Consider the following 57,671-nt stretch of genomic DNA (forward strand, 5'->3'; position numbering starts at 1 on the left):
CAGTTTAGCCGCATATTTAAGCGTATTCAATCTGTGGGGCTAACTAATGCCTACCTGCTATTTTCTTTTGTACCCAATGTGCGACTTGCAGAACTCAAACCCATTGCCCAAGTTGCCCCAGATACAATTGAGTTACCAGTAGAAACAGAAGCGGATGGAGGCTTTGCTGTACGCTTGGGAGATTTAATGCAGGATGTGGAACGGGTAGTTTTAGCGAACATTTATCTGGGACAATTGCCAGAAGGCAAACAGATAATTGGGCATGTGCAAATTCGTTATGATGATCCAGCGGTAGATAAACAAGGTTTATTGTCGCCGATGATACCAATATATGCAAATGTGGTTAAGGCTTATCAGCCTGCGATCAATCCCCAAGTGCAGCAATCTATTTTGACATTAGCGAAGTATCGACAAACACAGTTAGCAGAAGTGAAATTGCAACAAGGCGATCGCACTGGTGCAGCTACAATGCTACAAACAGCAGCTAAAACTGCCTTACAAATTGGTGATACCAGTGCAGCCACAGTTTTGCAAACTTCCGCCACCCGCCTGCAAGCTGGAGAACAACTTTCCGAAGCTGAACTCAAGAAAACTAGGATTGTCTCAAAGACAGTTTTACAGGAATAACTCTACCCTCGTTGTGATTTTGTAAAAACCTCTGTTTGCTTCTATTAGCATCAATGCTGATGGGGAAGCTAAAATCAATGGGCTTTAAATTTAATTTGGTACTGGCAGATAGTTTATATGGTGAGCAGCGCCTTGGGCGGCTTTGCCGACTTGAAGTGACTGCTGACAAAACAAGGTTAAAGACCTTTTGATATTTTCAACTTTCATCTTTATAAACTTTGCTTCGATGTCCAATTTCTACAACCGTTACCAATAGAACATCGTCCAAAATATCGTATAAAATGCGATAATCGCCTACTCTTATTCTATAAGTATTTTATTGACCTTTTAGCTTTTTTACACCGTTGGGACGGGGTTCTGTGGCTAACTCATCAATTTTAATCTGTATGCGTTCTTGAACTTCAGGCGATAATTTTTTTCAATTGTTTGAATGCACCCTTCAATATTTCAACTCTATAACTCACGCCACTTCCTTTTTTACTTCTGTTTGAAGTTCTTTTTTTGCTTCTGACCATGACACTGAGCCGTCAAAGTCAGCATCCTTTTTTGCTTGCTCATAGGCTTTTAATTCTTCTTCTTCTTCTTCTATTTTTTGGAGTAGTGCGTAAATCTCATCTAATGTACTGTCATAAGCTTGGTTTAGCAGTACGTTGATAGCTTTGATTAATTCTGAGCGTTCCTGTTCGGTTTTCATAATGAAGCGTCTTGAAGATTGTTAAGTTTAATTTAGCGGGTTACTGTCCTAATCTAATTTATAAACCATTGTTCACCTCTGGTGACTCAAAAGCTCTCAACTAAGAAACTCTGGTAGCTAATTTCTTACTAAGGATGGTCAAAGCCTACAGATATCAAAGTATTTGATAGCCAATGCTGCTCCCGCTTTATTGTGCAGTCGTGGCTACTTTTAGAGTATTGAGTATTCGTTAAACTAAGCAAAATGCAAAATTGACTTTTCGAGAAGCTAAAAATATTTTAAAGTTATTAAACACAGCAGTTTTGATTTGCATGAGGTACAAATTAACTGGTTATGAGGCAGGAGCAGGAGGCAGGAGGCAGGAGAAGAATTTCGATATTTAATTCTCCGGTTGTTACCTCATTTAGTTACAACCTGCTGTAAATTAAGCAGTAGTCAAAAACAGTAGATTTTTTACTCAAACATGATATAGCTGATAATTTTTATGAAAACCACTGGCATTCATCACATAGCTATTATTTGTTCTGACTACGAACGTTCAAAAAAGTTTTATGTAGAAACTTTAGGTTTTTCTGTTATAAACGAGACTTTTCGCGCTGAGAGAAATTCTTATAAATTAGATTTACGTGTAGGAGAAAATAGCCAAATAGAGTTATTTTCCTTTCCAAATCCTCCCCAAAGAGTTGGCAACCCAGAGGCTTGTGGTTTAAGACATTTGGCTTTTGAAGTTGAGGATATTGAGCAAACTGTTGTTTATTTAAATTACCATAATGTTGAGGTAGAAAATATCAGAGTTGACGAGATTACAGGTAAGAAATTTACTTTTTTTAAAGACCCAGATAATTTACCATTAGAGATTTATCAGCGTTAATCACAGCAGTTTGTAGCTAAGTCTACTTAGCCGATAGACACCTATGTTAATTGTAAGGGGCGATCGCGTACAATTATGTGCTTGTTCAGGACGGTAATCAACGAGTCAAAAATTAACCCAGGAAATCGCTTAAAAATTTGGTAATAAATCGAGTCACGTTTCACTTAATATTTTGATTGTCTCTGTTTGACCACTGACAACTAACAACTGACCACTAACAATAATTTATCGCTTAGGTAAAGCTTCACCGTACTTAATTAAAAGAGCGATCGCAATACTTACAGCTAAAATTAAAGTCATACTCAAAGCGGAACCAAATCCCCAATTTTGAGTACCTCCCAAAAACTGATTATAAATTAAACGCGCCGCTGTCATACTAGAAGCACCACCAAGTAATTCTGGGTCAATAAAATCTCCTAATCCTGTGATCAAAACTAGCATTGAACCGGCAGCAATTCCTGGCATAACTTGGGGTACTGTAACTTTCCAAAAAGTTTGTACAGGATTTGCACCTAAATCGGCTGCTGCTTCTAGCAAACGTTTGTCTAACTTTTCCAAAGACGCATATAAAATTACAATCATATAAGGTAGTAAGCTATAGCTCATACCAATTAAGACAGCCGGAACACGGTTAAGTAATTCTAAAGCAGGCAAACCTAAACTAGTTAAGAAAGTATTTAACAAACCAGTGGGACGAAGAATTGTAATCCAAGCGTAAGACCGGAGTAAAGAAGAAGTCCACAGAGGTAATACAAAACCTAGTAGCAGTAAGTTTTGCCAACGTTTTGGTGCTTTTTGAGCAATCCAATAAGCAACAGGAAAACCTAAAATTAAACAAATTATAGTTGTACCAATCGCTAACCATAGCGATTGCAGAATTACATATACATAAAGCGGATCAAATATTCGTTGATAGTTACTAAATCCACTAGGATTAACCAAATCTCCTGGTCTAATGTCTGGTACCAAACTCAACTCAAAAATGATCAGAGTTGGCAAGACTAGTAAAAGCAGTAACCAAATACCAGATGGTGCAAGTAATACCAGAGGTTGAAGCCAATTTAACCGTAGACGATGCAATTTTTTGATTTTGGGAATATCGCCTGTTAATTTTAGTTGAGAAGAACGATTTATTGTTGACACAAGGGTAAATAAAATTTGGTAGTGAAAAGTTAGGAATTAGGAGTTAGGATTGATTAAAACATGTAATTTTATTTCTGGTAATTGAAATCATGCTGATTACTATTTCCAAGAAAATATTATTTTTAGGAACTATTTTATTCATATTTATATGCAGCTATAATACTTATTAACTTAATTTATAACTTCTAACTCCTAACTCCTAACTATTTTAGCCACTGGTTAATTTAGTCCAATAACGATCATAAACCTCTTCAAATTTTCCTAAAGGAGTAATGCGTTCACATTTTTCTAATAGGAGATTTGGCGGAAACAAATTGACATTATTTTGGATTTTATTTGGTAATTGTTCAAAGCCTGCACTATTTGGTGTAGAAACGCTAATACTTTGGCTAATTATACTTGCTATGTGTGGTTGCAAAATAAAGTTGAGCCAAGCATAAGCTCCATCCAAATTAGGGGCTGTTTTAGGAATTACAATGGTGTCTGTCCATAACGAAGAACCACTACGAGGAATTATATACTTGAGTTTGGGATTTTCCTTAATAATTCTGATAGCATCTGCTGAGTAGCACATTGCTATTAGTAAATCTCCTGCCAAAATTTGGTTTTGCCAAGCGTCAGTGTCAAAAGCTGCGATCGCTGGCTTCAGTTCTGTTAATTTTTCATAAGCTTGCTTAACTTGCTTTTCATCTTTTGAATTATACGAGTAACCCAGCATCCTTAACACAGCACCCATCACCTCGCGGACATCATTTAGCAATGTCATTCGCTTATGAAGTAGTTTTTGATTTTGCCAAAGATAGTCCCAATCTCTTGGTGCTTCTTTAAGGATTTCGGAATTGTAAATTAAACCTGTCGTTCCCCAATTGAAGGGGATACTGTAACGGTTATTGGGGTCATAACTAGGATTTTGGAACTGAGGAAATAAATTATTTAAACCAATTAAGCGATTGTGATTTATTTCTCTTAGCAAACCTTTATCTACCATCTTTTGTACCATATAGTCAGAAGGATAAACAAGGCTATAACTTCCACCACCTCCGGCTAATAATTTCGCTAGCATCACTTCGTTAGAATCATATGCATCTATCAGCACTTTTATGCCAGTCTGATTACTAAAGGTTTGCAATAATTCGGGTTCGGAATATTGCGTCCAAGTATAAATATAGAGTTGGCCACTTTGACCAGAGTTAGTAGGATTTGCCCGCACTTCAGCCAGTCTCCAGCCGCAACCCGCTAAAGACAAACTAGAAATCGCTGCTATTCCTTGTAAAAACTGTCGTCTGTTAGTCATTTGACTATTGACCAATAGCTAAACAATCACTTTCTGCCCAAGAAGCATAAATAGGTGTGTCACGGTCTGGCAAATTGCCAAAAGTATTGGGTTGCAAAACACTGATGTTGATACCGTTTTTTAATTCCACAACATAATTAACATGAGTTCCCAAATACATAACATTCACTAGCCGTCCCTCAAAGCAATTATGCAATACAGTAGGCTGATAAAGTGAGAGTTGAATTTTCTCTGGACGCACACTAACTACTACTGTTTGTGCTAACTCAGTTGGTGTATCTTCAGTGCGAGTTACTACAATTGTGAGTCCTGTTTTTGTGATAATTTGTACACAAGAAGATTCCACCACAGCGATTTCACCAGTGAATAAATTAGTATCACCAATAAAATCAGCGACAAAAGATGTTAAGGGACGTTCGTAAATTTCGCTGGGAGTGCCGATTTGTTCAATTTTGCCTTGATTCATCACAGCAATGCGATCGCTCAAGGATAACGCCTCTTCTTGGTCATGTGTCACCATGACAAAGGTCAATCCCAAATCTCTATGTAAATTTGATAACTCGACCTGCATTTCCTTACGCAGCTTTAAATCCAACGCCCCCAACGGTTCATCTAGTAATAGAACAGCAGGACGGTTGACTAAGGCCCTAGCTAAGGCGACTCGCTGCTGTTGTCCACCAGATAATTGATGGGGAAAACGCGATCGCAAACTTTCCATTTTTACGAGCTTGAGAGCATCTTTAACTCTGTCTTCAATTGTTGATTTGTGGATTTTTTGCAGACGCAATCCGAAAGCAATGTTATCCCACACATTCAAATGGTTAAACAAAGCATAGCTCTGAAATACAGTATTGACAGGCCGACGGTAAGGTGGCACATTATTCATCGGCTGACCCTGAATTAACAGCTTGCCAGCATCGACTGTTTCAAACCCAGCGATTAAGCGTAATGTCGTTGTCTTGCCGCAACCAGAGGGGCCAAGAATACTAAAGAATTCCCCCTGCCTAACATCCAAGTCTATTCCGTGTATCGCTGGTTCCTCGTTAAAAAACTTGAACACGTTACGCAGTTCAACATCAAGTGCCTGAAAAGCCGCTATCCCCCTCTGATTCTGCATGACAGTTTGAGCCATAATCCTCAGTAGAATGCCGTAAATTAAAGTATGAAGTATCAAGGATGAAAGATGAAATGCTTATCCTTCGGTATCAGTTAAGGGGCACAGCTTGATCTGTGAAATCTTAACTTGACAGTATGGGTGCAAAACCTTACACCCTTTCACTTTTCATCCTTCAGTGAACGCCCTGATTTATTGTATCCACCAAAAACTCATGATTGGGAATATACTTTCTGGATTGTTACACGATGAATAGCCAGTAGAAGTTTAGGGGAAACATATACAAGTCATACTAATTTTGAGATTTATCCCATGTCTTTATTTCCATCCTCTCTACCGAGTAGCAAAAAAGATATACGAACAGTCGGGCGTGGTTTCCAGTCAATATTTTTAATTGCATTTACCCTACTAATGTGCGCTGGTATTCAGGCTCGTTTGGCATATTTACAAATTGCTGAAGGGCCAAAACTCCGGCAACGAGCAGAGGCAAACCGAGTCCGAACGATCGCTAAACAACCAGAACGAGGTAATATTTTTGACCGTAATGGCAAATTGTTAGCTAGTACACGCTATCCTCATTCTGTATACCTATGGCCAATGGCACATACTAAGCCTTCTTGGTCAGTGATGGCAAGACGTTTAGAGCAAATTCTTCACATTTCGCAAGAAGAGATGGAAAAGAAACTAATTGAAGCAGGCCCCAACTCTTCTTCACTCATCCGTATTGCTCGTGACTTGAGCGAAGCACAAATCACAGCCTTGAAAGAGTATGAAAATGAACTGCCAGAGGTGCAAATCAATACAGAAGCTGTTCGCTACTATCCCCAAGGTGAAGAATTAGCTCATGTGCTGGGATATACACGAGAACTGACTCCAGCACAGTTAAAAGATAAGAAAGAGCAAGGCTATCGACTGGGAGATGTAATCGGTCAGATGGGGATCGAAAAGGCTTATGAAAATAATCTGCGGGGTGAATGGGGTGGTCAACAGGTAGAAGTGGATGGCAAAGGACGACCCATGCGGGTTTTGGGAGAAAAAGAGGCAAAGTCTGGTAAAGATTTACACTTGACAATCGATTTAGATGTACAAAAGGCAGCGGTAAAAGCTTTGGGAAACCACGAAGGTGCGATCGTGGCAATTGACCCCAATAACGGTGCTATCTTAGCAATGGTTTCTTATCCTACCTTTGATCCCAATATTTTCTCTAAGCAAAAACTTTCTGAACACGATTGGCAAAGTGTACAAGGTAAACAACATCCTTTAGTTAATCGTGCTTTGAGTGCTTTTCCACCCGCCAGCACCTTCAAAATTATTACTACAACCGCTGGGTTGGAATCAGGTGAATTTTCTCCTGATACAGTATTAGAAACTTTCGGTTCCCTTACCATTGGTGGGGTAACTTTTAGTGAATGGAATCATGCTGGATTTGGGCCATTGGGATTTCCGAAAGCGATCGCTATGAGTAGTGATACATTCTTTTATCAAGTTGGTAGAAAAGTCGGTGGCCCAACTTTGATTGAATGGAGTCGCAAATATGGATTTGGTCAAAAAACCGGTATTGAGTTTGCCGATGAAGAATCAAAAGGCTTGGTTCCGGATGAAGCATGGAAACAGAAAGTGATGAAGATGCCTTGGACAATAGGTGACACCATCAACATGTCAATTGGTCAAGGCGCTCTGCAAGTGACACCCCTACAATCAGCTATTATGTTTTCTGTTCCTGCTAATGGTGGCTATCGAGTGAAACCACATTTACTCAAAGACCATGAACAAGCAAAAAGCTGGCGAGAATCGTTAAATATGAAGCCAATAACTATCAGCGTTATCCGCGATGGGCTACGTAAGGTAGTGACTGAAGGTACAGGTAAGCATTTGAATGTACCATCAATTGCCGCAGCATCAGGAAAAAGTGGTACTGCGGAAGCAGGTGCTGGTCGCCCGAATCATACTTGGTTTGGTGCTTATGCCCCCAGTAATCAACCAGAAATCGCAGTTGTGGCCTTTGGTGAAAACTCTGGGGATCATGGTGGAACGGTTTGTGGGCCGATGGTCTTACAAGTGCTAGAAGCTTATTTTTCTCATAAGTACCCAGGCAAGTACGCACAATCTGACTCAAAAGATTCACAAACCAAAGTTCATAATTCAACATCTACCACTGGAGACTAAAAAATTGGAATTGGGCATGGGGCATGGGGCATGGAGGAGGCAGTGCGTTGCAAAGCCAGTTGCGTGGTGAGGCAACGCGGTCTTGGGGGTTCCCCCCATGAGCGATTGCCGAAAGGGTTTCCCGACTTGAGCAAACTGGCGTGAGGTTTCCTCGTTGAGTGCAACTGCCGTCATGGGGCAGGAAAAAATCTCCAACGCCCTATGTGCTATGCCTTATTTCCAACCTCAACAAATAATCTAGCTGTGTAATACCAATTCTCTAAAATGAGGCAACACATTCAAACCCCCAAAGCCATGCCATATAAGACTTTCTTAATTACGAATTACGAATTACGAATTGGTGTAAGTCTTGAAAATATGAATTTACCTCGCGCAAAGACGAGGCAGCGCAGTCTTGGGGGTTCTCCATCAAGACGGCAAGTGGACTCACCTCCTATTGATGTCAACTTAAGCCTTGGCGAATAGAAGTCCCGGCTACATATGCGAAGTCTGCCTCCGCAGAAAGCGCGGAAAATTAAGGGTTTGAAACCCACGAAGGTGGGTTTTGTTTGTGTTGACGCGGTTTTTAACCGCCCATTTGCCGTTAAGTTGACTTATAAGTCTTATTGCTATTGATAAAAGTTGCTGTATATCAGAGGGGCGTTGCTCAATAAAATAAGAAGTGTAAAGGCTCACAGTTGATCCTTTATAATCGATACTTCTCCTAATTGCTTTTTAGCTAAAGACTTGGAGTAAGTATAGAGGCATTGTATACAGATAACACTGGTTTAAGAACTCTCTTTGTCTTATGACTTTATTGCAACCACCTCCAATTAGCGTCAAAAAAGAAACTCGCACAGTAGGACGGAGTTTTCAATCTCTATTTTTAATTATATTTACCTTATCAATGACCACTGGTATAGCTATTCGTTTAGCATACTTGCAAATTGTTGAAGGGCCGAAACTCAGACAAAGAGCAGAAGCAAACCGAATTCGGATCATTCCTAAACAGCCAGAGCGGGGTAATATTTTTGACAACAAGGGCAAACTGTTAGCCAGTACCCGCTATTCTCGTTCTGTATATTTATGGCCGATGGCACATACCAAGCGTTCTTGGTCGATTGTGGCTCCCCGTCTAGAGAAAATTCTCGGAATTCCCCAAGAAGAGATAGAAAAGAAACTAGAAGAGGCTGGTGCTAATTCTTCTTCACTGATCCGCATTGCTCGTGACCTCAACGAAGCACAAATCACAGCTTTAAAGGAGTATGAAAACGAACTCCAAAATGTCGAAATACATACTGATGCGGTTCGTTATTATCCTCATGGAAAAGAATTGGCTCATGTGTTAGGTTATACGCGCGAGTTGACCCCAGAACAATTAAACCAAAAGAAAGACGAAGGCTACCAACTGGGAGATGTGATTGGTCAGATGGGGGCTGAAAAGGCATATGAGAAAATACTAAGGGGCGAATGGGGAGGTCAGCAGGTAGAAGTAGATGGTGCTGGACGACCACTGAGAGTTTTGGGAGAAAAACAGGCAAAACCTGGTAAAGATTTACACCTAACTATAGATTTAGATTTGCAAAAATCAGCAGCTAATGCTTTAGGCGATCGCGATGGAGCGATCGTTGCAATCGATCCCAAAAACGGTGCTGTCTTAGCAATGGTATCTCACCCCACCTTTGATCCCAATATCTTCTCTAAGCAAAAACTCTCCCAAAAAGATTGGGAAATGGTACAAGGTGCAGATCATCCCTTGGTTAATCGTGCCCTGAGTGCTTTTCCACCCGCCAGTACCTTTAAAATTGTCACTGCGACTGCTGGACTAGAATCGGGTAAATTTTCTCCTAGCACGGTGCTACAAACCTATGGTTCTCTAAACATTGGCGGCACCCGTTTTGGTGAGTGGAACCATGCGGGATTTGGGTCATTGGGTTTTGTAGGGGCATTGCAATGGAGTAGTGATACTTTCTTCTATCAAATTGGTAGAGGAGTCGGTGGCCCAACTTTAATTGAATGGACTCACAAGTATGGATTTGGCAAGAAAACCGGCTTTGAGTTCGTCAATGAAGAAGCAAAAGGTTTAGTGCCAGATGAAATATGGAAGCAGAAAGTTTGGAAAATGCCTTGGACTGTTGGCGACACCATTAATATGTCAATTGGTCAAGGTGCCTTACAAGCCACACCTTTACAAGCCGCGGTCATGTTTGCTGTGCCAGCCAATGGTGGTTATCGAGTTCAACCACATTTGCTTAAAGACAATGAACAAGCAAAAAGCTGGCGAGAATCCTTGAATCTGAAACCAACAACCGTAAAAATTCTCCGCGAAGGATTGCGAAAAGTAGTGGCTGAAGGTACAGGTAAAGCTTTGAATCAGCCAACAATTCCGACCGTCGCTGGTAAGAGTGGCACCGCTGAAGCATGGAAGGGTCGAGTCAAACAAAATCACGCTTGGTTTGGTGCTTATGCTCCCGCCGATAAACCTGAAATCGTAATCGTAGCATTTGCTGAACATTCCGGTGGTGGTGGTGGTAGTGTTGCCGCGCCAATGATTCTAAAAATCATGGAAGATTATTTCCAACGTCAGCATCCTGACAAGTATCAAAAACCAAAAACTCAATAATTAGCCTTCAAGGTTGTTTGAAAAAACCTATGGATTTGTAAATAAATACATAAGTAGGGTAGCAATGCTGTGCTATCCTACAGCAGTTTGTGTTCTAGCCAGTTGAAAATTCCTGCATAACACTTTTATTTCACAAAGTCAGGCATATAGATTTGCGATAATACTGCTATTTGTGAAACAGTTTGTGCAGTTTGCAATGAACTATCAATCTGGGGATGAGTTTTTACAGGACATGCCGCTAATTTTGGCAGGGCCAATCCTAAAACATGTAGAACCTGAATCGGTTACGGTTTGGGTAGCGCTGAAATTGCCTTGTCAGGTAGAACTCAAGGTCTATGACACCACAAATGATGGTACTGTTATAGGCAATTCTTTACTAGAGGGAAGACGCTCTACCGTTGCTTTGGGAAAATCGCTGCATGTTGTGGCAGTAACAGCTCGATTAACACAAAGGGAATGTCTGAGTAGCGATCGCATTTACGCCTATGACCTCCAATTCACTCAGCAGACTTCCCAGACTCAGCAAACTTTGCAACAAGCCTTGCTCTCCAATCGCTTTGCTAGTGTTAACATCAGCTATTTTGCACATCAAAAACCAACATTTGTCCTGTCACCTTTGCATCTGGAGGATTTACGAATTGTGCATGGTTCCTGTCGCAAACCTCATGGACATGGGTTCGATGCACTACCCATCTTAGATTGTCTGATCGAAGAAACCGCAAATCAGCCGCGACTGCGCCCCCATCAACTTTTCCTGACTGGCGACCAAATTTATGGAGATGATGTTGCTGAACCTTTGTTGTGGGCATCCACTATGCTTGGTGACGCACTACTGAGTTGGGAAGAGCAACTACCAGTGGTTCAAAAGCAAGCCACAGATGTTGCCTATTACAAACCCAAGCAGTTACCTCCCGGATATCGGGCTGAGGTAGTGACTCACCAAGCTGGTTTCACCGCAGGATTAGACAATAAACACGCCAAAGTTGCCAGTCACCTCCTCAGCCTTGGTGAGTATTACGCATCTTACTTGTTAACTTGGTCACCGATGTGTTGGCCTGCCGCTTTCCCCAAGGGACGGGAAATAGCGGGGACTGGTAAACCGAGTCGGCAATGGAATCGACAAGTTCGCACAATGCAGCAATTTATTCACACCCTCTGGAAAGTGCGACGCGCACTGGCAAATATTCCTGTATATAACATCTTTGATGATCATGATGTGAGCGATGACTGGAACCTCAATCAAGCATGGTGTCTGCGGGTGCTGGGGCGACCATTGGGGCAACGAAGCGTACAAAATGCTTTGTTAGCTTATGCAGTTTTTCAGGCATGGGGTAATACACCCCATCAATTTGCAGCTGGTACATCTGGAGAAAAATTATTGGCCGCGGCTCAAGACTGGTCTGCTTCCCAAGGTATGGACACAGCTGCTTATGATGCGATCGCTCGTTACCTGGGAATGCCACCTACTAACCCACACACTGGTTTACCTGAGTTTGTCAAAGATGGCTCTGTATTTATCCTCAAGCGACACCCAGAAGCACTCACCTGGCACTATACGGTACAAAGTCATTGCCATGAAGTGATTGTTTTAGATACACGCACATGGCGAGGCTACCCGGTTGACAAAAAAACAACCGCACCTCCCATGCTCCTATGCCCACAAGCCTTTGAGCGTCAAGTCTTCTTGCCTTTACAACAAGCATCTAGGATGCAAACCACATTGCTGATTGCACCTACCAATCTATTTGGATTGCAAGTAATCGATTGGATTCACCATTGGCAGTTAGAACGCGATCAAGTTTTTTCTACAGATGTTGGTGATGCTTGGAACATTAATTTAGGAGCATTGGCGCAATTTTTAACTATTCTCTTTGAGCAACGTCATCAAGTTGTGGTTCTGTCTGGAGATATTCACTATAGTTCTGCTGTCCGCATGTCTTATGCAACTACTGATCCAAATTCTCGAACGAAATCTGTCTTAATCCAGTTAACTGCTAGTGCATTGAAGAACGAAGAAACTATTACTCGCATCTTGCATACACGGCTGAAAGACTGGCTTTTACCCGAAAAAGTACGCCATTGGATTGGCTGGTCTCATCCACCAAATATGGTAGAACGAAAAGCCAGACTATTTCGCCGCCAGCCACAGCCGCGAATCAAACCCGACTGGGTTTGTGCGCTAGAGTGGGTTCCTCGACAAAATACTCATCTACCTGATTTTGGAGCTAATTTACCGTGGCTTTTGACTCCCCAAGAAAAAGCCAAAAATTACAAATGGCGATGGTTACAGCGTCTCATGTTTTGGAAATCTCCCCGGTTTCAAGATGGGCGAGAAGTCGTTGGATTTAATAATTTAGCCCTAGTTCAGTTTGAGTTAACAGCCAACGCTTCTTACAAAGTAATTCAAGATTTGTACTGGTTTTCTTCCTGGTATCCTACACAAATTGTTTATAGCCGCTTTCAGAGTGAGCTTGTGCATAACGAGTCTTTGTGGAAGTGAGCAGGGGAGCTATTGACCAGGGGAACTCGGGGCCCCCACGACCGGAGGGAGTGGGGATTAGGGGCACAGGGGAGCTATTGAGCAGGGGAGATGAAAAACAAGGAAAATAATTCTTTACTCCAGCATAGCTGTCTCCTGCCTCCAGCATAGCTGCCTTCTGCCTCCTGCCTTCCACCTCCTACCTCTTGCTTATTTGTTTCTGGTAGGAGCTAAAACAAGCAAAATATCGAATTGTTCTCGCTCTGTTGTCGTAGAAGTGGTGGCGCTAATACTGTAAACTGACCCCAATACTTGTTTATAAGGTTGGAAGTATTCGTTATTAAATACTGACGGCATAAAACCGTAAACCCATGACAAGAAAGACCCCATATTTACATAAAAATATCCGTGGTTTGGATATGGTAAAGAATTGGTAGCATTCTTGAAATTGTAAGTCGTTGGCAACAAAATATAAGGCTGCGGTACTAAGTCTGCGATCGCTCCAAATCCAGTTGTCACAACGACAGTGTTATCATTTACCCAACTATAAGCAAGCAAGCTCTGGGAAGAATCACCTCCAATGTCCCAACTAGTCACAGATTGACCTTTAATATCGTGGGTGTTAACCACCACTCCCCCTGCCAGGAAGGATTGAATAAATTCATTTAACTTATTGAGAGTTGTATCTGCTGCGGCTCGATTAGTTGTTTGCACAGCCAAGCCTATGCCCAGATTAAAGTCAGGGCTTACGAATTTAAATAATCCTCCCTTTGTGGGAAAAGAGAAAAAGCCGTAGTCCCCGTCCATCCAACCGAGAATGTCCTTATCGAAATCTAGCCCTGTACTACTACGGAAAAAATCGCGAAACTTTTCTAGATAGTCTTTCAGTTGAGGCTCACTACTGAATCCTTTAGCTAGCTGTTGCCACTGTAAGTTGAGATTACGACCAGTAAAAGCTGAGTAGGTAGCACCAGGCATCCGATCTAGTATGGTTTCGGCTTTTTTTGTATTATCTTTATTTTGCTTAGATTTTATTACTGGGCGCTGAGCGTTGATTTGCAAGCGCAGTCCTTCTGGTTGTAGGCTCACAAAGCCATCTACACTGGCATATTCTTTTAATTCTTCGAGATCGATTTTGTTATCACCAAAGATGGGAATAGACAAACTTGGATCTTTATAGATGTCGTTGATTAAGGGAACAAAGTTAGCTAAGTTTTCATAAATTGTAAACAGCACGTTGTCAGACTTAGACTGCTGGAATGTCTGCTGAAATTGAGGATTCTGTGCCAAAGTATTGTTTGCTTGGGAAGCATCAATTAGCTGCTCAATGGGTTGAGCAGTGATGCCCGCAACAACATATCCTGGAAAAGTGGCGATCGCAAAACTACGTTTCCTCGTTAACGAATTGGGCTTCAACTCCGCCTCAGAAGACGGTTTGAGTTTTCGCACCGCAGAGGGTAGCGCCTTAGTACGTGGAGCTAGTTCACGGTTCCTAAGTTCCAATGAGGGTGGCGTGTTTCGACGTGGAGCTACTTCAGGCTTCTTCATTTCCAATGAGGGTAGCGTGTTTTGAAGCGGAGGTACTTCAGGCTCTTTCATCTCCAATATCGTAATTCCCTTGTACTGCCGCACCGTGACTTGTGGAGTGTCGGTTTTGAGTTTTTCCAAAAACGGTTGCAAACGTGTGTCATCCTTTATCGGAGCCACCAACAGAAAGCTGGAATCTATGGTGGCAGTAGTAGATCCAACCTTTGGCATGAATGCAAACACCACTTGATCTCCTAACCAAGACTCAATATCTTTTGCATAGTCAAACGAGAAAGTGGTTGTCGGTAAAAACGCTGATGCTGTTGTAAAAGCTGTTTTAAACAATTGAAACCGATTTAGCTTTGCCCAGGATTCTCCTTTTGTATTAATCAACCCTACTATTGGTGTATCGGCTGGTAGAATATTTGCGACAGCAGGAGTAGAAGTTAAAGATGGTTTCGTTGTCTCAGAAACGGGAGCGACTGTTAAAGTAGACAGCAATGCCAAGGTAGTAACTGGTAATATCATCATTATTTTGTGACTTTTGGATTACTTACTATTGTGATATTTTTGCTACAAATAAGTCAGTATTTTCAGAACTCTTAGAAATGAACCTGCCTTGTTTTTAGCAAGGCAATTTACTCTCGTGCGCGGGTTAATAGCGCTGAGAGAAGTGACGTAAAACGGCGCTACTTAGTGGGTGAATATATTGCAGCTTGACAAAGAAATGGTATCAGTTGGCTAGGATTTCAATTATTTTTAATGTTTAACAACAAGTTATACCAATTCTCTAAAATCCAGCAACACATCCAAACCCCAAAACCCAGACCATATATAACTTTCTTAATTACGAATTACGAATTACGAATTACGAATTGGTATTAGTTTGGGTATAAACGGAAAGGCACTAATAAACATAACTATATGAAGAAAGATTAACTAGGCTCAAACCGTCTTATCTTCTAGCTGGAAAATAGGGAGTGGGGAGTAGTGAGTAGGCAAAGTTCTCAGAGTTACTTGCGTTATTGGTGTGCCGTTGGAAATTTTGCCTACAAACACTCTGGAAAAATGTTTCTTACCCATAATCAAACCATACCAGTACCTAGCACCAATTTTGTAGCTGGCCTTGAGGTCAACTTGTACTGGTTTTGCTAACCCTACCTAAACTTGGTTACAGGTAGGAACTGGACTCAACATTCTCTTCAAACTGTGCAGATATATTATTAGCCATACAAAGATTTAATCCACTGCCATTCTTGGGTTAAACCTTCTGTTAAGGAAATTTTCGGTTTATATTCAAGAATTCTTTGCGCCTTAGATACATCAGCAGCAGTATGTCGTGCGTCTCCCATAGCCTTTTCTATGTAGTTCTTTTTGATGGGTTTGCCAATGATTTCTGCCATCGTGTCCAGGACTTCTGACAAAACTACCCTGCTACCACCGCCAATATTGATAATTTCCCCCACTGCTTCGGGTGCAGTCGCAGCAGCTAAATTGGCAGCGATCGCATCGCTAACAAATGTAAAGTCCCGCGTTTGTTGTCCATCACCGTAAATGGGAATTGCCTCATCTTGCAAAATAGATTTAAAAAACTTATGAAATGCCATATCAGGGCGCTGTTTCGGCCCATAAACTGTAAAGTACCGTAATGCCACACAAGGCACACCAAAGTTTTTGTGATACAGACCACATAAACGCTCAGCTGCTAATTTGGTAATTCCGTAAGGAGAAACTGGTTGCGGGCAAATTCCTTCGTGAGTGGGCAAAGTTTCAGCATCACCATACACACTTGAAGTTGAGGCAAATACTAATCTTTTCAGGTTTTGAGCATCTTTTGCGGCTTCCAGCAAAACTTGTGTAGCGCTGATATTGCGTTCTGTGTAAAAACGGAAACCTTTACCCCAACTTGCTCTTACCCCTGCTTGTGCCGCTTGATGGTAAACAACATCAACATTTTTGAGTAGTGTCTGCCAATCCAAAAACTGAATATTTCCTTCAATTAAGGTAAAATTCGGCGACGAGCGTAAGTGTGCAATATTCTTGTACTTCAACATAGGATCGTAGTAATCATTGAATTCATCAATGCCGACTACTTCTTCACCTTGTTGTAGTAAGGCTTCTACAAGGTGAGAACCAATGAATCCTGCTGCTCCAGTAACGATAATTTTAGCCATGACCGCTATTGAATGGATATATTATTAATCTCAATATTCACAGGTTAATACTTAAAACGATTAAACGTCATTATCTGCTCAGGATTTTTCAATGAATTCTTTGAATATGTGAAAATTAATTATAAATACTTAATATTTTTCATGAGATTGAGCGATTCCAGTAAATATATTGATATTAAATACATCTGGCAACCATAAATACACTAATTAACTAAGCAAAATACTAAAAAAACCTTAGTGTAAATTCCGTATTCAAACTAGCAGTAGGTGATATTAATCAAACTTAAATATGCAATGATATGGTGAATTTAATACCCAATTATCCTATTGTAGCTATGCGCCTATTCAGGCGAGCAGGGGAGCAGGGAAAACAACAGAGAAAATTCTTCCTTGTCTCCCTATCCCCCTATCTCCCTGATCTTTCCATCCCCTCATTTTCTTTTCTTCACCAAGGGGCTTGCATAAGTATCAGAATTGGTGAAGAATTGATCCGCGAGTCGCCTTAGGGCATTCTCGTTTCGCAAGGGACGCACGAGGAAATCAGTGAAAGTTTTAGTTGTAGGCAATGGAGGGCGCGAACACGCTCTGGCATGGAAATTGTTGCAGTCAAAGCAAATTGAGCAAGTTGTTTGTGTACCAGGAAATGGAGGTACAGCAAGCATGGAGCGTTGCCAGAATTTGCCCTTAGCAGTAGATAATTTTGAGGGTATGAGTCAATATGCCTTAGAACATGGCATAACTCTTGTGGTAGTTGGCCCAGAAGTGCCCTTAGCCAAGGGAATAACAGACTACCTCCAAAGTCAAGGATTGATGGTATTTGGGCCTACTAGAGCAGGAGCGCAGATTGAAGCGAGTAAAGCCTGGGCCAAAGCTCTCATGCAGGAAGCAGGAATTCCTACAGCCAAAGCAGCAGTATTTACTGAAGCAACGGCAGCAAAATCCTACGTGAAAGCACAAGGAGCGCCAATAGTTGTAAAAGCTGATGGCTTAGCTGCTGGTAAGGGTGTAATAGTTGCCGAAACAATCGATCAGGCAGAAATGGCAATTGATACGATTTTCCAAGGGCAGTTTGGTAGTGCTGGTAATTTTGTCGTTATTGAAGAATATTTGGTTGGGCAAGAGGTTTCAGTTTTAGCGTTGACGGATGGGTTAACAATTCGACCTTTGCTACCTGCTCAGGATCATAAACGGATTGGTGAAGGCGATACAGGAGAAAATACTGGGGGTATGGGAGCATACGCTCCAGCGCCTATTGCTACACCAGAGTTGATGGCACGCATTCAAACAGAAGTTTTAGAAAAAGCGATCGCATCCTTAAAAGCCAAAGGTATCGATTATCGAGGTGTGCTTTACGCTGGATTAATGATTGCACCTGATGGTGATTTTCAGGTTTTGGAATTTAACTGTCGCTTTGGCGATCCGGAAACGCAGGTGGTTTTACCATTATTGGCTACACCTCTAGAAGAGTTAATTCTAGCTTGTGTACAGCAGCGTTTAGGCAAATTGCCACCCATTGCTTGGCACCAAGGCGCATCCGCCACTGTGGTTGCTGCTTCCGGTGGTTATCCAGGGGAATACGAAAAAGACAAGGTAATTACTGGGATTCAACAGGCAGAAGCAGCAGGTGCAACTGTATTCCATGCAGGTACAAAATTGAACCAGCAACAACAAGTAGTCACAGATGGAGGAAGAGTATTAAATGTGACAGGAAGTGGAGAGAATTTTGAGCAAGCGATCGCTCAAGCCTACGCTGGAATCAAAGCAATTCAGTTTGAAGGCATTTATTACCGCAGAGATATTGGTCATAGAGTATTGACTAATGGCTGAGGACTGTGAACAGTCTTTTTTTTACTTACTAGTTCCTCTTTGGGGGATGAGGAAGATGAGGAGGATGAGGGAGATGAGGGGGATGAGGGGGATGAGGGAGAAATTATTTAAAAAGCTCTCCCCTGCTTCCCTGCTCCCCTGCTCCCCTGCTCCCCTGCTCCCCCGCTCTCCATCAGCCATTAACCATCTACTTCCAGCCGAATAATATTTATTTCTTGCAGTTCCACTAACATGTTTGCCGAATTAACTGTTAATTTTTAAGTTGTTGGAGTTTATAACTAAAGACTACTGACAACTTTATTTAAAATGCTGGCTCTTTTAAAAACAATTCGAGAAGCGATCGCCAATTGGTGGTCGGAGTTTACACTCCAGACCAAGCTTTTAGCTGTCGCCACTTTAGTGGTTTCGCTAGTGATGAGTGGTTTGACCTTCTGGGCTGTCAATACAATTCAGCAGGATGCGCGGATGAACGACACCCGTTTTGGTAGCGACCTCGGACTGCTACTGGCTGCCAACGTCGCCCCTCTAGTGGCTGACCACAACCTTACTGAGGTTGCCCAATTTTCCCAACGCTTCTACAGCAGCACCTCTAGTGTGCGTTATATGCTCTATGCTGATGAAACTGGGCAAATCTTTTTTGGCATTCCTTTTTGGGAACCAGAGGTAGAAAACTCCCTAACCATTAAGCGACGCATACAACTGCCAGAAGGTTTCCCTGCTGATGGAGACAAGCCAATGGTACGGCAACACATGTCTCCTGATGGAGCAGTCACCGATGTATTTATTCCGTTGATTGTCAATAAAAAATACTTAGGTGTATTAGCTATTGGTATCAACCCCAACCAGACTGCTGTCATCTCCACAAATTTTACTCGTGATGTGACAATTGCTGTTTTCATCACAATTTGGGTAATGGTAATTTTAGCAGGAGTAATTAATGCTTTAACTATTACTAAACCAATTAAAGAACTGCTTGTCGGGGTTAAACAAATTGCTGCCGGAAATTTCAAACAGCGGATTGATTTACCTTTAGGAGGCGAACTAGGAGAGTTAATTTTTAACTTTAATGAAATGGCGGAACGCCTCGAAAGTTATGAAGAACAAAACATTGAAGAATTGACAGCAGAAAAAGCCAAACTAGAAACACTGGTTTCGACCATTGCTGATGGTGCCGTCCTGATTGATAACAGTATGCAGGTGATTTTAGTCAACCCCACAGCGCGGCGAATTTTTGGCTGGGAAGGCGATGAGGTGGTAGGCAGTAATGTCTTGCATCACTTGCCATCAGCGGTAGAAATGGAAATTACTCGTCCTTTGTATGAAATGGCAGCTGGCGAATGTGAAAGTGCAGAGTTTCGCATTCATTTAAACCAACCAATCAAACGGACAATCCGCATTCTTTTGACTACAGTACTTAATTTACAACGGGAAAGTATTAAAGGTATTGCCATAACTGTTCAAGATATAACTCGTGAAGTAGAACTGAACGAAGCAAAAAGCCAATTTATCAGCAATGTTTCTCACGAACTGCGAACACCTTTATTTAATATCAAATCATTTATTGAAACTTTGCACGACTACGGCGAAGATTTAAGCGTAGAACAACGACAAGATTTTTTGCAGACTGTCAATCATGAAACCGATCGCTTGACTCGCTTAGTTAACGATGTTTTAGATTTGTCAAAACTCGAATCTGGTCGTAATTATAACTTTGATGGAGTGGATTTAGCCCAAGCGATCGAGCAAACTCTGCGTACTTACCAACTCAATGCCAAAGATAAAGGCATTGAACTAATTCAAGAAGTTACCCCCAACTTGCCGTTAGTTATGGGTAATTATGACTTATTACTGCAAGTATTAGCTAATTTAGTTGGTAATGCTCTCAAATTTACTAAGGCAGGTGGCAAAGTAGCTATTCGTGCCTATCAATTAGATCCCAAGCCTAACTCTCATAATCAATCTTCCCAAGTGCGAGTAGAAGTTTCCGATACTGGCATTGGCATCGCCCCAGAAGACCAACAAGCAATTTTTGACCGCTTCTTCCGCGTAGAAAACCGAGTTCACACCCTAGAAGGCACTGGCTTAGGTTTATCGATTGTGAGAAATATCATGGAAAGGCATCGCAGTAAAGTACATTTGGTGAGTGAAATCGGGGTAGGTACAACTTTTTGGTTTGACTTAGCTTCGATTTGATCAAGCCGTGAAGTTGGAGTAGCAAAGAAAAGAGTCAGCTATTCCAATGCATATCTAAATCGTGTTGACTGATGACTGCGATCGGTCGTCGGTCAGTGGTCAACGACCTTGACCAACGATTATACAGGTCAAGATAATGACATTGTTATGAGCAAACAGACGAATAATAAACCTAGTAGCAGTACCAAAGCTTGATTATGTTTCATCCAGCTTCTGATAGTTCCGCCAAAGCTGCTGCTGTAACGCTGTTGTTCCAAGTTTAACTTGCTCTGTTCCAGATTTTCATACAGAGTACAGTCTTTGGCGTAAGGACGTTGGGGAAAATTACAGGTGTTGTCATCATGATAGGTGCAGCTATCACAGAGATAACCATCCCCTTTAACACGGTGCAATGGAATACCAGGATGACCGTAAGCTTTGAGAGTTGTACGGCAGTATGGACAGGTAATAGCTTGACTATCAACGAGTTGATGGCAGCGAGGACAAGATACAGTAGCCACAACCTAAGTGTAAATGGGTAAACATTTTGATTTTAGCTCTTCTGAACATGAGGAGTCAGTAGTTGAGCGGCTGAAGTTAAGATTACAGATAACTATTTTATATATGCACATGGAAAAAAGTTGAGATAGAAAGGTTGATCTAAAGGTGTAAAAAACTAGTATTCAAGCAAATTACCACATAAATTAACTACTTTTGTATCCATAAATATTTTTTCAAGGCAGTTTATCCACCCTGACCCATCAAGAGTATATACTAATACAATTTTCAAAAATATTTGCAACAAATGAATTGGCTGTAGGGGCGTACAGCTGTACGCCCCTAGAGGGTATCTGTATCAGGTATTTCCTAAAATGGTATAACTCCCAAAGATAAAGATTACCCAGTCTTGGGAAACTTTATACAGGGTTTGGATAACCACTGTTGGGGTCGATTCTCCACAATTGTGTGCCATTTATACCGTTATCAGCATTAAAGTAAAGAACATTATCTAGCACTTGCAGATTACTAGGATTGGAAGAAGCACTTCCTAGATTAATGTCTTTGACCAATTGAGGATAGCTATTACCATCGACTTTCCATAACTCTGTGCCAGAGTAACCATCATTGGCAGTAAAGTAAAGAACATCTTCTAAAACTGTAAAATTGTTGGGGTTAGAAGAACCATAAGATGGATTGATGTTAAAGTTGAAGGGGCTGTTAGTAGTAGAGTTAATTCTCCACAGTTCTGAGCCATTCACCCCCTCTGATGCAGTAAAGTAGAGGCTATCTCCCACAACAGTGAAATTGCTGGGGTTGTCCAACCCGCCAGGAACCTCTAAGCTTTTTGCATAGCTATTTTGCTCAATTCTCCATAAGTTATTGCCACTGTAACCATCATTAGCTGTGAAGTAGAGAATATCATCTACTAGTGTCAAGTTACTAGGATTGGAAGAGGCATTTCCAGCATTAATGTCTTTGACCTGTTGTGCATAGCCATTGGCATCAATTTTCCACAACTCTGTGCCATTGTAACCATCGTTGGCGCTAAAGTAGAGAACATCATCTACAACTGTCAAGTTACTGGGATTAGAGGAAGCATTTCCAGGATTAATATCTTGTACCCGTTGCGGATAACCATTGGCGTCGATTCTCCACAACTCTGTGCCAGTATAACCATCATTAGCTGTAAAGTAGAGGGTATCACCTACAACTGTAAAATTGCTGGGATTGGGAGAACTGTTGTAGTAATTGATGTTGAGGCTGATGGGGTAGCTAGAATTGGGGTCAATTCTCCACAGTTGATTGCCATTTGTGCCATTGGATGCAGTAAAGTAGAGTTTCTCACCTAGAACTATAAAGTTACTGGGATTGGATAGACCGCCATTCACCTCTACAAGCTGTGCATAGCCATTGGCATCAATTTTCCATAAGTTTGTGTCACTGTCACCATCGTTAGCAACAAAGTAGAGACTGTTGCCTATTACTGTCAAGTTACTGGGATTAGAGGAAGCATTTCCAGGATTAATGTCTTGTACAAGTTGGGGATAGCCGTAAGAAGTGATTCTCCACAACTCTGTACCAGAGTAACCATCAGTGGCAGTAAAGTAGAGGGTATCACCTACAACTGTCAAATTACTGGGATTAGAAAAACCACTGTAGTAATTGAAGCTGAGGTTGATGGGGTAGGCAATGCTGGGTATAATTCTCCACAGTTGATTGTCATTCATGCCATCGAATGCTGTGAAGTAAAGGCTATGTCCTAGAACTATCAAGTTGCTGGGATTGTACAGACCGCCACTATCCTGTATGCGTTGTGCGTAGCCGTAGGAGTCTATTGTCCATAAGCCTGTGGTGTTGTAACCATCACTGGCAGTAAAGTAGAGAGTATTATCGACGACTATCAAATTACTGGGATTAGACGAACCATATCCAGGGTTAATGTCTTGTACCCTTTGGGGATAGCCGTTAGCATCTATTTTCCACAACTCTGTGCCAGAGTAACCATCGTCGGCTGTGAAGTAAAGAATATCTCCTACAACTGTAAAATTGCTGGGATTAGGAGAACTGTTGTTGTAATTGATGTTGAGGTTGATGGGGTAGCTAGAGTTGGGGTCAATCTTCCATAGTTGATTGCCATTTGTCCCATTTGATGCGGTGAAGTAAAGGTTATTCCCTAAAACTATGAAGTTGCTGGGATTAGATAGACCCCCATTCACTTCTACACGTTGTGCATAGCCATTGGCATCGATTTTCCATAACTCTGTGCCATTGTAACCATCGTTGGCGCTAAAGTAGAGAACATCATCTACAACTGTCAAGTTACTGGGATTAGAGGAAGCATTTCCAGGATTAATATCTTGTACCCGTTGCGGATAACCATTGGCGTCGATTCTCCACAACTCTGTGCCAGTATAACCATCATTAGCTGTAAAGTAGAGGGTATCACCTACAACTGTAAAATTGCTGGGATTGGGAGAACTGTTGTAGTAATTGATGTTGAGGCTGATGGGGTAGCTAGAATTGGGGTCAATTCTCCACAGTTGATTGCCATTTGTGCCATTGGATGCAGTAAAGTAGAGTTTCTCACCTAGAACTATAAAGTTACTGGGATTGGATAGACCGCCATTCACCTCTACAAGCTGTGCATAGCCATTGGCATCAATTTTCCATAAGTTTGTGTCACTGTCACCATCGTTAGCAACAAAGTAGAGACTGTTGCCTATTACTGTCAAGTTACTGGGATTAGAGGAAGCATTTCCAGGATTAATGTCTTGTACAAGTTGGGGATAGCCGTAAGAAGTGATTCTCCACAACTCTGTACCAGAGTAACCATCAGTGGCAGTAAAGTAGAGGGTATCACCTACAACTGTCAAATTACTGGGATTAGAAAAACCACTGTAGTAATTGAAGCTGAGGTTGATGGGGTAGGCAATGCTGGGTATAATTCTCCACAGTTGATTGTCATTCATGCCATCGAATGCTGTGAAGTAAAGGCTATGTCCTAGAACTATCAAGTTGCTGGGATTGTACAGACCGCCACTATCCTGTATGCGTTGTGCGTAGCCGTAGGAGTCTATTGTCCATAAGCCTGTGGTGTTGTAACCATCACTGGCAGTAAAGTAGAGAGTATTATCGACGACTATCAAATTACTGGGATTAGACGAACCATATCCAGGATTAATGTCTTGTACCCTTTGGGGATAGCCGTTAGCATCTATTTTCCACAACTCTGTGCCAGAGTAACCATCGTCGGCTGTGAAGTAAAGAATATCACCTACAACTGTAAAATTGCTGGGATTAGAGGAGGCGCTACCGGGATTAATGTCTGCAAATAATACCGGATTGCCAGTATTGGGGTCTATTGTCCAAAGTTCTGTGCCGTGAGTATTGTCGTAGGTGGTAAAGTAATACTTATCGCCGACTATTATAGGGTTAGTCTGCTCAAAGACGGTAGCATAACTTGCCATTGTAGATGGAAGAAATGCTGGATGAAATTCTACAGACCCTAAATTTTTGTCTAGTTCCCAGTTGCCATTAAAAGCTGCACTTCCAATTGGTGTTGTAGAAGCTGCGATCGCAGCACCGGTTAAATAGTGAAGTTTGTTAAGGAATTCCTCTCCTACATCACCCACAGCCACATTACAACCATAAAGTAACAAGGATGGTGTTAACCAAGTCTTCAGGTGTTCGCTGTAGTGGTTTAGAGTGCTAAGACTCAATTGTGTGTTTCCTAGATAGAGAGTTCCTAAGGAACCGTGAGAAACAATGTGGATACTGCTTGCGCGATCGCGGCTTTGTAAAGCTGCGGTGATTTGTTCCACACCATCTTGCTGTGAGGTGAGAACAATTACCTCTGCTTGAGGTACTACACCTTTAATTAAGTCTTCGTGGTTTTCAACAGCAGAATCAATAAAGACAAGAATATGGTTAGAATCCAAATGTAAACGTTGATTATCCATTTCAGTTGTTATCTTCAGATACTTGTGTGCTAGAGGCTATTGATCAAGTCAACTTTTAGCCAGTCAGGCGATGCAGCATAATCCAAGCTATAACGACATAGCAACAATGGTGGTCTTGCTCATTGTTGCCAAACGTTCCTCATTTTTAGCAAAATGATGAAATCAGCCATATTTGATGTAATGTCATAGTCAAAATCATGACTAAAACAGTCAGCTTTTGAATGCAAAAAATTACAGAATCTTTTGCATTCAAAAGCTGAAATAGACCGACTTGTTATGCTTTAATAACCATTTTTGTTAATTTCTAACTTTGAAGTCATCTGGAAGATTACTGAAATCTTGTTTCAAGAAATCATAAATCTCAATTAAGGAAGTAGAATTGATTTTGAAATTCAGGAATAATCAAGGTGATAATATTTTCCTAGCTGAGCAAATAAGTTATACTCTTTATTTGTAAAAATGTACTTATAAAACTTAGCCCAAAAGACACGCTATGCAGGGAAATTGATGAATTGCCTCTACGTGAATAGCGTACAGCTTAACATTAAATTAGTATAAACCTCGTGATTTCCGAAAAAATACACGATTACGCAAATTATGTGTACTTCAGCTTCTTATAGTTTTTTGCTTATAAATACAAAGCCACGACTTTTATTTGATGCAGGATCAATTGTTAGCATTGCTTTCCACAAATCTGTTGTTTTTACCCAAACTGGTGGATACTTATAACGAGAAACATCAAAAATTAAAAATCTATCTGTTTGCTCATTGTATGCTGCTAACGGGGAAATATGCCCACCTTTTTCTTGACCAATTTCTTTACGTAAATAGTTGACCAAAACAAAATTATGTGGCTGTTTTAAGTTTTCGGCTGCTTGTCTACGAAACTGCTCTAAACTGGTGTCGGCAGCGTGGTAAACATTAACTTTAACATCATAGCTGGCTATTAAGTTTCCTAACTGTTCCAGAGTCATACCTTGGCGAGATACTAGCTCAGAGGTTAGGATTTTTTTTGTATTCTCATTACTAAAAAAGTTTTCTTGAGTGAATACTCGATATGGCTTGTACTGTGGTGCTTCTGGCGCAGGAATTCCCAAACTATTCAGCACCATAACAATACTGGCAACACCACAATAAGCCTGATTATTTTGGGTAACAAACTGCATACTTAGTGGGAAAAAGTCTTCTTTTGATTTACTGTCGAGTAATAATTTTTTACCTTCAGGCTCATTAAAACCAATTAAATTCGGTGGAAGAGGTAATGTTTGTGAGAGAACAGTTCCACCAGATATACATAGCCCAATAATTAAAAAATTGAAAGATTTTTTGCCAATTTTTAGTAAGATACCATTCATAAGCACCATAAAATTCTCACATCACATAAGTAAATAGTCTCACACCAAGATGCTAAGAAAGTATCAAATTTTCTGAATAAGTCTGTAATCGTCAGTTTTGCTACTTGTTGTTATTTGGGATCTTACGTAAGTACTAAGAATAAGCCATATCTACAGCCTGGATATGAGATCTATACCAAATTGCATTCAACAGTAATAGAGAAAATTAGAGAGATGAGGGCGTTATTACTTCAGCATTTCCAGATGCTATTTCTCAACTAAACTTAGTATTAATATTAACTTTAATTTCAGTACATTTGGTATAGTCAAAGTAATCAAATGGAGAGAGTATTCAAGTTATACATTCAATAAAATCGCAATAAGTAATATATTCTTGATCGTGCGATCGCCTTTTCCCCTATGAGTACTGTACCATACTTCTGGTAGTAAAAGAAACTCGTAATCAGACTAAGTGCCATCGCTTTGTTAGCAGGTGCTACCCTCAATTGCTCTGAAGGTTTGATTAACTCGAAATCCTAACATATTCATGAATTTCTATTGCTTAGCAAGCACTATAAAATATAATAGCTACCTAAAATAAGGTTGCAATGCAAATTCTGAAAGTACTAACTAGAGTTTATCTGAGTCCAGCAGACTTAGACGATGCGATCGCTTTCTATGAAAACCTGTTTACAGAAAAATGCTGGTTATGGTTTGAATATTCCGAAACTGGCTTAGAACTCGCCGGCGTCGGTTCTATTCTTTTAATTGCTGGTTCGGCTGAAGCACTTTCTCCATTTAAGAGTACACAAGCAACATTTCTTGTTGATTCACTCAATGATTTTCGAGAAGCACTCGCTTTGCAGGGTGCAGTAATTCTGGCGGAACCAAACAAAGTTCCAACTGGTGCTAACATGCGAGCGATGCATCCTGATGGAACAATTGTAGAATACGTTGAATTTGGGTAATTACAGCGGGGAAATGAGGGGAATAGGGTGATGGGGAGATGGGAAGCAGGGGAGGGGAGATGGAAAGATGAGGGTAAAATAACTCCTAACTCCCAACTCTTAACTCCTAACTGCTCATCTACACAGGCTGTGGTTTCAGTAAATCTGTTTTGGTGAGAAATTCATTAAACGGAGTGGCAACTTGGTCTAGTGTGGCAACTGTGGGTGTTTGTAGTGGTAAACGGGGAAAGAGTAATTCAGCGACTCGATAAGCTTCTTCGAGATGGGGATAACCTGAAAATACAAAGGTATCGATTCCAAGGTCGGCATATTCCAGCATTCGCGCTGCAACTTTATCTGGATCTCCTACTAAAGCAGTCCCAGCACCTCCACGCACTAAGCCAACACCAGCCCATAAATTGGGACTAATTTCTAAGTTGTTGCGTTCGCCATTATGCAACTTTGCCATGCGCCGCTGTCCTTCTGATTCGGATTGAGCAAAGCGTCGATAAGCAGCGGCTATAGTTTCATCATCCACATACTGAATGAGTTCATTTGCTGCATCCCATGCTTTTTGTGTGGTTTCGCGCACTATGACATGCATCCGAATGCCAAAGCGTACTGTTCTCTCTTGTTCTGCTGCTAATCGCCGTACCTTAGCAATTTTTTCGGCAACTTGTTGCGGTGGTTCACCCCAGGTTAAATACACATCAATGTGTTTGGCTGCAACCTGAAGGGCAGCATCGGAAGAACCACCAAAATATAAGGTAGGATAAGGCTTTTGGACTGGCTGAAATTGCAGCTTTGCACCTGCAACTTTCAAATGACGACCGCTAAAGGTAACTTCTTCACCTTGCATAAGCGATCGCCAAATTGTTAAAAATTCATCTGTCAGTTCATAACGCTGGTCATGGTCTAAAAAAACGCCATCTTTAGCCAGTTCTTTTGTATCGCCGCCTGTAACCACATTTAAAATAATTCGACCGTTAGAAATTTGGTCAAATGTAGCAGCCATCCTCACTGCTACAGAAGGCGACATAATTGCCGGACGAAACGCAACTAGAAACCGTAGGCGTTGCGTAACTGCTATTAAAGAGGTGGCAACAATCCAAGTATCCTGTTTTTGTCCAGTACCAATCAACATACCACCATAGCCCAATTTATCAACGGCTTGGGCAATTTGCTGCATATAAGGATAAGTAGCTGGTCGTCTGCCAATTGTTGTGCCTAAATACCGCTCGTCTCCCTGTGTTGGTAAATACCAAAAAACTTCCATAATTCCTCTGTTTTACATTGAAGTTACATCAACAAACAATCAAATTCTTTGCCCATACCATAACTTGACTATTTTGAATTAGTCCCTATTTTTGACTAATTGTTTCTGGCGTGATAGCTGCGTATTGTTCACTATTCAGCATTGCTTCTTTAATATCTATGGGTTTGGGAATTACTTTTTCTTGGGCAAATAAATCTGCTATTTTCTGTTGATTTACCATGATTTCTGGAGTAATTGGTCTTAACCCGTAAGTCCGTCTTTTGACCATCTCCGTTAAAATATCTTCATCCAGTTTGAGTTGAGGAGCAATCAATTTCACAACTTCTGCTGGGTTGTTTTCAGCCCATTGTCCAATATTATTTATTTCCTCAAGAATTAAGCGAACTAACTTCGGATTTTCTGTAGCGAACTGGCGCGAAGCCATGTAAAATCCGCCTTGAGTAGCAATGCCACTTGCATCTCTTAAAAGCCGAGCTTTTGCAATTTTTTGTGCCAATGCTAAATTAGGATCCCAAGTTACCCAAGCATCTATTTTACCTTGAATAAAAGCGCCACGGGCTTCAGTGGGAGGCATACTGATAGCTTGAATATCACTGTATTTTAAATCAGCCTCTTCTAAAGCTTTGATTAATAGATAATGGGAAGCAGAACCTTTTTGAAAAACTATTTTTTGACCTTTGAGGTCAGCTAAAGTCCGAATTTGCGAATTATTTTGAACTACAATTCCGCTTCCTTTACCACTGCTAGGTTTGTTACTAGCAATATATACCAATGATGTACCAGCTGCTTGGGCAAATATTGGAGGTGTTTCACCAACAGAACCAATATCAACCCTACCAACATTCATTGCTTCCATTAGTTGTGGCCCTGCTGCAAATTGCGCCCATTCCACAGAAACACCCAAGGATTGCAGACGTTTTTCAATCACACCTTTGAGTTTGACAATATCTCCAGCACTTTGATATCCCATGTGGACAACTTTAGCTTTAATGCCACTGTTCGGATTCTCTGCTTTGGGAGTTTCTACTGAGCAACTCACTAAAGTTGTTGATAGGCTGAATAAACCAGGTATTACTAATAAGCTAAAACGCTGAAAAATGTTAAGTTTAGTCTTTGTAAATGAAGCGGTCATGGCAGGGTAAATGTATCCTTTTTGAGAGTAATCTGATATTTTGCTATAGGCGACTGTAAGTCGCGACTACACAGACAAAACCCGCCTGCGCGGGTTTGAAAATAATTTTATTGACAGTCAACAGTCATCAGTCATCTAACACCAAAATTTAGACTGTTTGAAGTTGAAGGTTCTTTTGGAACAGTTCTTTAACGTGTTTCCAAGCATCAGCAGCAGCTTCTGGATTGTAGCTAGTGCGATGGTTGCAGAAGAAACCATGTCCTGCGGCTGGATAGCGGAAGATGGTATGAGGAATTTGATATTTCTTCAATTCAGCTTCAATTTGTTCTGTATGTTCTAACGGGATTCCTGGATCTTCCAAACCAAAGAAGGCGTAAATAGGGCCTTTTATCTCTGGAGTGCGGGTAATGGTAGGTTTTCCACCACCAGGAGTTGAGTTAGTAATACCGCCACCGTAGAAGGAAGCTGTAACTTTAATATCTGGTAGTGTGGCGGCTAAGTAGACGACATGACCGCCAAAGCAGAAACCAATGGAACCGATCGCATCTTTTTGTACGTTTGGTAAAGTTCTCAAATAAGCGATCGCAGCTTGAATATCACTTAATATTTCCTCTGCTTTGGTCTGTTCCTTATATTGTCTGCCTTTCTGGATATCTTCAGGGGTGTATGCAGCCTCAAAACCCGGTGCAGTCCGTTGAAAAAGAGTAGGCGCGATCGCCACATACCCTTCTTGTGCAAACTTCTGGGCTACTTCCCGAATATGAATATTGACCCCAAAAATCTCTTGAATCACGATTACAGCCGGGAAAATCCCTGCTTTTGCAGGTTCAGCCAGATAAGCATCAATTTGCAAATCACCGTTGGAGATTTTAACTTGAGAGGTGCGAATTTCTGTGTTTGTCATTAGGGATTAGCCTGCAATTGCTTTTGGGACAGAATTACCTGTGGTAAGTTTTGTGTAAAACTACATTAACTTTACCGATTTACCGTATTTTTTAAATGTAGTATTTCACAAAGCATGTGTAAAGGCAAGTATTTTTTTGAAGGTGAAGGGGAAGGGGAAGGGGAAAGGGAAGGGGAAAGGCAAAAGTTTTTCTGATAGCCAGGTGAAGGCTTCTGGTGGTTTATGGCTGAGAACTTAAGGTACTAAGAGATTGAACGTTTGATTTTGTAGCTTTTTTGTTTGATATTTACTAACGGGAGAATCAACATGACGCTGAAGGCAGTTCATCATGTGCAGGTGACATACCCTACAGAAATGGAGTCAGCAATGCTGTTTTTCTACAGCCAAGTTTTGGGACTGACTGAAATACCCAGACCGTAGGTGGTCAAAAATAATTCTGGGGCATGGTATAAATTGGGAGACATTTAAACTAGGGGATTTTTTATCTAAAGGAAAAAATGCATTCTTAAACTAAAAATAGGTATTAATTAATACAAATATAATATAAGAATAAATTTTTGCTTACTCCCCACTCTCCACTCCCTACTCACTACTCCCTAATCTCCACTTTGGTAGCTTACTAGGGAAAATCCTTAAAATACTTGTATGGTGAGAACCGAAAATTACTTGGAGTAATTCTTGGAGTATGACTCCTAGTAATTTTGATGTAAAGATGGTATGGTCAGGCTTTAGTATAGCGATAGTACTTTTGTTCTCATCAAAAAAGTTGACTAGTTTATTTTTTTGATTCACAAAACCTGAAATCAGTACATTCGTGGTACTTAAGACTAGAATAAAAGCTAAAAACGTGGAATTGACGTTGTTATCATGATACCTATCGTTATTGAACAATCGGGTCGAGGCGAACGCGCTTTTGATATTTACTCACGACTGTTGCGTGAGCGCATCATCTTCTTAGGTCAACAGATTGATAGCAACTTAGCTAACTTAATTGTTGCCCAGCTGCTGTTTTTGGATGCTGAAGACCCAGAGAAAGACATTTACATGTATATAAATTCTCCCGGTGGTTCGGTGACAGCCGGTATGGGCATTTTTGACACCATGAAACACATTCGCCCTGATGTCTGTACCATTTGTACAGGACTAGCGGCGAGTATGGGCGCTTTTCTTCTCAGCGCTGGTGCTAAGGGTAAACGGATGAGTCTACCTCATTCTCGAATTATGATCCACCAACCTCTAGGTGGCGCACAAGGGCAAGCGACTGATATTGAAATTCAAGCGCGGGAGATTTTATATCACAAGCGACGGCTCAATGAGTATTTAGCCGAACACACTGGTCAGCCAATTGAACGCATTGCCGAAGATACTGAACGGGACTTCTTTATGTCGCCGGAGGAAGCTAAAGAATATGGCTTAATTGACCAAGTGATTGACCGTCACGCTGCTGGTAGTCGTCCAGCAGTTTCAGTTGTGAGTTAATAGTTAATAGTCAATGGTCATTAGTCATTAGTTGAGTTGACGCTCTACCTAGTTCAAACGGTTTAGAGCGTCAAAAGCTTGACAACATAAATGATTTAAGCTCTTTAGTTACAATTTAACCGTGAGCATATCCTCTTATTATTTGTCAGCGCGGTTAATATGACTGACGTAAACCCAGATATCAACGGAACTATTACGATCGCACTACAGCGTCAAGAGAATGGACAGTATGTTTGTCAGATGTCATCTTCTCTAAGCGATTTTCCCAAAGATAACCTGCAATGCTACGGTCAAACAAAGGAACATGCGATCGCCAACGCTTTAGAACAATTAGCCGATGAGTATCGCCGAATAGCGGAAGAACAACAAAATATAGATTGGCTCACAGTAGAGAGATCAGACTCTGGAGAACCAATTACTAAGCATTACCATGTAATTTTGCACTACGAACGCATTGCTGAGGAAGAATCGAAGTTTCAGGCAATGCACAATACAATCATGGGAAATACCGTGGTTGAAAATGCCAAGATTACCGTGATTGAGATTGATCCAGATATACCAATTGATCCTTTAGCGCGATCGTGGGATGGAGTGGGCTAGTGACATCAACAGGTATAACGCTTTTTCAAGACTTGAACACCGTTGCGATCGCCTATTTGATTCCAGCCTAATCTGACTTAAAGATTTTGCACGAAAAACGTTTTACTGTTCAAGCGGGCGGCGGGAATCGAACCCGCATTAATAGCTTGGAAGGCTATAGTTTTACCACTAAACTACGCCCGCAAATTTCCAACTTAAATAAGATAACATACTTGAAACTAAAATTCAAGCATCCAGTCATACCAAATCGAAAAAGTTAGTATGTTGTTGCTATTATACAAAATAGCATTTTAGTCAAGACTATCATTCCAAAATTCAAAAACTGAGTCAAAGTTAACGCCGCTCTATTTTGATACGTACAAACAGATTGCTCCATTCCGGTGGTGTTGTGCCATCTGGATAGCGTGCAGGCTGAAATTTTTCACCTTGGAAAACATCATTGGCGAATTCCTCATATTTGCTTTTTGAAGCTTGTGGTATCGCTTGATCTATAACTTTAGCTTCTATAAACTTACCAGTGTTATCAATTATTAACGATACTAAAAACTCTACAGCAGGAAGTTCAAGGTTGCTATTGATGTAAAGTGAGGCAACTTGTTTTTCGTTGCTTCCTATGTGTTCAGCTAGTTTCAAGTTTTTGGGTAAAGGCTCTCGCATCAATTTTCTCTGCTCGTCTTCACTCACAGGAACCCAGCTTGCAAATATTCCTGTTTGTGTTTGAGGTTCTGGAGGTGGCGGTAACTGTTCGCCAGTACCTACTGGTTTGTCTTGCTGTGCTTGTTCACGTTGGCGTTGTTGTTCAGCCTCTTGGAGTTGGCGTTGTTGTTCAGCCTCTTGGAGTCGGCGTTGTTGTTCAGCCTCTTGGAGTTGGCGTTGTTGTTCAGCCTCTTGGAGTTGGCGTTGTTGTTCAGCCTCTTGGAGTTGGCGTTGTTGTTCAGCCTCTTGGAGTCGGCGTTGTTGCTCAGCCTCTTGGAGTTGGCGTTGTTGAATGTTCGCTCTTTTTTCGCTTGCAGATGCGATCGCTCGTTTTTCGCTTGCAGATGCGATCGCTCCTTGATTTGAAATATCAGCAGCAGGAGGTGTTACCGCTAATTGATCTGTTTTAGTTACTTGCTTAGGTAATTTCGCTGCTTGTGAATTTTGATTTTTCGATAGTCGGTTTGCGACAACTGGTTTTACACTTGCTCTTGATTTTGCTTGAGGAGAAATTTCTACTAACTCAATGGGAATATCTGCTTGCTCTTGCTGCGAAAATCCCAGTCTAATCACATGAGATGAACGAATTAGCCAGAAAGCCAGCAAATGCAAGGAAATTGAACTGATAGCTACAGCAATCCATAAACCGGGTGGATCGGTGTGTCGCCTCCAGAAGTGATCTGAAATTGGTGTTTTGTCTGCAACCGATCTTGTCATATTACATTTGAAACTAGATATGATTCGGTGCTTTTACAGCTAATGCCTAATCGCTAAGAAACACTTTTAACCTTAGAGGTTGTTTGTCAAGTATTAATAATTTTGCATTATAAAAATAATGGTGAGTAAAATTCTTGCTACAATCAAGCTGAAAACACTATATTTGTTGTTTTAAAGACTCCCAAATCAACAAATATCCCACTGTTCACAGTCAACGTTCATCAGTCATCAGTAGGGGTGGGTTGATGAATATTGTCACATGATAATCCGAGGATATTTGTGAATCTGCCCCTACTTCAACCGGGATAATTTATTTTTTGAAGTTTTCTTACTTGAGTTGAATATTCAAAACAAGTTTTCAAATATCCTTTTAACGATTAGCAATTAGCTCTGATGCAACAGCGAAGGTGAGAACTGTTTCATCTATTCCTTTAAGTTTGAGTGGACTACCTTTGGTAATTTCTTCATCTTGTAAATAATCTGCTACAGCAGCGGAAACCAGGATAGTGCCAGGAATAGCAGCAGCTTGTAACCTAGCAGCAATATTTACACTTGGCCCAATGGCTGTGTAGTCGGCCCGTTCAGCACTACCAAACATGCCCACAACAGCTGTACCTTGATGGATGCCACAGCGAAACTCTACACCATTATGTCCGTTGGCATCGAATATACCTTGCTCTTGCCAGCGCTGGTTTAACTCAACCAGTGAACGTTGCATACCTCTTGCGGTGTTAACAGCACGACGCACCTGTTCATTTGGGCTAAGTTCTTCAGGCGCTCCGTATAAAGCCAAAATAGCATCTCCCATAAATTTATCTACGGTTCCACCATTGTCAAAGACAACGGTGGTCATAACTTCTAGATATTCATTTAGTAACTCTGCTACTCGCCGAGATCTGAGGGTATTTGCTAGCTGTGTAAAACCCACGATATCGCTAAATAAAACTGTGATCAAGCGCGGTTCTGGTCGTAAATCTAGTGTCAAAGCTCCAGCTGCGGCTTTTTGCACTAATACAGCTGGCAAAAAGCGCTTGAGGACTGATTCTGTGAGGTAAGTATTTAGCTCCACAACCTTTCGTTCATTTTCCTTCAAGGCTAAGAGATTCCTGACTTCTGCCAGAAGTTCCCGGTCGTTAAAAGGTTTTGCTAAATAAGCATCCGCACCATGTTCTGTACTTTCAATGCGGGTTTCTTCATCAACTTTCGCTGTCAGCAGGATAATTGGTGTTCCTTTTAACTTTTCCTCATTACGGATCATCCGAATCATTTCCAGCCCTGTCACTAAGGGCATCATTAAGTCAGTAACAATTAAACTAGGTGAAATTTCTTGAGCTATTCCGAATCCTTCATAACCGTTACGAGCTGTCTTAACTTGATAGCCGTTGCGGCGGAGTATATCAGATACATAAGTTCGCAAATCTGGGTTATCATCTACAACTAAAATAGAATGCCTAGTTGCTTGCTCAGTGATGGATGCCAGATGCTGAGTACCAATAGTTGGTGATAAATTTTTTGTAAAATCCTCAATATTATCTGTAATAGGTTCTAATGGTTCCAAATCAACTAGTTCGACACTAGCGCGGCTTGTGTTGACTTCAACAGGAGTGTCTAGCAATTGTTCTGGGGGTAAGTGAGCGTTTCCAGCCACAAGAGATAAGGTAAAGGTAGTACCTTGTCCGTAAACTGATTCGACACTAACTTTACCGCCGTGCAGTTCCACAAGTTCTTTGACTAAAGCTAAACCTAGACCACTGCCTTCATAAGAGCGGTTCTCTGAACCTTCGGCTTGGCGGAAGCGCTCAAATAAGTAGGGAATTTGCTCTTGAACAATGCCAATTCCGGTATCTTGTACTTGTAGTATGCAATGGTTTTCTTGAGATAGCAATTTGACAGTAATTGTCCCACTTTCAGGTGTAAATTTCATGGCATTAGACAGGAGGTTATAAACCACCTTGTCAAATTTTTCTATATCTAAATACACTGTGGGACATTTACTGAAGTCTGTCACTAGATGTAGTCCCTTTTTCTCACAATAGGGACGAAAAGAATCAACGATTTGACTGACAAATTCAACTAGATCACTAGGACGGAAATTAGGCTGCATCCTGCCAGCATCTAAGCGTTGTAAATCTAGTAGTTGGTTTACCAGTCTTAGCAGGCGGCGAGAGTTACGTAGAGCGATCGCACTTTGGGCATAAGATAATCCTTCACCAGCCCCCACTGCTGACTCTAAAGGCCCTTGAATCAAGGTGATGGGAGTGCGGAACTCGTGGGAAATATTTTGAAAAAATTCGGTTTTTTGTTTATCTAGTTGTAATAAGCGCTCAGCTTGCTCACGAGTTTTGTGGTATAGACGTGACTGCTGTACAGCGATCGCTGCTTGTGCTGCTACTGCTTTTGCTAACTCGATATCAGATGAAACCCATCGCCGTGCTTTGCTACCTTCACGAAGAGTGATACTTCCAATGCATTTGCCGTCAGCTAGTAAAGGGACAACCATTAGCGATCGTGCTGGCTTTTTCCAAGGCAAATCTAACCCTTGGATTGCTGAAGAGCGATCGCTCATATCATTAATTACCACAGGCTCCTGAGTACGCAAGATTTCTCTGAGTATGGGATTTTCTTGGATAGGTGCTTGAGAGTTGGGTAATTGCTGAATTACAGAATTATGGCTAACAATTAAATTTTTGCCTTTCCCTGACGGTTGGGAATTATCAGAATGTTGAGAACTATCATACAAAGCTACACAATCAACAAACTCATCTTCTTCTGTCCACAAAGACAGGACACAGCCATCGACTTGTAGGGCTTGTCCAAGTTGGTAGGTGATAGCTGCGAAGATATCTTGAGGGTCTAGGCTAGAGCGAATCGCAGTAGTAATAGTATTAATCAGGCCCTCTCGCTTGGCAAGGGCACGTACCTGCTCGTATGCATAAGCTTGAGACAAAGCTAAGGCTGCCTGATCTGCTACCATCAACACTAATTGCACCTCGTCCTTACTCCAAAAGCGGGGTTGGGAACATTGGTGTAGTGCCAGCACTGCCATCAATTCCTGTTGGCAAATCAGGGGTACAACTAGGCTAGAGCAAATGTTAGCAGTGGCGAAAGCTAAAGTGCGTTGCTGCATTTCGGGAGTTTCGCCTTGGATGCGTTCATCACCTGCTACATCATGAATTACCTGAACTTCGCGGGTTTCCCAGACTGTTTGAGCCAAAACAGACAGAGGTGAATTTACATCTTCTACACTCTCTCCGGCTCCAATTGGCTGAGTTTTCTGGTAAATGAATCCTTCATCCACCAACTGTTCATCTTGGAAGGGACGTAAAAGACAAACATCTACTTCCAACATATGACCAACTGTATCGACAATTGTTTGTAGAATTTGCCGATAGTCTAAGGCACTGCGGATTGTATTTGTGATGGTATTTAGCAGCGATTCCTGACGGAGTGTGCGTGTCAGTTCGCGGGTACGAGCTTTGAGGACGTTGTGGGTATCTAGGGCCTGGCGTACAACTGCTTTGAGATCCTCCGCTTCCCACGGTTTAGTTACATATTTGAATACCTTACCAGCATTAATTGCTTCTACTAGGTCTTCAACATCAGTGTAGCCAGTTAAAATAATCCGGATAATATCTGGATATTGAGTCGCTGTCAGGCTCAAAAATTCTGTACCGCTCATTATCGGCATTCGCTGATCGGAGATGATCACTGAAACCTCTCCTTCTTGCGCTAACAAATCCAGCGCTGCAGGACCAGATGTTGCCCTCAGCACCTTATAGTCGCGATAGAAGGTGCGGTAAAGCAAGTCAAGGTTGTCTGGTTCGTCATCAACAACCAAAATTTTCGGCTTACTGTTTACTTGAGATTTCATGCACCGCTTTCCTGCTGCAACGGCAGTTGGATAAAGAATAATCTGATCAGGGTGGAATGGTTCTGAGTCAGGTAAGAGCAGAGCATTTCTACCAATGAGGCTTTTTGGTTATATGACTGCTGAGTGTGGGAATATTTACTGACAGTAAGTGGCCTCACTAGCTTGTAACGATCGCTATTGGCTCTAGTGCAGCGCAATCGGGTTCATAGTTAGTTGTCGTTCTATAGAGTTGATGCTTGTTTGCCAAATCTTCCCTCACCTCCAGCGATAACTCTCCAATCATCTCTACAGCACTCAAGGCTGGTTGAAAAAGCCAGATGAAGCTGCATATTAAGTTTTCCCGTTGCAGCAGTTGCACTAACACTTGCATGTAAATTTTATTTATGACATTCATGGTAGGGTCAGCGATATTACAACAATATGATTTAAAAACAAAGTATACTATTTATATAAATACCTCTTTACCAATCTAGCAATCAGAAATATAAGTTAGACAAGTAGCATTGATTAGAAAATTAGGTATAGTTTCTCCAGCACCTAGGTTCCTTTACAATCACCACTTCACTTTTTCATGGAAACTGGTATTAGTGTAGTGGCAATCCAATGAAACCACTCAGTAACCCAACTAAAGCTAGTTAAAAGCAAAATTAGCCGAGGTTTGGCTGTAAGAAAATCTCGCGGTCACTCAAGTCAGTATTACTGTCAACTGCTTTGTTGCCTAGAGTTAAATTACAAGTCTAGTTTTGCTGATTAGTTGCATTTAGCCAAGTGAATTTTTCAACTTGATTTCAGCAACACGGTAAACACTTGTTTGTGGAACTGGTAGTTAAACATTGCCTGGCACTGTTAATTATACTACCTTTGATTGCTATTAAGCTGACGACATATGAAGCTCCAAGCCTCCAGATAAGCCAGATAATACTTTTCGTCTAGGCATCAACGACCTCCTTTATGTTCTGGGAAAACGTGAGATAGCTCTGGTGGTGAGCTTTCCCTCCAAAGGAACTGCGGTGAGAAAATTTTGTACTCTGTTTACTCGACAATTTAAGTAAGAAGTTGTAATCTCACTGTAATTTCAACATTCCAACCTAATTTTAGTTTTAAAATAGCTTATACGGTGTTGTAGCATTTTGAAAAAAATCTTCGTTGAATGCAATCAACAGACCGCGGTGTTAGCGTAGCTAAGCTCTGTTCTTTGGGTTTTTACGCCACATGTATGGCTGTAGGGTTTCCTGACAGCCGCACATCGGGGGCTATGGATCCCCACGAAGTGGGGATTGGGGGAGAACCACGCCAGATGCTTCAAGTCGGCATAGGCGACGACAGTCGCTTCAAGTCGGCAAAGCCTTTCGGCAATCGCTCATGGGGAGCCACTGCGTTGCGGAGGTTTCCTCCGTTGTAGCAAGTGGCGTGGGAACCCCCAAGACCCTTACGGGTGACGCTCGCAAGCTCGCTAACGCTCTTGCTAACGGCAGTCCCCCAGACGCTCGGAAAGCGTAGCGTCTCCCCTTGGGAGAAGACTCGCGCAACGCTTGCGCTAACGTCGGAAACCGCTCCTGTCGGGGGATGCCTCACAGCGTTGCCGACGCTCCTACGTCGCTACCGCTACGCTAACACCACAGCGCTGTTTCCCCAACGAACTGGCTCCCTAAGACCCGTACTGCAAAGCAGAATCCTTTCACCGTTGGGCGAAGCCCATCCTACAGGTTAGGTGTTCCCGTTCCCAAGGGAGAGGTTCCCGCTTTCTTAGGGTAGGGCGCCTTGCACTGTTAGCGTTGCGAAGATCGTGAGTCTTCTCCCAAGGGGAGCCACTCACTCACTGCCTCCCCAGGATGAACCACCGAAAGGGTTTCTCGACTTAAGGAGAGTGGCTCTTCAAGTGGAGGATGTGGCGTCCATTATGGGGGCTACCTCACAGCAGTGGTTCTTCCCTGTGATCCTCAGGCCCCCAATACGGTTCGGTTAAAGGGGAAAGGGGAAAGGGAAAAGGGGAAGAAAAACCTTTAACCCAAGCCCAGTAACCTTTTCCCCAAACCCTATTGTGAGTTTAAAATGCTTATCCGAACCGTATTGCTCAGGCCCCGATTTCTCCAGTCCCTTTTATTATGAAACTAACCTTGACATCCTGGTTTTTTGAGCCTCACTACCAACAGCCAATAGCATCTGCGGCAGAGCAAGCTCCTTGCAAATTTCACATTCGTACTGCTACACCTGCTGATTTGACTGGCATTGCCCAAATTATTGCTGAAAGCTTTCACTCCCAAGATGGTTTCTGGGGATGGGCTTTTCCATTACTACGTTTGGGTATTTATGAAGACTTCAGGCATCGCTTGTCCTCACCTACACCCCATCAGGTTTGTTTGGTTGCTGTTGACACTACTAGTACAGATCATAAGTTAATAGGAACTGTAGAAATGGGTGTACGTTTCGCTGATTCGTGGATACAGGTTAGCAAAAGTTTTCCTTATTTGTCTAATTTAGCTGTTCATCCTCAATATCGAAGATATGGTGTAGCATCTGGGTTACTTATGAGTTGTCAACAAATTTCACAAGAATGGGGATTTCAAGACTTATACCTCCACGTTTTAGAAAATAACTATCAGGCACGACAGCTTTATTTCAAGCTGGGATATAGAGTACATAAAGTGGAATCTAACTGGAATAAATTTTTATTCAGACGCTCTCGACAGATTTTATTACATAAAAATTTGAGAGTTGATTCAACGACTTGAATTTTATTTGATCAATTAATTTATTTTAACTAACTATTACATAGTTGACAAACTCTCATAATGATCCCCGACTACAATACCTATTCAGTCGATGAACTATATAGACAATCAATATAAGAATCCTAATGCTTGATGCTTTCAAATGAAAGTAATTAAAAATTATACCTCTAACAATAGATATTATGAAAGTAGGTTTTTACTATAAGAATACTAAAAATTTTAACTGAAATAAGCTGTTGAGCTATATATAAAAAAATGTGAATTTTATTTTTTAGCTAAAAAATATTTTTTGTAAATCGAAAACAAGATTATAATATTGCTGATAAGTAAAAATACACTTAATCAAACATTAGTTCCTCATAATAACTTTGTATCTTAGATATTTATCTTTATAAAAACTTTAAAAAAAATTAGTGTAATTTACAGACAAATTCAGTTAAATCTCATAAAATATAACTACCTGATTTCCAAAGCAACACTTATTTATTTCTATCTTTAGTTAAATTTGCCAAAAAATTCTTGAGAATAATAAGAATTAAAAATTTGGTTTAATTTAATAACTAAGTCCTTGCTTTAAGTCTATAAAACCACCAAATCACTCAAAAGTTTGAGAAAACATGGATAGCGAAAACCACCAACGCTATCAAGCTAGTATGGTATCAACATATTACCCTGAAACTAGTTTCCTTGACCATCTTGTCATGTCAGATGGAACTGAGCAATCATATAGCTCGGATATACTTACGCTTCTACACAGTGGAAAAGTTTTCATTGTTAATAGTCGCAAGCGGAATGGTTTGATACTTTTCAAACGCTATCATGCAGAATTTGCTGGCCCTGGAGCAGCAGTTGGTGGCGATTACGATTGTGATTGCCAGAAAGCTTTGTGTGTAGGTAATTTGTCTTTGTTAACTCCCGAATCTTATGACGATCGCCAGAAAGCCTACTTAATTAGGCGACAGTGGATTCGCTTGATTAAACAAATTACAGAAAACCCGGTTCCACAGCAGCGAGTCCAAAAGATTTTGGATCAATTTGAACAATACTTCCCTCCAGAAATGGTGGCTAGTCTTCCTGATGTTGCCTTTGCTCTCTTAGTGGGGGTGCTACCGCAAACGGTGGGATTAGTACGCCGTTTGGGTAGCGATGTCAATTGCAGGCTTAATTACTGAGTGAATCACGAAAATTTCAGATTTGCCAGAGCAGCTTGTAATCGATTAATGGTGCGGGCATTTTCTTCAGGTGTTCCGATGGTAATTCGTAATCCTTGACTAATCTCGCGTACCACAGTGCCGTAGCTGCCAAGTTTTTGGTGAAGACTTTTTAAAGCAGCGTCTTGTGGATGAGAGCCATTTAATTTGAGACGCACGAAAACAAAATTAGCAGCACTTTCTGCAACTTGTAATTCTGAGTGATGAGATAAAGCTTGGATCAATTTGGCTCGTTCCCTTAGAGTTTGGGGAATTGACTCAAGTAATATTTGGCGGTTTTGCAAAGCCATTAATGCCGCAACTATTGAAAAGCTGGGAAGATTGTAGGGTAGGCGAACTTTTTCTAAAATAGCGATCGCTTCTGGATGAGCAACACAATAGCCAACGCGAAGAGCTGCTAACCGAAATGCCTTAGAAAAAGTACGTAATATTACCCAGTTGGGGCGCTGTGCTAATTCGCCAACCAGAGTAGTCTGACTGAATTCAAAGTAAGCTTCATCAATTACTACCAAAATTTGCTCGCTAAGACTTCTTAACCATGCCAATTCTGCCGCAGTTAAAGGATTGGCAGTTGGGGAATTGGGATGTACAACGAAAACTACCCGAACTGGGGGATGTTGAGTTTGTTCCATAGCAGACTGTGCCGCTTTTAAGTCAATTTCAAAATTGACATCATTTCTACCCACCGTCACTACAGGAATTCCCAAAGTTTTTGCTAAAATCCCGTACATGGAAAAAGTGGGATTGGCAACTAGAATGCTTCCTTCTCCACCTAGACAGGTGGCGATTAATAAAGAGCGAATCAGTTCATCTGAACCATTGCCAACTGAAATATTGGCAGGAGTAAAAACAGATGGTAAGAGGCTAGCTGACTCATTGACGTACTCAGCGATCGCAAGTTTTAGTGTCTCATGTCCGCCATCAGGGTAACGATTTGTTTCTATTACCTGCTGATATGTCCAGGCCAGCTTTTCTTTCAACTCCGCCGGCAAATCATAAGGGCTTTCATTGGTATCCAGCCGATCAAGCTGCGTCGGCACAGGTTCAGCTGTATCGCTGCTGGGGTGGGGTTTGTAAGCGGTAAATTGGGCTAAATCTGAGCGAATGAATGGAAGCATAATTTTAGTTATTAGTCAATAATCATTTGTCATTTGTTATTTGTCAGTTGTTAGTTGTTTGTGTCTGACCACTGATTAATGACTACTAACTACTGACTAAGAACATTGGTTAGATAAGGATTTCATATTTTACAGCTTCCTGGTAACTGACAAAAGAGGCAAATTGCTTGCCAAATTTCTTCGGTGACATTACCTAAACCATGATCGCTGTCGAGTTCTACCAACTCCACCCAAGGACGTGACAAAGCAAAGTCTCGACTGGCTGCAATGGGAATGACTTCATCTTTTTTGCCATGCAATATCAAAGTAGGAATGGGACGTTGTAAGAGTTCCTCTTGGTATTGAGCAGCATCTGTGACAAAATCATAACTTAAAGGTAGCGATCGCCCTTCTCCGTAGTGGTAAACCATCAGATATTTTTCCCTTTGCCAACGTTGCACCTCTTCATCTCCTAGCTTGGGTAACCAATGAGATAAAAACCCAAAAGCTGGTGCTAGCAAAACGAGGCGTTGCACTTGTGGGTATTGCTGTCCTAAGTAAGCAGATGTTAAGCCACCTAAACTTGAGCCAATCAGGGTTACTGGCACAGAACTATCAGGAAATTCTGCTGCAACTTGAGTTAGCTGACGAGTAATTGTTAAGTGGGAGAAGTCGCCAGCATTGAGATCGGGAATTGTTAAGTTTGTCTGAATTTTAGCAAAGCGATCGCTTATATCCTGCGCTTTGGCAGATTTAGGACTAGAAGCAAAGCCATGAAGATAAATGTAATGCAAGGTTCTAAATAATTAGGAATGAAAACTTCAGAATTATTAAGTTATCGTCTGTTGATAAATATTAATATATCTTTATTACTGCTATCTTAGAACTCTGATTACAGCATTGTGACGAATTCTTTTGCAGTTGAAGTATGCATAGTAAATTATGATTGCTAGTTGCTAAGGCCCTGGAGTCGTAGTTTGTGGCTGGCTGGGTGTAGATTCTGGAGTCGTAGTTTGTGGCTGGCTAGGTGTAGATTCTGGAGTTGTAGTTTGTGGCTGGCTAGGTGTAGATTCTGGAGTCGTAGTTTGTGGCTGGCTGGGTGTAGATTCTGGAGTCGTAGTTTGTGGCTGGCTGGGTGTAGATTCTGGAGTCGTAGTTTGTGGCTGGCTGGGTGTAGATTCTGGAGTCGTAGTTTGAGTTTGCGATTGGCTAGGTGTAGATTCTGGAGTTGTAGTTTGTGGCTGGCTAGGTGTAGATTCTGGAGTTGTAGTTTGTGGCTGGCTGGGTGTAGATTCTGGAGTCGTAGTTTGTGGCTGGCTAGGTGTAGATTCTGGAGTTGTAGTTTGTGGCTGGCTGGGTGTTGACTCTGGAGTCTTTGTTTGAGTTTGCGATTGGCTAGGTGTTGACTCTGGAGTTGTAGTTTGCGATTGGCTAGGTGTTGACTCTGGAGTCTTTGTTTGAGTTTGCGATTGGCTAGGTGTTGACTCTGGAGTCGTAGTTTGTGGCTGGCTAGGTGTTGACTCTGGAGTCTTTGTTTGAGTTTGCGATTGGCTAGGTGTTGACTCTGGAGTCTTTGTTTGAGTTTGCGATTGGCTAGGTGTGGACTGCTGTGAGCTGGTTTGAGGCTGTGTTGGAGTTTTACTAGAATCAACACGAGTGTTATTGTTCTGGGTGTTTAGCTTGCTATTGTTACCATTTGTTTGACTCTGCTGCTGAGTATTTGTAGAGGGTTGTCCTGGATTTTTTGAGGAGTTTGTTGACGAATTCTCTGTGATAACTTGATTGCTGTGCGAATTTGAAGGACTAGTTAACTGGACAAAAGAGGGATTTTCAATTACTCCGTTGCCGGTTATTGGTGGCTGTGCTTTCAAAGCCGCAGCAGTTTCAGATCGGACGCTAGTAATAGCATGATCAAGTGTAGGTGCTGGATTTTGCCTATTCAAATCAAGTTCACGAACCAGCTCACTTGTTTCATAAAAATCTCTCAAATCAAAATCATAGAAGCTCTGAAATTCACCTTTAACTAAAACTATCAACTGCCCTGCTTGCAGCACCTGAGTTTGAGAAGCGTCTTTGTTATAAACTTGAATGCCGCTATTGGTGAGCGCACCAACAATGGTGGTGTCTGTTTGTTTGTTGTAGCGCACAAATAAAGCTGAACCACGAATTGCTGCTGCTGCGCTGGGCGTTTGTATGCGTGTTCGCCCCCTTCCAGGGGGAATGAGTAGTAGCACAGTTCCATTGGATAGTCTAAAGTCGCGAGTCTTAGGCAAAAATTGAAATACTGCCTGTTCCCCAATTCTTGCCAACGAGCCATCGTTGAAACGCAAATCTGCTAAAGATGCTCGACCAGTTGATAGCCCATCCCCAGGAATCATTGCATCTAATTTCTTTGCAGGACGGATTTTTTGGTTATCTCTGGGTATCAGTTGCACCAAATTTCGGAGATTCTGAATCTCAGCTCGTGTCAGAGGAGTTAGGGCACTTGCCCGATTTGACAAAGGCAGCAATATAACTACCCATAAACCAATAACTGACAGTAGAAACGATTTATAAAACATAGTTTAGATATTTGTAAAAATCAACTAATAACAGCCAAGTTGATTGATAAATAGCATTTTCAAGGTTCAAGTCTTTGAATTGTAATCATGAGTTTTTTGGGTAAATTTATCTGAAGTTTAGTGTACATTTAATAGATTAAATAGACAAGAAATACATTCCATTAATAGAATTACAAAAAGTGGAATATCCAATTAATAAGATTAATAAGAATGATATTCATTGTGGTGTATCAGGACTAGTTGCCGCTAGTTCTTCCTGATATTTTTGTAGTATATTTCTATTATCATTCAATTTTTTGGGTAATTCTCAGTTTATTTTCAAGGTAACTCACTAGTGAAATTACAGTATAGTTGAGTAAAAATTGTACTGTCTGATGCGGAACTTATGATGCAGTTTGTGAGTCTATCTCTGCCAAACGCAAACAACACCACCCAAGATGCATCTTAAGAGTTGGACAATTGTGTTTTTTGGGATTTTATTAGCCTCCAGTGGTGGAAGCTGGTGTTGCATCAGGGTAGACGTGGCAACAGCTGTAAATAAACAGCTAGGGACTGATAAAGAGCAGCTTGCAACGACAACTAAATCTCTAACAAGTACACACATAATTCATCTGCGATGCCAAAGATGGGAACTAGATGCAATTAATTCTTGTGACCAAAAGTCCAGTGAGTCAGAAAGTTCAGACTTACATAGACCATTAAATCTGACACAGCAACCAACAACAACTGATCAAGTTCCAGCACCAACTGAAGAGATTAAGGATACTCAACAGCCAAATCAACCACCACAAACTGAAGAGATTAAGGATACTCAACAGCCAAATCAACCACCACAACCAGAAGTGCAGCCAAGGGATTTTCCTAACTCTTCTCCAGAATCATCTAGTGAAGAACTGTTGAATACACCTGAAATAAATCAGTTTGAAAGACTAGAAAAACTTTGGCAGCAGTTGCAAGAGCAAAAACTGCCCCCTGTTGAGTCTGATAGTAGCGAATTAAGGTTGCGCCTACGGCCAAGACCCTTAGAACAACTACCAGCACCACGGACAGAAGCACCCGTAGCGAAGTTGAAACCCATAGGTTCTCTCAAGGCTCGTGTAGGTTACTTCCAGACAAGTAATATTTTTTCCTCAGAGAATAATTCCATAGAAGATGCTTTAATTGTTTCTGGACTGAGGTTAACCTCTGCTTATTTTCCGATAGGGTCTAAAACTTATGTAAACGGATCAATAGATGGAAACATAATTCGTTACATAAATCAATCAAAATACAATTATAACCAAATAAAATTTAACGTCAGTATTTATCAGCAGCTATCACAACGAATGTATGGACAAATCAGTTGGAGCAATCAACAGTTATTTTACGCCAACAATAGCGATCGCTCAGATAGCTATAAAGCTGGCGATCGCTTTTTAAACGAGAATTCTCTACAACTGACTTTAGGACGGCGAGACCCCCTAACTTCAAGATTGATGCTAGATAGCTTCTACGAATTAAGTGTGGATTTTGCTGACCCCCAAAGTCGTAATCGGGTAGAAAATTTTCTTTGGCTTTCTTTGAACTACTACTTAGAAAAACCTCTCCAAGTTGGTCTGAACTACCAGTTTAACTTCTCAGACTTCACCCAGCGCGACCGAGAAGACCAATTTCATCGGCTATTTGGGAACTTAAATTACCGAATATCCGATTCTAGCAATATGAATGTCCAGGCTGGAGTTACTTTGGGTAGTTCTACAGCTCCAAATATTGATTTTGATAATTGGTTCTTCAGTATCAATTACAATATAGAACTAGGTCGGTTTTAATCAGAGTGAAGAGTTATGAGTTTTAATTCTTCACTCCTCACTCTTAACTCCTAACTACAAATAAGAACACCAGTCACTCCAGCTACCAGCATAGAGTTTTCCCGTGTGGATACCAGCGAATTCTAGAGAAAGTAAATTTACACAAGCAGTAACGCCAGAACCGCAATAAACTAAAATTTCTGCTGCTTTTTCCAGTTTTTCCCAGCGAAGACGTTGCTCACTTTGAGAAATTACCTCTCCTGAAGAGTTTGTAACTTCCAGCCAAGGATAGTTAACAGCACTGGGAATATGACCAGCAATTTTATCAATAGGCTCCCGTTCACCTCGATAGCGATCGCTTTCTCTAGAATCGACCAAAACTACTTGCGGTAAATCTTTTCGACTTTTCACAGCTTCAATGTCTACTACCAGTTGTGTTTGTACCTGGGGAATAAAAGTACCAATCTGGGCTTGAGGAATGACATCTGTAATGGGATATCCTGCTTGTTGCCATCCACTAAAACCTCCGTTGAGTACTGCTACTTGCTCATGTCCTAGGTAGCGCAACAACCACCACAGACGAGCTGCAAAGGCAAAGCGAGAATCATCATAAGCTACAACCAGAGTTTTTTGAAAATTTACCCCAATTGCTGCTAATTTATTAGCTAAATCATTGGGGTTAGGTAAAGGATGTCTGCCGCCATGTTTTCCCACAGGACTAGAAAGATCCTGATTCAAATCTAGGTAGTAAGCTCCTGGAATATGACTTGCTTCGTATTGCTGTTTTCCTAGTTGTGGGTCTGCTAAAGAAAAGCGACAATCTACAATAACAACTTTTGGATCTTCAAGATGTTCCAAAAGCCAGGCTTGCGAAACAAAAAATTGGTTGTCAGTCATCAGTCCTTATCTCAGTTTAGAATGCAAAATGTCAGACTTGAATAATTTTCAACCTCAGCTAACAGCAGATGGTTCTTTCACATTTTTTTCTCAAGAGTTTAGTGAATCATTTCACAGTCATTTTGGAGCCAAACAGGAGAGTTATTTCAAGTTTGTTGCTCCTACACAGTTGGCTCAAGTTGCTCAAAAACCAGTTTTGCGACTATTGGATATTTGTTATGGTCTAGGATACAATACAGCAGCCGCTTTAGAGACGATTTGGGCAATTAATCCGAATTGTCATGTCGAATTGATTGCTTTAGAACTAAATCCATCAGTACCACAAGCTGCGATCGCCCATAACTTATTCGATAACTGGAACTACCAATACATTGCAATTTTGTCGCAACTGGCTTTTAAGCAGCAATTCCAAACAGATCATCTCAACGCAAAGTTATTAATTGGCGATGCGAGAACCTCAATTCAACTAGTACATCAATTAGGCTTCCAAGCAGATGCAATTTTTTTAGATCCCTTCTCACCACCACAGTGTCCTCAGTTATGGACTGTTGAATTCATTAAACTAGTTTCGCAGTGTCTACATCCAGATGGCATTCTAGCGACTTATTCGTGTGCTGCTGCTGTACGTACAGCCCTTTTGCTAGCTGGTTTGATCATAGGTTCCACCCCACCTGTAGGGAGGCGATCGCCGGGTACCGTTGCAGCCTATCGAGGAGATGGGGAGATTGGGAGGGGGATAAATAAAAGTATGTTTTTCCTCCCTTCCCCCCTCGCCCCCTCCTCCCCTGATCGCCTACTTCCTCTCTCCCAAGAAGAAAATGAACACTTGCTAACTCGTGCTGCTATTCCTTACCGCGATCCGCAATTGAATGATCCTGCTCATGTCATAGTGATGCGGCGACGACAAGAACAAGAAACTTCTTCACTTGAGCCTACCTCCCGTTGGCGAAAACGATGGTTGTCAGTCAATCAGGATAATAAGTATATGGAAACTGACTCTAATACCAATTTTCCAAAAGAAAGCGACAGATCCAAACCAGCAAACCCCAATGAAATCTGATTTAGTACCCAATTACAAAATAATCGTAAAAATTTTTTACAAAATTTTAGATTCTTTCTAAAACTTTAATGGTAATTTTTTGTATTTAAATTACAAAATACAAAATAAGTATACAAAACTACATTTTGATATTTAAATTTGATGTGTGTTATGAGTTACATAAATTGATGATCAAAAACACGGGTGCTAGTAAAGCAGTATAAAAAAATAAAGCTCAATTTGCTAGTCTTGGATTTGAATTGAGCAATTACAATGTTTTATAGCGCTACTATGTTAATAAATCTCAGTGAAAAACCTGATTTAACATTTGCATTAATTTATCATACTGGAATGAAAAGCAAGGAAATCTGGCAGCAAAATTATCGTAGCAATCTTGTGGGTTTTCTCGTAACACACAAAAAATATGATGTCTATTCTTTAAGCAAGCAGCTTTGTCTGGTTAATAAAGCTTGCTGTAATGGCAAATCTAATATGGTCAAGAACTAAACTTGTTTTTGCAGTCGAACACTGTTAACTTCTTTATAAGATTGGGGTGTCTTTGTGATTCAATGGAGTTCCAAGAGTCTAAACTCTACTGAACAAAATATTATTGGGTCAAACTGCCTAAACACAGTCAATAGTATCAGTTCAAATCAGGCCTTAGGATTACAAAACTTAGAAGGCTATTCCTTGGGCTTATCTAAAGAAGACCTTTTGCTGGAACAGAAACAGGTAGAACCATCTTGGATAAAACCTGATACTGGTTCTGGTTACGATTCGTTAATATCTGGAACTCCACAAGGCAAAGGCTCTCAAGTGAACGGCTTTGATTCAGGACTGCCGAAAGTGTTAGTGGTTGATGACCATACAGCAAGTCGGATGACTGCTGTTGCTTTGTTGTCTATGGAAGGCTACGAAGTTATAGAGGCAGACTGTGGTTCTAAAGCAGTAGAACTAGTGACACAAAAACAACCGGATCTGATTTTGCTAGATGTAATGATGCCTGGAATGGATGGTTTTGAGGTCTGCCAATTACTGAAGCAGGAAGAGCATACTAGGCTGATACCAGTTATTTTTATTACAGCATTAAATGATAGGCGATCGCGAATTCGGGGAATTGAAGTAGGAGCAGATGATTTTCTGACCAAACCCTTCGACCGTGTGGAATTGGCAGCGCGTGTTAAGTCTTTAGTGCGCCAGAAGTGTTTGAACGAAGACTTAGACCACACCGAAAAAGTGCTGTTTTCCGTGGCTAGGGCAATAGAAAGCCGCGATCCAAATACAGGCGACCACTGCGAAAGGTTAGTAAAACTAGGACAAGCTTTTGGTGAATACCTCAATCTCTCACGCCACCAAATTCGAGATTTGATGTGGGGTGGTTATCTTCACGATATCGGCAAGGTGGGCATACCCGATGCCGTGCTACTCAAACACGGCAAACTCACGCCAGAAGATTGGGAAATTATGAAACAGCATGTTGTAATTGGGGAAAAAATCTGCCAACCATTACGCAGTATGCGCGGTGTAGTTCCTATTATTCGCCATCACCATGAGCGCTGGGATGGTTCAGGATACCCCGATGGACTCAAAGGGGATGATATTCCTTATCTAGCTCAAGTATTTCAGATAATTGATATTTATGATGCACTGACAAGCGAACGACCTTACAAAAGAGCTTTGACCTTTGAAGAAGCATTACAGATAATGCTCGAAGAAACTCTTTTAGGTTGGCGTAATCCCAAACTCATGCAGCAGTTTGCAGAGTTTATTGGCTTCTACCAGGAAAAAGAGTAGTCAGGAGTCTGGATAAGGGGATGAGGGAGATGGGGGGATGAGGGGAATAATTAATAGACTTCTTGCAGAAGTGGGGAAAAGGGTAAGGGGTAAAGGGGAAAGGGCTAATAAAAACCCTTTTCCCTTTAACATGAGTCCCTTTCCCCCTCTTGCAAAAGTAACTTTTGCAAGAGGTCTAATGACTAATGACTATTGACTATTGACTCCCGTCTTTTTTGATAGTTTCAGTCTGTGATAATTAGCTGGTATGATTTGAGCCTAAATCTGAAAGTACCAAGCGCGAAAGCGCTATTCACTGATAGCTGATGGCTAATTATGGTAGTTGTAGCAATTCTAGCGGCGGGACGCGGCACAAGGATGAAATCACACTTACCCAAGGTGTTACATTCATTGGGTGGGCGATCGCTAGTAGAAAGAGTTCTCGAAAGTGTAGAACCACTGTCGCCTTCACGACGGATAGTGATTGTGGGATATCAGGCCGAAGAAGTAAAAGCAGCCATGCAGTCAATACCCAGCTTGGAGTTTGTGGAACAAACTGTACAACTGGGTACAGGTCATGCTATCCAGCAATTACTTCCTCACCTTGAGGGATATACCGGAGATTTGCTGGTACTCAATGGTGATTTGCCGTTGGTACGTGCCCAAACCCTCAAAAAGTTATTGCAAACTCATCAAGAAAATCACAACGCCGCTACTATCCTCACCGCCCATTTGCCTGAACCTAAAGGCTACGGGCGGGTTTTTTGTAACGGTGAAAATGTTGTACAGCAAATTGTTGAAGACAAAGATTGTACTGCTGCTCAAAGACAAAATCGTCGCATTAATGCTGGGGTTTACTGCTTTCGTTGGCAGGATTTAGCAAGGGTTTTACCCCATTTAGAAGCCAATAATGCTCAAAAAGAATACTATCTCACCGATGCTGTCACCCAAGTTGGACAAGTTATGGCAGTTGATGTGGAAGATTACCAAGAAATTCTCGGCATTAACGACCGCTTGCAACTAGCAGCAGCATACGAGATTTTGCAGCAACGGGTTAAGGAAAAATGGATGATAGCAGGTGTCACTCTTATAGACCCTAACAGTATCACAATTGATGAGACTGTAAAACTGCATACAGATGTGATTATTGAACCCCAAACTCACCTGCGAGGAAACACTGTAATTCAAACGGGGAGTCGTATTGGGCCTGGGACATTAATTGAAAATAGTCAGTTAGGTGAAAATGTCACAGTGCAATATTCTGTGGTGACAGATAGTATTGTCCAGGCAAAAAGTAGAATCGGCCCTTATGCCCATTTGCGTGGTCAAGCGCAAGTGGGTACTGGTTGCCGTGTGGGTAATTTTGTGGAATTGAAAAATACCAAATTAGGCGATCGCACTAACGTGGCACATTTGTCATATTTGGGCGATACGACTACAGGTACTAAGGTCAATATCGGTGCAGGCACAATTACTGCCAATTATGACGGCGTAAACAAACACCCCACAAAAATAGGCGATCGCACTGCAACCGGTTCCAATAGCGTTTTAGTAGCTCCTGTAACCTTGGGAGATGATGTCTATGTGGCAGCTGGTTCGGCTGTCACCGAGGATGTTCCAAATGATTCTCTGGTAATTGCCCGTAGCCGTCAAGTAGTTAAACCAGGTTGGCGTAAAAAGCAGAAAAGTCAAGAGTGAGGAGTGAGGAGTGAGGAGTGAGGAGTTAGGAGTTGGGAGGTAAAAATTGGTGGGTCGTATCATGTCCGGCTAATTACTTACGATATAGTCGGTTTGCCTGGTAATGGGTAATGGGTAAGATGTGATGACTAATAGTAAAATCCAATTACCAATTACCAATTACCAATTACCAATTACCAATTCCCAATTACCGACCTCCACAGATATCATAAGTGTTTAAACGGACATCATCTAACTCCTAACTCACAAAATACAACCAATTTCTGTACCATCTGGCAGTTCTAGGGTATCGTCAATCTTTTCACCGTTGTGATAGGCGGCGAGTAAGACTTGGCTAGTTTTACCCCAAGCGATCGCTCCTGTTACGTCTAGGGCGATCGCTCCAAAATCCCGCTGATTCTGGGTAGCTTCGGCAAATGAGCGTTGCATGGCGTCTTTGAGAGACATTCCATCAGTTACACGCACCACAACCCTTGGCGCTAAACACTCATCGATAATATCTTCACCAATACCAGTGCAGCTAACCGCTGCATGATTAGTAGCATAATTACCTGCTGGCATAGCAGAATCACTTACCCTACCAATACGCTCGAAGCCTTTGCCACCTGTGGATGTGCCAGCAGCTAGATTGCCATAGGTATCTAAAGCTACTACGCCAATTGTACCGCGTCGGGAATTACTAGTTTCTGCTAATTCTGGTTCAGCAACCACATTAGCCATTGTGCTTTTAAAATTATCTTGACGCTCCTGTATCCACTCTTGTAACCGCAACTCTGTTAAAGCGTTATAAGTGGGAAGTTGTAATTCTCGCGCCAATTCAGCTGAACCGTAATCTGACAGTACGCGGTCTGGTGAATTTTGTAGGAATTGCGCCAATTCAATAGGATTTTTCACTCGCGATACATTAATGACACCGCTAAAGCGTCCTAATCTACCATCCATCAGAGACGCACTCATACGGATTTGGCCATCAGATTGCAACACCGAACCAGTACCAGCATTAAAGCGGGGGTTATCTTCTAACAATTGACACCCCTGTACTACTGCGACGGAAGCATTTACTCCTGACAGTAAAAGAGCATACACTTGTTCTACTATTGTGTGGAGCGATCGGCGCACCGCCTCTAATCCTCCTTTACCGTGGAGAGAACTACCTGCTCCTCCATGAATAATTAATTTAGGTTGCACCTGTAAATTCATTTATATTTTGCCTTATTTGTTGTCTATGTTGCCGTTGGTTGGATTATGAGCATCAGAACGGCGACGACGGCAACGTTCTGAGCAGTATTTCACTTCGTCCCAGCAATCTTGCCATTTCTTACGCCAAGTGAAGGGACGTTGACATACCGGACAGATTTTTGTAGGCAAGTCAGACTTAGAACGAGCGCGTCCCATATGAATACTGTGCAGGTGAGAAGTTAGTTGATTTCTGAGATCTGGAAAATAATTATAACCAGTTTATTACGAAGGGAAGATACTTTTAGCAGCTCAATGTGGCCCTAATCCTCCCATAGAGTTAGCTTTCAACAGCCATTAGTCATTAGTCAACAGTCATCAGTCAAAACTGACTAAAGATTGTTACCAGCTAGCGGTAACACCAAGCGACTGACTACACGACTATCTGGTAATTGATAAAAATGCAATTCTCCTCCCCATTGCTGCATGAGATTTTGGCAGATTAGCAGATGTAAACCTGGTGGCTGGTTGAGTTGGCAAGGAGCAAGCACATCTTTGGGTGTATTGTCATTTAGGGCTGCTAGTAGCTGTGGTTCAATGATGCCGTTATCGGTAATCGATAGTTCTAACAATCGTTCATCTAAACGCCGACACCAGATATCAATCCTGCTACCGCTTTGAGAACGCTCACAGGCTGCAAGCAACAATTCATGAAGAACTAATTCAAATTTGACAATATCACCAGCGATCGCCATTGAGGATGGATAGTCTGAGGTTTGAATTCCTTTAACTAATGAAGAACTGTTTGCTGCATCCTGTTCTCCAATGGATTGTCCTAAACCATGCACACCTACCCACAGTTTGTGTTGCTTGAATAAAGTATCCACTCGTTCGAGCGATCGCTTCAAAAAACTAGCTACGGGCATAGTTTCCCAACTCTGATGCAAATGCCACTGCTCAAGTTTCACTAGCCCACTCATGGATGCTGTTGTGTGGTCTAACTGCCGCAGCAATAGCTGGTAGCGCGTCTGAGTTAATTCATTTGTAGGAATACCCAAATCATTTATTTGACTCAGTACTAAGGTTGTTGTTCTCTGGATTTCCTGTAGACGACGGTGTTTATACCAATTGAGTTGTTGTAATTCCTGGGTTGTGGACTCTAAAAGTTGGATAATTTGCTGGTGACGACGTGACCAAGCTAATTGAGTCACAAGAGTTTCTGTGGCATTGAGGCTTTGTTGTGACCATTGGCGTTCTCTACGGTCTGCTATCAACACTACCCCAGTGGGTTTATAATCAGCAGCAGTACGTAAAGTTATGAGTAAAATTTGACCAATACCAGGCCCATTCAACCATTTTTTAGTTTCTGGGGGTAAATCGTCTACATTCAGACTGAGATAATTGTCTTGAGCAAGTGCCCACTGGATCAAAGCCTCTGATTGGATGGGAACTGGTGCATTGGTGCTGACACCAAACTTACTATCTGCAATTACCCCTGGTATAATTTCTGCATTAGTTTCACCAGTTGACCAAGATAAGAGTAATGTCAAGGGACAATCAAGAATATATGCTATTTGTTCTAATACTGTACGTTCTAAATGCTTGGGAGCGATTTTTTCGCTCTGGGCTGGTTCCAGAATACGTAGACATTTCTGAATACTGAACAAAAATTTTTGCTGAGCCTCAGTATCAGTGTGCAGTTGCCACTGACGAACAATTACACCAATCTGTTGACTAACGATCCACAGCAGTTCTTTTTCTAGAGTTGTCCAAGTGCGATAGTTTTCATGGGCAAGGACTAAAAGGGTTGTTGGTGTATGACTTTGAGTGCAGTTACAAATTAGCAGCGATCGCACACCATTTTCTAGCAAGGATGGACGCCAATTCACAAACCGCAAATCTTCGTTTAAGTTCTCTACCTCCACAGCAGTTTTTGCAGACTTCAATAGTTGCCCGTCTATTTCTTTGAGGACATGGAAAACAAATGTTAAAGGTCTGCGATTTTGAGGTTGACTTTGGTAAACAACTTGATAGTTATTCTGTTCAGGGTGGTACTGTAATAGTAAAAAGCGAGTGGCGGCTAGTCGAGCCAACACTTTTGTCGCACAATTTTGTAAAGTTTCCTGAAGGTTTTGCTGGCTATAGATGGCTTGGGCGACTTGGCTAGTGAGATGGCTATCATCTTGGATTTGTTGAATGGTGCTTTCCATACTGTCAGTAGGAGCAACCAAAGAAATTAAACCCGCAGCACCTAAGACAAAATTTTTATCCGCCTCCGTCCAAATTCGAGGTTCATTGCCTTCTACTGCGAGAAAGCCCAGTAGGTCAGTTTGCCACATAATGGGTGCTGCCAACAGCGATCGCACCCGCAAGCGTTGCAATAATTTACCTGTAAAGTGGCTTTTGAGTGAACTACGTGCATCACCTATCCAAACAATTTGATTCACTGCTAAAGCATAATAAAATTCGCTTAATTCCTGTACTGTAATGCCTGCTGCTGGTTGTTGATTGCTAGAATCACGGCCGATGTTAACCAGCTGATTGCTCATCCGACACCAAAAGTAACGCCCTTGCCGTTCAAACCAATAGATATTTGTCCGGTTGGGCGAGATAAATTGATGTGTTGTCTCTACTACTGCTTTCAGCCTTTGATCAAGATTATTTAAGGTGCGTAAATTTTCTAATAACTGTAATAATGGCTCGTCAGGGCGCTTGGTTTGCTTTTGCTGTAAATCTATCTCATGTTGATAAAGTACTGCCCCTAGTTCGCCCAAAACCATCATCAACCGGGCTTTTGCTTCTCCTGAGAGTAAGTAACCCCAGCGATCGCAACCTAGTAATAGCACGCCTAAACAGCGGTCTTTGTAGCGAATTGGTAAAAAAACTGTTCCCTGAATCTTAAATTTTTTGCCAACTTCTAGCCATTCTGCGGCACGAGTTTCGGTTTGCAAATCGGCTATGCCCAAAGGACGCTGTTCAATCACTACTTGCTCTAGGAGATCGCCAGAATTGAGGATAAACCGTTTGTATAACAATCTAGTGTCACCATCCGGTATAATACCTCCTTTGCCAAACAATGTGTGCTTTAGGCGATCGTAAAGCGCAATCCAAATTAGGTTGTAGTCAAACTGCTGTTGAACATAAGAAATAGTAGTTTTAATCAGAATTTCAACATCATCCTCTTCTCTGAGGCTTTGCAGGACTTGTCCCAAGGCCTGGATCTGCTGTTCGGCGGCTATAGTTTTTTGTGGCTGCCCCATCTGATAATTGGTTTACATAACTTGTAATATATAAGATGCCCAAAAAAGCATCTTAAGTTATAGGCTCTTGCACTAATCGTGAAAAGCGTTAGTTGTCAGTGGTCAATTGTCAGTGGTCAGTGGTTAGTGGTAAACCAGTCTCGTCTTAAAGGTTTTGTATATGATCAACTTGCGCTAGCAACCAAAGAGTATGACTCAAAAGCTCAATAGCAACTAACAACTGACAACTAACAACTAACAAATGGATATTTATCAAGTCGCAATTCGTCCGTTTTTGTTCAATCTGGTAAAGACAGATCCAGAGTGGTTACATCAAAAGACGATTCGCAGCCTC

General features: G+C 41.5%; 41 protein-coding genes, 1 tRNA gene and 1 pseudogene (2 of these 43 cut by a window edge). 19 read left to right on the top strand and 24 right to left on the bottom strand.

Translation table 11 applies throughout. The features are described 5' to 3' along the window. On the top strand, positions 1-627 hold the end of the coding sequence (locus tag I8748_RS03295; RefSeq protein ID WP_198123246.1) for a vWA domain-containing protein. 654 nt of this gene lie to the left of the window's left edge; 627 of the gene's 1,281 nt are visible here — the last part of the coding sequence; the start codon falls outside the window, past its left edge; the stop codon is at positions 625-627. Positions 628-823: 196 nt separating this feature from the next. On the opposite strand, the pseudogene I8748_RS03300 reads toward I8748_RS03295, so the two are convergent. Further along, positions 824-1,091, bottom strand: a pseudogene (locus I8748_RS03300) (type II toxin-antitoxin system RelE family toxin). Further along, positions 1,088-1,321, bottom strand: coding sequence for a hypothetical protein (locus I8748_RS03305; RefSeq protein WP_198123247.1), 234 nt, complete (start codon positions 1,319-1,321; stop codon positions 1,088-1,090). The pseudogene I8748_RS03300 and the gene I8748_RS03305 overlap by 4 nt, the downstream one beginning before the upstream one ends. Before the next feature lie 484 nt (positions 1,322-1,805). On the opposite strand from I8748_RS03305, the gene gloA2 reads away from it, so the two are divergent. After that, on the top strand, positions 1,806-2,192 hold the full coding sequence (gloA2, locus tag I8748_RS03310; protein ID WP_198123248.1) for an SMU1112c/YaeR family gloxylase I-like metalloprotein: 387 nt from the start codon (positions 1,806-1,808) through the stop codon (positions 2,190-2,192). Positions 2,193-2,417: 225 nt separating this feature from the next. Here the strand turns inward: gloA2 and I8748_RS03315 are convergent, their stop codons facing one another. The 3 genes from I8748_RS03315 to I8748_RS03325 form a co-directional block, all read right to left on the bottom strand. After that, complete coding sequence (locus I8748_RS03315; RefSeq protein ID WP_198123249.1) at positions 2,418-3,335, bottom strand: ABC transporter permease; 918 nt, start codon at positions 3,333-3,335, stop codon at positions 2,418-2,420. A gap of 208 nt (positions 3,336-3,543) precedes the next feature. Next, complete coding sequence (locus I8748_RS03320) at positions 3,544-4,629, bottom strand: ABC transporter substrate-binding protein (protein WP_198123250.1); 1,086 nt, start codon at positions 4,627-4,629, stop codon at positions 3,544-3,546. A gap of 4 nt (positions 4,630-4,633) precedes the next feature. Beyond that, positions 4,634-5,761: an ABC transporter ATP-binding protein gene (locus tag I8748_RS03325; protein ID WP_198123251.1), complete on the bottom strand. Its 1,128-nt coding sequence runs from the start codon at positions 5,759-5,761 to the stop codon at positions 4,634-4,636. Positions 5,762-6,055: 294 nt separating this feature from the next. On the opposite strand from I8748_RS03325, the gene mrdA (I8748_RS03330) reads away from it, so the two are divergent. The 3 genes from mrdA (I8748_RS03330) (at position 6,056) to I8748_RS03340 (ending at position 13,011) form a co-directional block, all read left to right on the top strand. Further along, positions 6,056-7,909, top strand: coding sequence for a penicillin-binding protein 2 (gene mrdA / locus I8748_RS03330; protein ID WP_198123252.1), 1,854 nt, complete (start codon positions 6,056-6,058; stop codon positions 7,907-7,909). Positions 7,910-8,696: 787 nt separating this feature from the next. Beyond that, complete coding sequence (gene mrdA / locus I8748_RS03335; RefSeq protein WP_198123253.1) at positions 8,697-10,511, top strand: penicillin-binding protein 2; 1,815 nt, start codon at positions 8,697-8,699, stop codon at positions 10,509-10,511. Between the two features lie 196 nt (positions 10,512-10,707). Continuing rightward, the gene (locus I8748_RS03340; RefSeq protein ID WP_198123254.1) at positions 10,708-13,011 is read left to right on the top strand and encodes an alkaline phosphatase D family protein; all 2,304 of its coding nucleotides are present in this window, start codon (positions 10,708-10,710) and stop codon (positions 13,009-13,011) included. A gap of 189 nt (positions 13,012-13,200) precedes the next feature. Here the strand turns inward: I8748_RS03340 and I8748_RS03345 are convergent, their stop codons facing one another. Both I8748_RS03345 and I8748_RS03350 read right to left on the bottom strand, forming a co-directional pair. Continuing rightward, positions 13,201-15,048, bottom strand: a complete 1,848-nt coding sequence (locus tag I8748_RS03345; protein WP_225896295.1) for a DUF3352 domain-containing protein — start codon at positions 15,046-15,048, stop codon at positions 13,201-13,203. Positions 15,049-15,740: 692 nt separating this feature from the next. Continuing rightward, positions 15,741-16,691, bottom strand: coding sequence for an NAD-dependent epimerase/dehydratase family protein (locus I8748_RS03350; protein ID WP_198123255.1), 951 nt, complete (start codon positions 16,689-16,691; stop codon positions 15,741-15,743). A gap of 543 nt (positions 16,692-17,234) precedes the next feature. Here I8748_RS03350 and purD point away from each other — a divergent pair. Next, positions 17,235-18,518: a phosphoribosylamine--glycine ligase gene (purD, locus tag I8748_RS03355; RefSeq protein ID WP_198123256.1), complete on the top strand. Its 1,284-nt coding sequence runs from the start codon at positions 17,235-17,237 to the stop codon at positions 18,516-18,518. Between the two features lie 306 nt (positions 18,519-18,824). Then, the gene (nblS, locus tag I8748_RS03360) at positions 18,825-20,711 is read left to right on the top strand and encodes a two-component system sensor histidine kinase NblS (RefSeq protein ID WP_198123257.1); all 1,887 of its coding nucleotides are present in this window, start codon (positions 18,825-18,827) and stop codon (positions 20,709-20,711) included. A gap of 128 nt (positions 20,712-20,839) precedes the next feature. Here nblS and I8748_RS03365 read toward each other — a convergent pair whose 3' ends face one another. The 3 genes from I8748_RS03365 to I8748_RS03375 all read right to left on the bottom strand — a co-directional run bounded on the left by I8748_RS03365 (position 20,840) and on the right by I8748_RS03375 (position 26,505). Continuing rightward, on the bottom strand, positions 20,840-21,211 hold the full coding sequence (locus tag I8748_RS03365; RefSeq protein ID WP_198123258.1) for a zinc ribbon domain-containing protein: 372 nt from the start codon (positions 21,209-21,211) through the stop codon (positions 20,840-20,842). A 396-nt stretch (positions 21,212-21,607) separates the two neighbouring features. Next, positions 21,608-25,150 carry a DUF4347 domain-containing protein gene (locus tag I8748_RS03370; protein ID WP_198123259.1) on the bottom strand — a complete coding sequence of 1,181 codons (3,543 nt, stop codon included), beginning with the start codon at positions 25,148-25,150 and terminating at the stop codon, positions 21,608-21,610. Positions 25,151-25,764: 614 nt separating this feature from the next. Continuing rightward, positions 25,765-26,505, bottom strand: coding sequence for a phytochelatin synthase family protein (locus tag I8748_RS03375; RefSeq protein ID WP_198123260.1), 741 nt, complete (start codon positions 26,503-26,505; stop codon positions 25,765-25,767). 587 nt (positions 26,506-27,092) lie between these two features. Here I8748_RS03375 and I8748_RS03380 point away from each other — a divergent pair. Further along, positions 27,093-27,452, top strand: a complete 360-nt coding sequence (locus I8748_RS03380; protein WP_198123261.1) for a VOC family protein — start codon at positions 27,093-27,095, stop codon at positions 27,450-27,452. Positions 27,453-27,570: 118 nt separating this feature from the next. On the opposite strand, the gene ssuD is transcribed toward I8748_RS03380, so the two are convergent. From ssuD to I8748_RS03395, 3 genes are all read right to left on the bottom strand, one after another. After that, the gene (gene ssuD / locus I8748_RS03385) at positions 27,571-28,707 is read right to left on the bottom strand and encodes an FMNH2-dependent alkanesulfonate monooxygenase (protein WP_198123262.1); all 1,137 of its coding nucleotides are present in this window, start codon (positions 28,705-28,707) and stop codon (positions 27,571-27,573) included. Between the two features lie 85 nt (positions 28,708-28,792). After that, positions 28,793-29,839, bottom strand: coding sequence for a sulfonate ABC transporter substrate-binding protein (locus I8748_RS03390; protein ID WP_198123263.1), 1,047 nt, complete (start codon positions 29,837-29,839; stop codon positions 28,793-28,795). A gap of 148 nt (positions 29,840-29,987) precedes the next feature. Beyond that, positions 29,988-30,743, bottom strand: coding sequence for a dienelactone hydrolase family protein (locus I8748_RS03395; protein WP_198123264.1), 756 nt, complete (start codon positions 30,741-30,743; stop codon positions 29,988-29,990). 867 nt (positions 30,744-31,610) lie between these two features. Here I8748_RS03395 and clpP point away from each other — a divergent pair. After that, positions 31,611-32,222 (top strand): ATP-dependent Clp endopeptidase proteolytic subunit ClpP, encoded by a 612-nt coding sequence (clpP, locus tag I8748_RS03405; protein WP_198123265.1) that lies wholly within the window; start codon positions 31,611-31,613, stop codon positions 32,220-32,222. A gap of 159 nt (positions 32,223-32,381) precedes the next feature. Further along, positions 32,382-32,822, top strand: coding sequence for a hypothetical protein (locus tag I8748_RS03410; protein ID WP_198123266.1), 441 nt, complete (start codon positions 32,382-32,384; stop codon positions 32,820-32,822). Positions 32,823-32,934: 112 nt separating this feature from the next. On the opposite strand, the gene I8748_RS03415 is transcribed toward I8748_RS03410, so the two are convergent. From I8748_RS03415 to I8748_RS03430, 4 genes are all read right to left on the bottom strand, one after another. Next, a tRNA-Gly gene (locus tag I8748_RS03415) sits at positions 32,935-33,005 on the bottom strand. Positions 33,006-33,155: 150 nt separating this feature from the next. Continuing rightward, positions 33,156-34,235, bottom strand: coding sequence for a hypothetical protein (locus I8748_RS03420; RefSeq protein ID WP_198123267.1), 1,080 nt, complete (start codon positions 34,233-34,235; stop codon positions 33,156-33,158). A gap of 370 nt (positions 34,236-34,605) precedes the next feature. Further along, positions 34,606-38,106 carry a response regulator gene (locus I8748_RS03425; protein ID WP_198123268.1) on the bottom strand — a complete coding sequence of 1,167 codons (3,501 nt, stop codon included), beginning with the start codon at positions 38,104-38,106 and terminating at the stop codon, positions 34,606-34,608. A 157-nt stretch (positions 38,107-38,263) separates the two neighbouring features. Next, on the bottom strand, positions 38,264-38,500 hold the full coding sequence (locus I8748_RS03430) for a hypothetical protein (RefSeq protein WP_198123269.1): 237 nt from the start codon (positions 38,498-38,500) through the stop codon (positions 38,264-38,266). Positions 38,501-39,256: 756 nt separating this feature from the next. Between I8748_RS03430 and I8748_RS03435 the strand changes: the two genes are divergently transcribed. The 4 genes from I8748_RS03435 to I8748_RS03445 all read left to right on the top strand — a co-directional run bounded on the left by I8748_RS03435 (position 39,257) and on the right by I8748_RS03445 (position 42,010). Continuing rightward, the gene (locus I8748_RS03435; RefSeq protein ID WP_198123270.1) at positions 39,257-39,508 is read left to right on the top strand and encodes a hypothetical protein; all 252 of its coding nucleotides are present in this window, start codon (positions 39,257-39,259) and stop codon (positions 39,506-39,508) included. Between the two features lie 177 nt (positions 39,509-39,685). Next, a complete protein-coding gene (locus I8748_RS35605; RefSeq protein WP_263975717.1) occupies positions 39,686-39,817 on the top strand; it encodes a hypothetical protein in 132 nt (43 codons plus the stop codon). Positions 39,818-40,211: 394 nt separating this feature from the next. Beyond that, positions 40,212-40,838, top strand: a complete 627-nt coding sequence (locus I8748_RS03440) for a GNAT family N-acetyltransferase (protein ID WP_198123271.1) — start codon at positions 40,212-40,214, stop codon at positions 40,836-40,838. A gap of 617 nt (positions 40,839-41,455) precedes the next feature. Beyond that, positions 41,456-42,010: a hypothetical protein gene (locus tag I8748_RS03445; protein WP_198123272.1), complete on the top strand. Its 555-nt coding sequence runs from the start codon at positions 41,456-41,458 to the stop codon at positions 42,008-42,010. Positions 42,011-42,015: 5 nt separating this feature from the next. On the opposite strand, the gene I8748_RS03450 is transcribed toward I8748_RS03445, so the two are convergent. The 3 genes from I8748_RS03450 to I8748_RS03460 form a co-directional block, all read right to left on the bottom strand. After that, positions 42,016-43,167, bottom strand: coding sequence for a histidinol-phosphate transaminase (locus tag I8748_RS03450; RefSeq protein ID WP_198123273.1), 1,152 nt, complete (start codon positions 43,165-43,167; stop codon positions 42,016-42,018). A 122-nt stretch (positions 43,168-43,289) separates the two neighbouring features. Continuing rightward, positions 43,290-43,940, bottom strand: coding sequence for a YqiA/YcfP family alpha/beta fold hydrolase (locus I8748_RS03455; protein WP_198123274.1), 651 nt, complete (start codon positions 43,938-43,940; stop codon positions 43,290-43,292). 162 nt (positions 43,941-44,102) lie between these two features. Next, positions 44,103-45,707, bottom strand: a complete 1,605-nt coding sequence (locus I8748_RS03460) for a FecR family protein (protein ID WP_198123275.1) — start codon at positions 45,705-45,707, stop codon at positions 44,103-44,105. 437 nt (positions 45,708-46,144) lie between these two features. On the opposite strand from I8748_RS03460, the gene I8748_RS03465 reads away from it, so the two are divergent. Then, entirely contained in the window at positions 46,145-47,515 is a 1,371-nt protein-coding gene (locus tag I8748_RS03465) for a hypothetical protein (RefSeq protein WP_198123276.1), read from the top strand. 54 nt (positions 47,516-47,569) lie between these two features. Here I8748_RS03465 and I8748_RS03470 read toward each other — a convergent pair whose 3' ends face one another. After that, positions 47,570-48,391 (bottom strand): sulfurtransferase, encoded by an 822-nt coding sequence (locus tag I8748_RS03470; protein WP_198123277.1) that lies wholly within the window; start codon positions 48,389-48,391, stop codon positions 47,570-47,572. A 28-nt stretch (positions 48,392-48,419) separates the two neighbouring features. Between I8748_RS03470 and I8748_RS03475 the strand changes: the two genes are divergently transcribed. The 3 genes from I8748_RS03475 (at position 48,420) to glmU (ending at position 52,901) form a co-directional block, all read left to right on the top strand. Further along, positions 48,420-49,451: a tRNA (5-methylaminomethyl-2-thiouridine)(34)-methyltransferase MnmD gene (locus I8748_RS03475; RefSeq protein WP_198123278.1), complete on the top strand. Its 1,032-nt coding sequence runs from the start codon at positions 48,420-48,422 to the stop codon at positions 49,449-49,451. Between the two features lie 540 nt (positions 49,452-49,991). After that, complete coding sequence (locus tag I8748_RS03480; RefSeq protein WP_198123279.1) at positions 49,992-51,224, top strand: HD-GYP domain-containing protein; 1,233 nt, start codon at positions 49,992-49,994, stop codon at positions 51,222-51,224. A 315-nt stretch (positions 51,225-51,539) separates the two neighbouring features. Then, positions 51,540-52,901 (top strand): bifunctional UDP-N-acetylglucosamine diphosphorylase/glucosamine-1-phosphate N-acetyltransferase GlmU, encoded by a 1,362-nt coding sequence (gene glmU / locus I8748_RS03485; RefSeq protein WP_198123280.1) that lies wholly within the window; start codon positions 51,540-51,542, stop codon positions 52,899-52,901. Positions 52,902-53,144: 243 nt separating this feature from the next. Here glmU and I8748_RS03490 read toward each other — a convergent pair whose 3' ends face one another. The 3 genes from I8748_RS03490 to I8748_RS03500 form a co-directional block, all read right to left on the bottom strand. Further along, positions 53,145-54,101 (bottom strand): isoaspartyl peptidase/L-asparaginase, encoded by a 957-nt coding sequence (locus tag I8748_RS03490; RefSeq protein ID WP_198123281.1) that lies wholly within the window; start codon positions 54,099-54,101, stop codon positions 53,145-53,147. Between the two features lie 12 nt (positions 54,102-54,113). Beyond that, on the bottom strand, positions 54,114-54,296 hold the full coding sequence (locus I8748_RS03495) for a DUF2256 domain-containing protein (RefSeq protein ID WP_096557914.1): 183 nt from the start codon (positions 54,294-54,296) through the stop codon (positions 54,114-54,116). A 173-nt stretch (positions 54,297-54,469) separates the two neighbouring features. Further along, on the bottom strand, positions 54,470-57,337 hold the full coding sequence (locus tag I8748_RS03500; protein WP_198123282.1) for a sensor histidine kinase: 2,868 nt from the start codon (positions 57,335-57,337) through the stop codon (positions 54,470-54,472). A gap of 241 nt (positions 57,338-57,578) precedes the next feature. On the opposite strand from I8748_RS03500, the gene I8748_RS03505 reads away from it, so the two are divergent. Beyond that, on the top strand, positions 57,579-57,671 hold the beginning of the coding sequence (locus I8748_RS03505; protein ID WP_198123283.1) for a quinone-dependent dihydroorotate dehydrogenase. Its footprint extends 1,050 nt past the window's final position; 93 of the gene's 1,143 nt are visible here — the first part of the coding sequence; its start codon is at positions 57,579-57,581; its stop codon lies beyond the right edge, outside the window.

The organism is Amazonocrinis nigriterrae CENA67 (assembly GCF_016056305.1).
Classification (GTDB): domain Bacteria; phylum Cyanobacteriota; class Cyanobacteriia; order Cyanobacteriales; family Nostocaceae; genus Amazonocrinis; species Amazonocrinis nigriterrae.

Excerpts from the sequence above, each read along its gene's own strand:
- mrdA (WP_198123253.1), top strand. The coding sequence starts at position 8,697 with ATGACTTTATTGCAACCACCTCCAATTAGCGTCAAAAAAGAAACTCGC.
- I8748_RS03435 (WP_198123270.1), top strand. The coding sequence starts at position 39,257 with ATGCAATCAACAGACCGCGGTGTTAGCGTAGCTAAGCTCTGTTCTTTG.
- I8748_RS03425 (WP_198123268.1), bottom strand. The coding sequence starts at position 38,106 with ATGAAATCTCAAGTAAACAGTAAGCCGAAAATTTTGGTTGTTGATGAC.
- I8748_RS03495 (WP_096557914.1), bottom strand. The coding sequence starts at position 54,296 with ATGGGACGCGCTCGTTCTAAGTCTGACTTGCCTACAAAAATCTGTCCG.
- glmU (WP_198123280.1), top strand. The coding sequence starts at position 51,540 with ATGGTAGTTGTAGCAATTCTAGCGGCGGGACGCGGCACAAGGATGAAA.
- I8748_RS03375 (WP_198123260.1), bottom strand. The coding sequence starts at position 26,505 with ATGAATGGTATCTTACTAAAAATTGGCAAAAAATCTTTCAATTTTTTA.
- gloA2 (WP_198123248.1), top strand. The coding sequence starts at position 1,806 with ATGAAAACCACTGGCATTCATCACATAGCTATTATTTGTTCTGACTAC.
- mrdA (WP_198123252.1), top strand. The coding sequence starts at position 6,056 with ATGTCTTTATTTCCATCCTCTCTACCGAGTAGCAAAAAAGATATACGA.
- I8748_RS03475 (WP_198123278.1), top strand. The coding sequence starts at position 48,420 with ATGTCAGACTTGAATAATTTTCAACCTCAGCTAACAGCAGATGGTTCT.
- I8748_RS03325 (WP_198123251.1), bottom strand. The coding sequence starts at position 5,761 with ATGGCTCAAACTGTCATGCAGAATCAGAGGGGGATAGCGGCTTTTCAG.
- I8748_RS03320 (WP_198123250.1), bottom strand. The coding sequence starts at position 4,629 with ATGACTAACAGACGACAGTTTTTACAAGGAATAGCAGCGATTTCTAGT.
- I8748_RS03430 (WP_198123269.1), bottom strand. The coding sequence starts at position 38,500 with ATGAATGTCATAAATAAAATTTACATGCAAGTGTTAGTGCAACTGCTG.
- I8748_RS03390 (WP_198123263.1), bottom strand. The coding sequence starts at position 29,839 with ATGACCGCTTCATTTACAAAGACTAAACTTAACATTTTTCAGCGTTTT.
- nblS (WP_198123257.1), top strand. The coding sequence starts at position 18,825 with ATGCTGGCTCTTTTAAAAACAATTCGAGAAGCGATCGCCAATTGGTGG.
- I8748_RS03500 (WP_198123282.1), bottom strand. The coding sequence starts at position 57,337 with ATGGGGCAGCCACAAAAAACTATAGCCGCCGAACAGCAGATCCAGGCC.
- I8748_RS03340 (WP_198123254.1), top strand. The coding sequence starts at position 10,708 with ATGAACTATCAATCTGGGGATGAGTTTTTACAGGACATGCCGCTAATT.
- I8748_RS03395 (WP_198123264.1), bottom strand. The coding sequence starts at position 30,743 with ATGACAAACACAGAAATTCGCACCTCTCAAGTTAAAATCTCCAACGGT.
- I8748_RS03345 (WP_225896295.1), bottom strand. The coding sequence starts at position 15,048 with ATGATGATATTACCAGTTACTACCTTGGCATTGCTGTCTACTTTAACA.
- I8748_RS03410 (WP_198123266.1), top strand. The coding sequence starts at position 32,382 with ATGACTGACGTAAACCCAGATATCAACGGAACTATTACGATCGCACTA.
- I8748_RS03465 (WP_198123276.1), top strand. The coding sequence starts at position 46,145 with ATGCATCTTAAGAGTTGGACAATTGTGTTTTTTGGGATTTTATTAGCC.
- I8748_RS03350 (WP_198123255.1), bottom strand. The coding sequence starts at position 16,691 with ATGGCTAAAATTATCGTTACTGGAGCAGCAGGATTCATTGGTTCTCAC.
- I8748_RS03490 (WP_198123281.1), bottom strand. The coding sequence starts at position 54,101 with ATGAATTTACAGGTGCAACCTAAATTAATTATTCATGGAGGAGCAGGT.
- I8748_RS03440 (WP_198123271.1), top strand. The coding sequence starts at position 40,212 with ATGAAACTAACCTTGACATCCTGGTTTTTTGAGCCTCACTACCAACAG.
- I8748_RS03470 (WP_198123277.1), bottom strand. The coding sequence starts at position 48,391 with ATGACTGACAACCAATTTTTTGTTTCGCAAGCCTGGCTTTTGGAACAT.
- clpP (WP_198123265.1), top strand. The coding sequence starts at position 31,611 with ATGATACCTATCGTTATTGAACAATCGGGTCGAGGCGAACGCGCTTTT.
- I8748_RS03450 (WP_198123273.1), bottom strand. The coding sequence starts at position 43,167 with ATGCTTCCATTCATTCGCTCAGATTTAGCCCAATTTACCGCTTACAAA.
- I8748_RS03420 (WP_198123267.1), bottom strand. The coding sequence starts at position 34,235 with ATGACAAGATCGGTTGCAGACAAAACACCAATTTCAGATCACTTCTGG.
- I8748_RS03460 (WP_198123275.1), bottom strand. The coding sequence starts at position 45,707 with ATGTTTTATAAATCGTTTCTACTGTCAGTTATTGGTTTATGGGTAGTT.
- ssuD (WP_198123262.1), bottom strand. The coding sequence starts at position 28,707 with ATGGAAGTTTTTTGGTATTTACCAACACAGGGAGACGAGCGGTATTTA.
- I8748_RS03305 (WP_198123247.1), bottom strand. The coding sequence starts at position 1,321 with ATGAAAACCGAACAGGAACGCTCAGAATTAATCAAAGCTATCAACGTA.
- I8748_RS03370 (WP_198123259.1), bottom strand. The coding sequence starts at position 25,150 with ATGGATAATCAACGTTTACATTTGGATTCTAACCATATTCTTGTCTTT.
- I8748_RS03445 (WP_198123272.1), top strand. The coding sequence starts at position 41,456 with ATGGATAGCGAAAACCACCAACGCTATCAAGCTAGTATGGTATCAACA.
- I8748_RS03380 (WP_198123261.1), top strand. The coding sequence starts at position 27,093 with ATGCAAATTCTGAAAGTACTAACTAGAGTTTATCTGAGTCCAGCAGAC.